The 57,671-nt window shown below is 73.5% G+C and carries 43 protein-coding genes and 2 pseudogenes (1 of these 45 running past the window's edge); 16 read left to right on the top strand and 29 right to left on the bottom strand.

Translation table 11 applies throughout. The features are described 5' to 3' along the window. The 4 genes from AC07AZ_RS07560 to AC07AZ_RS07545 form a co-directional block, all read right to left on the bottom strand. Positions 1-515, bottom strand: the start of a protein-coding gene (locus AC07AZ_RS07560) for an aldehyde dehydrogenase family protein (protein ID WP_478844774.1). 1,015 nt of this gene lie to the left of the window's left edge; the window shows 515 of its 1,530 coding nt (coding positions 1-515); it begins with the start codon at positions 513-515; the stop codon falls past the left edge of the window. A 323-nt stretch (positions 516-838) separates the two neighbouring features. Then, positions 839-2,440: a hypothetical protein gene (locus AC07AZ_RS07555; RefSeq protein WP_478844772.1), complete on the bottom strand. Its 1,602-nt coding sequence runs from the start codon at positions 2,438-2,440 to the stop codon at positions 839-841. A gap of 10 nt (positions 2,441-2,450) precedes the next feature. Next, positions 2,451-2,804, bottom strand: a complete 354-nt coding sequence (locus AC07AZ_RS07550) for a hypothetical protein (RefSeq protein ID WP_478844770.1) — start codon at positions 2,802-2,804, stop codon at positions 2,451-2,453. After that, positions 2,791-4,587 carry a hypothetical protein gene (locus AC07AZ_RS07545; protein ID WP_478844768.1) on the bottom strand — a complete coding sequence of 599 codons (1,797 nt, stop codon included), beginning with the start codon at positions 4,585-4,587 and terminating at the stop codon, positions 2,791-2,793. Before AC07AZ_RS07545 ends, AC07AZ_RS07550 begins: the two co-directional genes overlap by 14 nt. Before the next feature lie 146 nt (positions 4,588-4,733). Between AC07AZ_RS07545 and AC07AZ_RS07540 the strand changes: the two genes are divergently transcribed. Continuing rightward, the gene (locus AC07AZ_RS07540) at positions 4,734-5,657 is read left to right on the top strand and encodes a GNAT family N-acetyltransferase (RefSeq protein WP_478844766.1); all 924 of its coding nucleotides are present in this window, start codon (positions 4,734-4,736) and stop codon (positions 5,655-5,657) included. A gap of 30 nt (positions 5,658-5,687) precedes the next feature. On the opposite strand, the gene AC07AZ_RS07535 is transcribed toward AC07AZ_RS07540, so the two are convergent. The 6 genes from AC07AZ_RS07535 to AC07AZ_RS07510 form a co-directional block, all read right to left on the bottom strand. Next, positions 5,688-6,752 carry a hypothetical protein gene (locus tag AC07AZ_RS07535; RefSeq protein ID WP_478844764.1) on the bottom strand — a complete coding sequence of 355 codons (1,065 nt, stop codon included), beginning with the start codon at positions 6,750-6,752 and terminating at the stop codon, positions 5,688-5,690. Positions 6,753-6,880: 128 nt separating this feature from the next. Next, positions 6,881-7,870 carry a malate dehydrogenase gene (locus AC07AZ_RS07530; protein WP_478844762.1) on the bottom strand — a complete coding sequence of 330 codons (990 nt, stop codon included), beginning with the start codon at positions 7,868-7,870 and terminating at the stop codon, positions 6,881-6,883. Positions 7,871-8,376: 506 nt separating this feature from the next. Next, entirely contained in the window at positions 8,377-9,528 is a 1,152-nt protein-coding gene (locus AC07AZ_RS07525) for a helix-turn-helix domain-containing protein (RefSeq protein WP_478844760.1), read from the bottom strand. Positions 9,529-10,053: 525 nt separating this feature from the next. Then, on the bottom strand, positions 10,054-10,509 hold the full coding sequence (locus AC07AZ_RS07520) for a helix-turn-helix domain-containing protein (protein ID WP_478844758.1): 456 nt from the start codon (positions 10,507-10,509) through the stop codon (positions 10,054-10,056). A gap of 280 nt (positions 10,510-10,789) precedes the next feature. Further along, positions 10,790-11,269: a DUF3017 domain-containing protein gene (locus tag AC07AZ_RS07515; RefSeq protein WP_478844756.1), complete on the bottom strand. Its 480-nt coding sequence runs from the start codon at positions 11,267-11,269 to the stop codon at positions 10,790-10,792. Continuing rightward, the gene (locus AC07AZ_RS07510) at positions 11,259-12,113 is read right to left on the bottom strand and encodes a bifunctional methylenetetrahydrofolate dehydrogenase/methenyltetrahydrofolate cyclohydrolase (protein WP_356046787.1); all 855 of its coding nucleotides are present in this window, start codon (positions 12,111-12,113) and stop codon (positions 11,259-11,261) included. The genes AC07AZ_RS07515 and AC07AZ_RS07510 overlap by 11 nt, the downstream gene beginning before the upstream one ends. A gap of 271 nt (positions 12,114-12,384) precedes the next feature. Between AC07AZ_RS07510 and AC07AZ_RS07505 the strand changes: the two genes are divergently transcribed. After that, on the top strand, positions 12,385-12,948 hold the full coding sequence (locus tag AC07AZ_RS07505) for a hypothetical protein (RefSeq protein WP_478844754.1): 564 nt from the start codon (positions 12,385-12,387) through the stop codon (positions 12,946-12,948). Between the two features lie 232 nt (positions 12,949-13,180). On the opposite strand, the gene purH is transcribed toward AC07AZ_RS07505, so the two are convergent. Beyond that, positions 13,181-14,746 carry a bifunctional phosphoribosylaminoimidazolecarboxamide formyltransferase/IMP cyclohydrolase gene (gene purH / locus AC07AZ_RS07500; protein WP_478844752.1) on the bottom strand — a complete coding sequence of 522 codons (1,566 nt, stop codon included), beginning with the start codon at positions 14,744-14,746 and terminating at the stop codon, positions 13,181-13,183. Continuing rightward, positions 14,743-15,372 carry a phosphoribosylglycinamide formyltransferase gene (gene purN / locus AC07AZ_RS07495; protein ID WP_478844750.1) on the bottom strand — a complete coding sequence of 210 codons (630 nt, stop codon included), beginning with the start codon at positions 15,370-15,372 and terminating at the stop codon, positions 14,743-14,745. The genes purH and purN overlap by 4 nt, the downstream gene beginning before the upstream one ends. Positions 15,373-15,626: 254 nt before the next feature. Here purN and AC07AZ_RS07490 point away from each other — a divergent pair, with 254 nt between their 5' ends. Further along, on the top strand, positions 15,627-16,436 hold the full coding sequence (locus AC07AZ_RS07490) for a hypothetical protein (RefSeq protein WP_478844748.1): 810 nt from the start codon (positions 15,627-15,629) through the stop codon (positions 16,434-16,436). A 1,329-nt stretch (positions 16,437-17,765) separates the two neighbouring features. On the opposite strand, the pseudogene AC07AZ_RS07485 reads toward AC07AZ_RS07490, so the two are convergent. After that, positions 17,766-19,235: pseudogene (locus tag AC07AZ_RS07485) on the bottom strand (cell division protein PerM); the annotation flags it as partial. Positions 19,236-19,348: 113 nt separating this feature from the next. Between AC07AZ_RS07485 and AC07AZ_RS07480 the strand changes: the two are divergent. After that, positions 19,349-20,620: a helix-turn-helix domain-containing protein gene (locus AC07AZ_RS07480; protein WP_478844746.1), complete on the top strand. Its 1,272-nt coding sequence runs from the start codon at positions 19,349-19,351 to the stop codon at positions 20,618-20,620. A 78-nt stretch (positions 20,621-20,698) separates the two neighbouring features. On the opposite strand, the gene sucD is transcribed toward AC07AZ_RS07480, so the two are convergent. The 6 genes from sucD to AC07AZ_RS07450 form a co-directional block, all read right to left on the bottom strand. Then, the gene (sucD, locus tag AC07AZ_RS07475) at positions 20,699-21,583 is read right to left on the bottom strand and encodes a succinate--CoA ligase subunit alpha (RefSeq protein WP_478844744.1); all 885 of its coding nucleotides are present in this window, start codon (positions 21,581-21,583) and stop codon (positions 20,699-20,701) included. A gap of 23 nt (positions 21,584-21,606) precedes the next feature. Then, a complete protein-coding gene (gene sucC / locus AC07AZ_RS07470) occupies positions 21,607-22,785 on the bottom strand; it encodes an ADP-forming succinate--CoA ligase subunit beta (protein WP_478844742.1) in 1,179 nt (392 codons plus the stop codon). Between the two features lie 671 nt (positions 22,786-23,456). After that, positions 23,457-24,407, bottom strand: a complete 951-nt coding sequence (locus AC07AZ_RS07465) for a hypothetical protein (RefSeq protein WP_478844740.1) — start codon at positions 24,405-24,407, stop codon at positions 23,457-23,459. Between the two features lie 139 nt (positions 24,408-24,546). Beyond that, positions 24,547-25,713, bottom strand: coding sequence for a VWA domain-containing protein (locus AC07AZ_RS07460; RefSeq protein WP_478844738.1), 1,167 nt, complete (start codon positions 25,711-25,713; stop codon positions 24,547-24,549). Next, on the bottom strand, positions 25,710-28,199 hold the full coding sequence (locus tag AC07AZ_RS07455; RefSeq protein ID WP_478844736.1) for a DUF5682 family protein: 2,490 nt from the start codon (positions 28,197-28,199) through the stop codon (positions 25,710-25,712). The genes AC07AZ_RS07460 and AC07AZ_RS07455 overlap by 4 nt, the downstream gene beginning before the upstream one ends. 136 nt (positions 28,200-28,335) lie before the next feature. After that, positions 28,336-29,466, bottom strand: coding sequence for an ATP-binding protein (locus AC07AZ_RS07450; protein ID WP_478844734.1), 1,131 nt, complete (start codon positions 29,464-29,466; stop codon positions 28,336-28,338). Between the two features lie 157 nt (positions 29,467-29,623). On the opposite strand from AC07AZ_RS07450, the gene AC07AZ_RS07445 reads away from it, so the two are divergent. Together AC07AZ_RS07445 and AC07AZ_RS07440 are read left to right on the top strand one after the other, a co-directional pair. Then, positions 29,624-30,979 carry an SWIM zinc finger family protein gene (locus AC07AZ_RS07445; protein ID WP_478844732.1) on the top strand — a complete coding sequence of 452 codons (1,356 nt, stop codon included), beginning with the start codon at positions 29,624-29,626 and terminating at the stop codon, positions 30,977-30,979. A gap of 118 nt (positions 30,980-31,097) precedes the next feature. After that, positions 31,098-32,774 (top strand): DUF5691 domain-containing protein, encoded by a 1,677-nt coding sequence (locus tag AC07AZ_RS07440; protein ID WP_478844730.1) that lies wholly within the window; start codon positions 31,098-31,100, stop codon positions 32,772-32,774. A 250-nt stretch (positions 32,775-33,024) separates the two neighbouring features. On the opposite strand, the gene AC07AZ_RS07435 is transcribed toward AC07AZ_RS07440, so the two are convergent. Further along, the gene (locus tag AC07AZ_RS07435; RefSeq protein ID WP_478844728.1) at positions 33,025-33,441 is read right to left on the bottom strand and encodes a cobalamin B12-binding domain-containing protein; all 417 of its coding nucleotides are present in this window, start codon (positions 33,439-33,441) and stop codon (positions 33,025-33,027) included. Between the two features lie 635 nt (positions 33,442-34,076). Between AC07AZ_RS07435 and AC07AZ_RS07430 the strand changes: the two genes are divergently transcribed. Both AC07AZ_RS07430 and AC07AZ_RS07425 read left to right on the top strand, forming a co-directional pair. Further along, a complete protein-coding gene (locus AC07AZ_RS07430) occupies positions 34,077-34,943 on the top strand; it encodes a lipase family alpha/beta hydrolase (RefSeq protein ID WP_478844726.1) in 867 nt (288 codons plus the stop codon). 448 nt (positions 34,944-35,391) lie between these two features. After that, on the top strand, positions 35,392-36,936 hold the full coding sequence (locus AC07AZ_RS07425; RefSeq protein ID WP_478844724.1) for a M23 family metallopeptidase: 1,545 nt from the start codon (positions 35,392-35,394) through the stop codon (positions 36,934-36,936). 52 nt (positions 36,937-36,988) lie between these two features. On the opposite strand, the gene pcrA is transcribed toward AC07AZ_RS07425, so the two are convergent. Next, positions 36,989-39,469, bottom strand: a complete 2,481-nt coding sequence (gene pcrA, locus AC07AZ_RS07420; protein ID WP_478844722.1) for a DNA helicase PcrA — start codon at positions 39,467-39,469, stop codon at positions 36,989-36,991. A 311-nt stretch (positions 39,470-39,780) separates the two neighbouring features. Between pcrA and AC07AZ_RS07415 the strand changes: the two genes are divergently transcribed. Further along, positions 39,781-40,932: a C40 family peptidase gene (locus tag AC07AZ_RS07415; RefSeq protein WP_478844720.1), complete on the top strand. Its 1,152-nt coding sequence runs from the start codon at positions 39,781-39,783 to the stop codon at positions 40,930-40,932. Positions 40,933-41,105: 173 nt separating this feature from the next. Continuing rightward, positions 41,106-42,139, top strand: a pseudogene (locus AC07AZ_RS07410) (tellurite resistance/C4-dicarboxylate transporter family protein). 239 nt (positions 42,140-42,378) lie between these two features. On the opposite strand, the gene AC07AZ_RS07405 reads toward AC07AZ_RS07410, so the two are convergent. Further along, on the bottom strand, positions 42,379-42,732 hold the full coding sequence (locus tag AC07AZ_RS07405) for a hypothetical protein (protein ID WP_478844718.1): 354 nt from the start codon (positions 42,730-42,732) through the stop codon (positions 42,379-42,381). 524 nt (positions 42,733-43,256) lie between these two features. Here AC07AZ_RS07405 and AC07AZ_RS07400 point away from each other — a divergent pair. Then, positions 43,257-44,324 carry a C40 family peptidase gene (locus AC07AZ_RS07400; RefSeq protein WP_478844716.1) on the top strand — a complete coding sequence of 356 codons (1,068 nt, stop codon included), beginning with the start codon at positions 43,257-43,259 and terminating at the stop codon, positions 44,322-44,324. A gap of 39 nt (positions 44,325-44,363) precedes the next feature. Here AC07AZ_RS07400 and AC07AZ_RS07395 read toward each other — a convergent pair whose 3' ends face one another. Together AC07AZ_RS07395 and AC07AZ_RS07390 are read right to left on the bottom strand one after the other, a co-directional pair. Then, entirely contained in the window at positions 44,364-45,110 is a 747-nt protein-coding gene (locus tag AC07AZ_RS07395) for a LuxR C-terminal-related transcriptional regulator (RefSeq protein ID WP_478844714.1), read from the bottom strand. Beyond that, the gene (locus AC07AZ_RS07390; protein ID WP_478844712.1) at positions 45,110-46,435 is read right to left on the bottom strand and encodes an ATP-binding protein; all 1,326 of its coding nucleotides are present in this window, start codon (positions 46,433-46,435) and stop codon (positions 45,110-45,112) included. The genes AC07AZ_RS07395 and AC07AZ_RS07390 overlap by 1 nt, the downstream gene beginning before the upstream one ends. Before the next feature lie 152 nt (positions 46,436-46,587). Between AC07AZ_RS07390 and AC07AZ_RS07385 the strand changes: the two genes are divergently transcribed. Both AC07AZ_RS07385 and AC07AZ_RS07380 read left to right on the top strand, forming a co-directional pair. Then, positions 46,588-48,009 carry a PspC domain-containing protein gene (locus AC07AZ_RS07385; RefSeq protein WP_478844710.1) on the top strand — a complete coding sequence of 474 codons (1,422 nt, stop codon included), beginning with the start codon at positions 46,588-46,590 and terminating at the stop codon, positions 48,007-48,009. Beyond that, the gene (locus tag AC07AZ_RS07380; protein WP_478844708.1) at positions 47,996-48,241 is read left to right on the top strand and encodes a hypothetical protein; all 246 of its coding nucleotides are present in this window, start codon (positions 47,996-47,998) and stop codon (positions 48,239-48,241) included. Before AC07AZ_RS07385 ends, AC07AZ_RS07380 begins: the two co-directional genes overlap by 14 nt. Positions 48,242-48,353: 112 nt before the next feature. On the opposite strand, the gene AC07AZ_RS07375 is transcribed toward AC07AZ_RS07380, so the two are convergent. Beyond that, positions 48,354-48,884: a DoxX family protein gene (locus AC07AZ_RS07375; protein WP_478844706.1), complete on the bottom strand. Its 531-nt coding sequence runs from the start codon at positions 48,882-48,884 to the stop codon at positions 48,354-48,356. 154 nt (positions 48,885-49,038) lie between these two features. After that, positions 49,039-50,316 carry a hypothetical protein gene (locus tag AC07AZ_RS07370; RefSeq protein ID WP_478844704.1) on the bottom strand — a complete coding sequence of 426 codons (1,278 nt, stop codon included), beginning with the start codon at positions 50,314-50,316 and terminating at the stop codon, positions 49,039-49,041. A 190-nt stretch (positions 50,317-50,506) separates the two neighbouring features. Between AC07AZ_RS07370 and AC07AZ_RS07365 the strand changes: the two genes are divergently transcribed. Beyond that, the gene (locus AC07AZ_RS07365) at positions 50,507-51,391 is read left to right on the top strand and encodes a DUF4429 domain-containing protein (RefSeq protein ID WP_478844702.1); all 885 of its coding nucleotides are present in this window, start codon (positions 50,507-50,509) and stop codon (positions 51,389-51,391) included. 39 nt (positions 51,392-51,430) lie between these two features. Here the strand turns inward: AC07AZ_RS07365 and AC07AZ_RS07360 are convergent, their stop codons facing one another. Next, positions 51,431-52,225, bottom strand: coding sequence for a class II aldolase/adducin family protein (locus AC07AZ_RS07360; RefSeq protein WP_478844700.1), 795 nt, complete (start codon positions 52,223-52,225; stop codon positions 51,431-51,433). A 172-nt stretch (positions 52,226-52,397) separates the two neighbouring features. Between AC07AZ_RS07360 and AC07AZ_RS07355 the strand changes: the two genes are divergently transcribed. After that, positions 52,398-52,874, top strand: coding sequence for a pyridoxamine 5'-phosphate oxidase family protein (locus AC07AZ_RS07355; protein WP_478844698.1), 477 nt, complete (start codon positions 52,398-52,400; stop codon positions 52,872-52,874). Positions 52,875-52,892: 18 nt separating this feature from the next. On the opposite strand, the gene guaA is transcribed toward AC07AZ_RS07355, so the two are convergent. Further along, on the bottom strand, positions 52,893-54,467 hold the full coding sequence (gene guaA, locus AC07AZ_RS07350; RefSeq protein ID WP_478844696.1) for a glutamine-hydrolyzing GMP synthase: 1,575 nt from the start codon (positions 54,465-54,467) through the stop codon (positions 52,893-52,895). A gap of 393 nt (positions 54,468-54,860) precedes the next feature. On the opposite strand from guaA, the gene AC07AZ_RS07345 reads away from it, so the two are divergent. Then, positions 54,861-55,142, top strand: a complete 282-nt coding sequence (locus AC07AZ_RS07345) for a chorismate mutase (protein ID WP_478844694.1) — start codon at positions 54,861-54,863, stop codon at positions 55,140-55,142. Positions 55,143-55,717: 575 nt separating this feature from the next. On the opposite strand, the gene AC07AZ_RS07340 is transcribed toward AC07AZ_RS07345, so the two are convergent. Then, positions 55,718-57,496, bottom strand: a complete 1,779-nt coding sequence (locus AC07AZ_RS07340; RefSeq protein ID WP_478844692.1) for a GMC family oxidoreductase N-terminal domain-containing protein — start codon at positions 57,494-57,496, stop codon at positions 55,718-55,720. Positions 57,497-57,671: the final 175 nt, after the last annotated feature.

Raw genomic sequence — 57,671 nt, 5'->3', positions numbered from 1 at the left:
TTCCAACTGGCTTGCAGGAGCGGGTAGTTCCAGGGGGTGATGAGCGCGCAGACGCCGACGGGCTCGTGCACGACGACACTGTGGATGTCGGGCGAGCCCGCGTCGACGACCCGGCCGGGCGCCTCGCCGGCCACAAGGTCGGCGAAGTAGCGGAAGGCGTCGGCGACACAGTCGATGTCGACGCGCCCCTCCTCGGCGGTCTTGCCCGCGTCGCGGCTCTCCAGCAGGCCGAGCCGCTCCCGGTCGCGGACGAGGAGGTCGGCGACGCGGCGCAGCAGGGCCGCGCGTTCGGCGACGGGGGTGCGTGGCCAGGCGCCGTGGTCGAAGGCGTCCCGGGCGGCGGCGACCGCCCGGTCGGTGTCCTTCTCGTCGCCTTCCGCGACCACCGCGAAGGGGAGGGCGTCCGCGGGATCGAGGATCTCGCGGGTCGCGCCGGAGACCGCTTCCAGCCACTCTCCTCCCGCGTGAATGGTTTTGCTCACCTGAGGTACTTGGGGTCCGGCGGTTTCCGCCATGATCGATATTGCCTTCCGTTCCAGTTCACTGCCCCTGCGTCACAGCCGTCTCACTTTCAAGGACCGCGTCCGCCTGCCCCGGGCCTTCCGTTGCATGCGCAATCTGTGGCCGAAAGTGCGCTACGCCACTCAAAATGCGGACAAACAGGTGCGAAAGGTGCGCCTTGGGGGCGTTGTTCGGACATGGTCCGCACTGTGTCCGGACATGACGACGGGACCGGGTCGTCGCCGGCCGTGACGGCCTGCGACGAGCCGGTCCCGTGCGTTCGGTGCCGGGTCGGCGGTCGGCCCGCGGCGGACGCGCCGCGGTTCTGCGCCTCGGGTCAGTCCACCGCCGCCGCGTCGCAGGCCCCGAGGGACGGGCAGAACCAGTCCAACGCCGTGGTGAGGATCTTCAGTTCGTCGTCACCGCCGTCGGAGTCGGGGCCGTACACGGCGATCGCGTAGATCGTGCCGTCGAAGGACACGAAGCGTTCGTCGTAGACATGCCAGGTGCCGATGTCGGGCTCGCCCTTGAGGGAGTCGGCCAGGTACTCCAGCCGGGAGCCCGTGAACTCGCCGTCGTCCAGGTTCCTCAGCGCGAGCTTGCGGAAACCGGCCGGCTTCGGAGTCCCGGCGGACAGATACAGGTCGAACGAGGCGTCCGGCGACTCCTCGGCGACCTGATAGACCTGCAACCGGTGCTTGCCGTCCGCACTGCGGTAGTTGACCACGTCGATGCCGTACGAGGAGGCGACCGTGCCGCGCGTCCACCCCTCGGGCCGGGCGATCCGGAAGCCCTCGTCGTCCTCGAACTTCTCGTAGCCGGCGGGGAGTTCCGGGGTGGCGGGCGAGGCGGTGTCCTCGGTGGGCGACGGGGTGCCCCCGGTGGGGGACTCCGTGGCCCGCGTCGGCCCGGTGGGCCCGGGCACCGGGGACCCGCTCGCCGCCACCGCCCGCTTGTCCTTCCCGTCGTCCCCCGTGTCGACCACCAGGGTCAGCACCAGGCTCACGGCGACACCGACCGCCGCTGCCCCGATCAGCACGGACCAGACCAGCCGCCGGCTCATCCCGCCCACGGTGGGCGCAGGGGGCGGCGGCTCCTGGAGGGGCGGCCACCGCGCGGACGGCCAGTCGGGTCCCGCACCGACCCCGCCGTTGACCTCGGTCGGCGACCAGGCGCTGCCGTCCCCGCCACCACCCGGCCCGTGCCAGCCACCCGGCCCACCGCCGGCGGGCCGGCCAGCGGGCGGCGTCGGGCCCGCACCGGGTGCCGGGCCGACGACCGGCGCGCCGACGACGGCGGTGGGCGCGTCGGGATCGGCCCCGGACCCGCCCGGGCCCGCCCCTCCGCCCGCGTCGACGGTCGGCACGGTGGCACCGGCGGTCGGCGGGGACACGCCGGCCGAGCCGACGGCCGCGGGGGGCCAGGCGGCCGGCCAGAAACTCGGCGAGGCACTCGCGGCCGACGGCTCGACGGCGGCGGACTTGCCACCCGGCGACTCGGCGGACGGGGGCTCGGCAGCCGGCGACTCGGCGGGCAGAGCGGGGGTGGGGCGCGCGGGGCCGGGGAGCGGGGGCCCGGGCGATCCGGGGGCCGGCGAGCCGCCGGTTCCCGAGCCGGCCGGCGGCCACGCGGTCGCCGTACCCCCTACGCCCGGCGGCCACGCGGTCGCCGCGGCGCCTCCGCCCGCCCGCTCGCCACCCGCCGGGTCGGCGCCGGACGACCCCGGGGCCGACGGCCCGCCGGTTCCGCCCGGCGCGCCCGACACCTCGGACCCACCGCTCACCGGACCCGTCGGCGGCCACTCGGTGGTCGGCGGGGGCCAGGTCGGGGTGTGGGCCGGTCTCGCCGGTGGGGGTGGTGTGACCGGGGCGGTGGCGCTCGGGTCGTCGTCCTGCCAGCGCTGGGTCTCCTCGTTCCAGTACCGCTCTCCCCCGCTCATCGAGGCCCCCTCACATCCCCAGCAGGCCCGCCACGGCACCGGCCGAGGCCAGGACGCTCAGCAGGGCCTGCGAGTCGGTGAGCAGTTCCCGCAGGCGTTCCCTGCGGGTGGGCGCGGCCTGGCCGGTGCGGGTGATCTCGTTCTCCGTCTCGGCGAGCTCGGCGGCCAGCGCCGCCGTCCGCTCGCTGCCGCGCACCCGCTCCAGGTCCGCGCGCAGCTCGCGGACCGCCGCGAGCAGTTCCTCCGCGGCCCGGTCGCGCTGCGGGGCCGCGCCGTGGTGGCTCTCGGCCCGGGCGTGGCTCCCGATGGCGAAGGTGCTCTGCGAGACGTCGCCCATGCTGACGTTCGGTTCATCCGTTGCCATCGCCGGCCGGTCCCTTCTGCGGCGCGGCGCCGCCGGTCGTGGAGGTGGTGCCGGCGCCCGCGGCGGCCGGGTGTGTGGAGGACGCGGAGGCGTGCGCGCCGACGGCGAAGGTGCTGCCCTCGACCCGGTCGATGTTCACTCCGCCGCTGCTGATGTTCACGATCTTCTGGACGAACTCGCCGGTCAGGTAGCCGGACGCCTCCAGCGCGGTCCGCACCCCGTTCGCGACGCGGTCCTGCACGCTCTTGAGGTAGCGGGCGACGTCCATCTCCTGGAAGAGGGACCCGGCGGGCACCGCGCCGAGCTCCCGCACGGACAGCGCGGGCCCGTCGGGCAGCGCGCCCGCGTAGCCGCCGGTCAGCAGCCGCCAGGCGTAGAGCAGGCCGCGGCCCAGGCTGATCAGGGAGGCGGCCGCGGACCCGGGCACCCGGGCGATGGCCCAGGCGCCCTTGCCGAACACGTTGTTGTGGCGGAAGCGGTGGGCCGTACGGTCGGCGTTCTTGAAGTCCTCCCGCACCGGCGTCAGCACGTGCGGGGCGATCTCCAGCATGAGCATGCGGCCCTGGGTGTGGATGCGCACGAACACCGTGACGACCAGTTCCTCCTCCCAGCCGCCGACGCGGACGCGCAGGAAGTGCCGGCGTTTCTCGGCGCCCTCCTCGACGGCCCGCGCCCGGTGCTCCTCGAAGGCGTGCGGGTGGTACGGCGCCTCGTCGCGGCGCCGCAGCCCCTCGGCCGGCAGGAACACGCACTCGTCGACCTCCAGCCAGCGCAGGCGGTCGCGGCCGAGGTGTCCGGCGTACTCGGCGGGCAGCCGGAGCTGTTCGATGAGCGGGCGGATCGTCTCCAGGACGGTGCGGTTGCTGATCGGCTGCTGCTTCTTCGTGCCGTCCGGGCGCAGCTCGACGGCGAGGACCCAGGTGTCGTAGGCCGTGCCGGCCCCGCAGAACGGACGCGCCTCGTGGTACATGATCAGCGGCGCGTGCTGTTCGTGCCGGATGCGGGCCTTGAGCCGCTGGAAGCGGTGGCTCTCGTTCTGTTCGGCCGGGTCGCCGGCCGCGTCCGGGAAGCGCTGCGGGGACAGCTCCCCGCCCATGACGCGGGCGAACTGTTCGCGTTGCGCGGCCGCGCACAGCGCGATGAGCGCGAACACCGCGAGCGTGAGCCAGGCGTGCCAGGCCCCGACCAGGTCCCCGATGTCGCCGAAGCCCGGGAAGACCAGGTCGGACGGGGAGGTGGAGTCGCCGTAGGACTCGCCGTAGCCGTAGGAGTCCGTGGACGAGGAGCCGCTGTCCGAGCCGACGCCGAACGCGGCGAGGAGCGTGAGGACGAGGAACGCCGTGAAGATGATCCGGCCCCACCAGCGCAGGAGGAAGGCGGGCAGCAGCCGGTACAGCGGCGGGTCCGCCCGGTGGCCGCGGACCCAGGGCGCGAGGGCGAGCAGCAGACTGGGCGTGAGGAACCCGGCCAGCAGGCCGCCGCTGAGCGGCAGTCCGACCACCCACAGGCCGAGGATCAGGCCGGCCCACAGCAACTCCTGGCGGCGGGCCCGCAGGGCGTGGGCGAGGACGCGGGCCGCGTCGTACCCGAGTGAGGGCGCCACGATCCGCTGTTCGTTGAGGTGCAGTTCCCGGATGACGCGGTCACGGTAACCGGAGTCGAGGTAGGTGCCCGCGCACAGCAGCCGGGTCGCCTCGCTGGCGTGCGGCGCGGTGGGCGGTGGTGCGGGTGGTGCGCCGGCGTGTGTCGGCTGTGGTTGCTGCGGCACGTATGCGGTGCTCACGCCACTCCCCCGATGCGTGGAAGACCCTTGTCAGTCGTGCAGTTGACAAACGGTCAGCATAGGGGGGCGGACGGGACCGGGGAAACCGGGAAATCGATCGCCGATCCATGGACACCCCGGCATTCTTTGACTAGAGTCAAAGGTTTATGGAGCCAGTGTCGACGGAACACGTGGCGGCCTTCCGCCGGTTCAACCGCGATTTCACGCGCCGGATCGGCGCCCTCGACGACCGCTACCTCGGCCAGGACCGCCCGCTGGGCGAGGCCCGCCTGCTGTTCGAGATCTTCGACAGCGCGGACGGGGTGTCGCTGCGCGCCCTGCGGAGCCGGCTGGGCCTGGACGCCGGCTATCTGAGCCGGATGACGAAGGCGCTGGAGAGCCAGGGCATGGTCCGGGTGCGCGTTCACCCGGACGACAACCGGCTGCGGGTCGTCGAGCTGACCCCGGCCGGCCGCGTCGAGGTCAGGGAACAGCACCGCAGGGCCGACGCGCTCGCCGCGGACCTCCTCGGCGGCCTGAGCCAGGGCCAGCGTGACCGGCTGACCGAGGCGCTGGCCCTCACCCGGCGGCTGCTGCGGCTGGCCGGCGTCACCGTCGAACGCGTCGACGGCGCCTCGGCGGACGCCCGGGCCTGTCTGCGCGCGTACACCGCCGACCTCGACGCCCGCTTCCCCGAGGGCTTCGACCCCGCCACCCTGGTCCGGCCGGCGGAGGTGTCGGGCGAGGCGGGGGCGTTCCTCGTCGCGTACGAGGAGGGGCGGCCGGTGGGCTGCGGGGCGCTGCGCCGCCTGGAGCCCGGGGTGGGCGAGATCCGGCACGTGTGGGTGAGCCCGGACGCGCGGCGCCTGGGACTGGCCCGGCGGCTGCTCGCCGCTCTGGAGGGCGAGGCGTCCGCGCGCGGCTGCACGGTCGTACGACTGGACACGCACGCCGCGCTCACCGAGGCACAGGCGATGTACCGGGCCTGCGGATACACCGAGATCCCGCGCTACGACGACAACGTCTACGCCGCCCACTGGTTCGAGAAGCGGCTCGACCGCCCGGCGGCCGGTGCCGTGCCCACCCCCTGACCGGAGCCGTCATCCGACGGACCGCAGCCGTCACCCGCACTGCCGGGCCGCCGGGCAGAAGGAGGCCAGCGCGGTGGTCAGGGGTTCGCGGACCAGCGTGGGGGCCGGCCGCTCGGGGCCGCTGGACCGGATCGCGTACAGGGTGCCGCCGGCCGCGCGGAAACGGTGGTCGATGACCTGGCGCGGGCCCCGGTCGGCGTCGTCGTAGCGGTAGGTGAGTTCCGACCAGGCCGCACCGGACGTGCGGTCCAGCACCCGGTAGCCGGGCTGGCGCGCGAAGCCGTAGCCGGGGTCGTTCTCGGCGAGGTCCAGCGACCGGGCCGGAGTGTCCTCCGCCAGCTGGAAGATCTGGAGCTGCCGGTCGCCGCCGGGCGCGTCGTAGACGACCACCGGGGCCAGCTGTCCCTGCTTCTGGCCGCGGGTCCAGCCCTCGGGCACGTCGAGCGTGTAGCCGACGGGGTCCTTCAGACGGCGGTAGCCGTCGACCGGGGACGGCGAAGAGGGCGCCGCGGCGGGCGGCGACGGGGAGACCGGCGTCGAGGGCGAGGAGAGGGGGGTCGGGGAGGCCGGGGCCGAGGCGGTGGTGGCCGCGACGCCGCGGGCCGGGGTGGCGGCGGCGCCCGCGCTGTTCCCGTCCCCGCCCGCGTCGCGGATGAGCAGCCAGACGCCGGTGCCCGCACCCGCGCCCAGCACGACGGCCGCGACGAACGCCACGAACACCCGGCCGGCCCGGTGAGGACGGCCCGGAGACGGGGCGTACGGCAGAGCCGCGGGAACCGGCCGCGCAGGAGGAGTGCCGGGCCGGTACGCCGGGGCTACGGCCCCCGGAGCCGGCGGTGGCGGCCGGTGTCCGTGGGCGTACGGCGGCGGCAGGGTGCCGCGGATCTCGGTCTCGGCGGACGCCCACGGCGGCACGGACGGACCCGCGGGACCGGCCTCCCCCGCTCCCCAGGCCGCCTGGCCCCGGTCCTCGCTCGGCTCGTGCGCCGCCCACGAACCGGCGCCGGAGCCGGGACCGGAACGAGGATCGGCGTTCTCCCCGTGGGCACCCTCGTCGTCATGGCCGTAAGCGCTGCCGCCGTGCCAGTCGTTCATCGCGAACCCCCCGAATCACCCCACCGGGTGTCGCTCCCGACGGTAGCGGTGGAAACGGGAACGGGCCCCGTTCCGGCCGAAACCGGAACAGGGCCCGTGCGCGCTCGTGACGAAGCCGTCGAGAAGGCTCAGATGAGGCCGAGGGAGCGGACCGCCTCGCGCTCCTCCTCCAGCTCCTTCACCGACGCGTCGATGCGGGCGCGGGAGAACTCGTTGACGTCGAGGCCCTGGACGATCTCGTACCGGCCGTCCTTGGTGGTGACCGGGAAGGAGGAGATCAGGCCCTCCGGGACGCCGTAGGAACCGTCCGAGGGGATGCCCATGGAGGTCCAGTCACCGTCCGCCGTGCCGTTGACCCACGTGTGGACGTGGTCGATGGCGGCGTTGGCGGCGGAGGCGGCCGAGGAGGCGCCACGGGCCTCGATGATGGCCGCACCGCGCTTGGCGACGGTCGGGATGAAGTCCTCGGCCAGCCACTTCTCGTCGTTGACGACCTCGGCGGCGTTCTTGCCGGCGACCGTGGCGTGGAAGATGTCCGGGTACTGGGTGGCGGAGTGGTTGCCCCAGATCGTCAGACGCCTGATGTCGGCGACCGTCGAGCCCGTCTTCTTCGCGAGCTGGGTCAGCGCGCGGTTGTGGTCGAGGCGGGTCATCGCGGTGAAGCGCTCGGCCGGTACGTCCGGGGCGGCGGCCTGCGCGATGAGCGCGTTGGTGTTGGCCGGGTTGCCGACGACGAGGACCTTGATGTCGTCCGCCGCGTTGTCGTTGATGGCCTTGCCCTGCGGCTTGAAGATGCCGCCGTTGGCGGAGAGCAGGTCGCCGCGCTCCATGCCCTTGGTGCGCGGGCGGGCGCCCACGAGGAGGGCGACGTTGGCGCCGTCGAAGGCGACGTTCGGGTCGTCCGAGATGTCGATGCCCTGGAGCAGCGGGAACGCGCAGTCGTCCAGCTCCATGGCCGTGCCCTCGGCGGCCTTCAGGGCGGGGGTGATCTCCAGCAGGCGGAGCCGGACCGGCACGTCCGCGCCGAGCAGCTGACCGGAGGCGATGCGGAAGAGCAGGGCGTAACCGATCTGGCCGGCCGCGCCGGTGACGGTGACGTTCACGGGAGTGCGGGTCATGGCGTTCTCCGTATGACAGCTGGCGGTGGGGCGTCCCTGCCCCGGGGGTACGGGATCCCCCGCCCCGGCTTGTGACCGGCGACCGCCGCGATGATCGATCACGGTGTGGATGATCGATCTCTTGGCGTCAAGAGAGATCCATCGGTCAGGCTATCGCGCCCGCGGGACCCCGGACGTCCGGGCCCGTGTGGCCCAGCCCACAGAGCCGCGCACAGGGAGCGGCCACCCGGGCCGGGGGCCCCGCACAGGAAGCGGCCGCTCGGTCCAGGAGGCCCCGCACGGGGACGGCCGCCCGGTTCGGGAGAGGAGGAACACGGACGGCCGCCGAGGGGGTGCCGATGCCGGACTCCCGTGGGGTTACCGTCCGCGTGCCCGGGTTCGCGGCGGCCATTCCCGCCGCGGGCTGATCGTTTCGCCCGGCGTGGCGCGCCGCCCCGCGAGGCACCGGGTGGCGCCTCACAGGGCGGCGGGGGGCGTCACCGCGCGGCAGCCCCGGCCGGCCGTCGCTACCGCGTGCACCCCTTCACCCCGGACGCCAGCGCGGCGCACACCGTGGCCCCGCCCGCCTTCTTCACCGCGACCATCGGTGTGTACGCGATCGTGTCGCCGGGCACCGTGATGTCCCCCTTCCGCACGGTGCGGCCGACGGTCACCCGCACCTCGTCGCCCTGAGCGGCCTGGGTGATACGGCCCCACACCGCCCCGCAGGTCGCGCTGTACCGGACCTCGACGACGCTCGGGCCCACGCGCACGGTCCTGGTGGTGGCCGCCCGGTCGCCGCTGCACCCCATGCTCTCCGCGTCCCTGCCCTCGCAGGAGGCACCGGCGCAGCCGACCTCGGCCGGCAGGTCGCGCTTCGCGCTGACGGAGGGTGCGGGCGAGGCGGCGGCACCCCGGTCGTCCCTCCCCGCCCCGCCGCCCGACAGGAAGAGCACCCCGCCGAGCACGGCGAGCGCGCCGACGGCACCGGCGACGAACGTGACCCACCGCCGCCCGCCGGCCGGCGCGGCCGACGACGGGCCGGGCGCCGGGGAAGCCCCCGGAGCCGGCGAGGGGGAGGACGGGGGCGGGGCGGACGGCGGCGAGGACGACGTGGACGCCGCCCCCGCGTGCCCGGCCGCCGCCCGCGAGCCCACCTCACCCCGCCCGCCCCCGGCGCCGCCGATACCGTTCCCGGTGGCGTCCTGGACCTCGGGTGCCGTCGGCTGCGGCGGCACCGTGGGCGACACACCCGCGGGTCCGGCGATGCCCGGCATCACGGTCATGCCGCCGCCCCCGCGGGCCGTCCTGCCGCCCCTCGCCTTCGCCGGCGGCGGCGCGGACTCGCCGAGCGCCGCCCGCGCCTGGGAGATCCGGACCGCCTCCATGGTCCGGTCGTGCCGCATCTCCGAGCGGCTCCAGGCGCGTTCGGCGAGCTCCCACATCGTGGTCAGGTGCACGGGACTGGTGCCGGTGACCTCGGCCAGGGCGACTATCGCGCCCTTGGGCGCCAGAAGCCGCCCGCTGAGATAGCGCTCCCAGGACGTCTTGCTGTAGCCGGTGCGGTCGGCCACCGCGGCGACACTGAGGCCGCCGCGGTCCACCAGCCTCCGCAGCTGGCTCGCGAACTCCTTGACCTGCGGATCGAGTTCATCCGGCAAGGCCTTCCAACGAGGCATCACTTCCCCCCTCATCCCCCGTTTCGTGCTGGCTGTCCCCCGGTCGTTCCGGGCGGCCCGGCCTCCTCCCCCACGCGGTCGTCCCCGCGTCCCCGTTCCGCCCGTTCCGGCCTACCCACAGTGATGCGCCGGGCCGGGACCACAGTTCCCCGGCCAGGGGCGCACCGGAGCGCCGGGACGCGGGCGCACGCCGTCGCACGCCCGGTATATGCGAGGGACGTCCGGTCCCGTCATGAATCGTCCCGCCACCTCGCCCCCCACACCGCCCCGCACTCGCACGGCGTCCGGCGTCCGGGTGAACTCGGCTCAGGGGCAACGGGGTTGGCGCGCGTGTCCGTCCGGCCGGTCACCCACCGGCCGACTCAGCCGCGTGGGCCGGCTCAGCCGCTTGGGCCGGCTCACCCGCGTGGGTCGGCTCACCCGCGTGGGTCGGCTCACCCGCCCCGCGGGGTCCACTCACGGACGGGGTCCACTCACGGGCGGTGGCCCGCTCACCCGCCTGGCCCGCTCGCGGGCGAGGCCCGCTCACCCGAGGGCGACGGCGCCGACCACGCCGGTCACGAGCAGGACGAGGAGCAGCAGGACGGCGTACAGCAGCACCCGTCCGCCCGGCGCGCGGTTCCCGTCCGGTTCGGGGGGTGTGTCCCACCAGGGCAGGGTGGGGTCGTCCTCGTACTCCGGTACGGTGGCCGGCCGGCCGGGTACCGTCGCCGGTCGCGGCCAGGCCTGGACCGCCAACTCCCAGCGCACGCCGTGCCGTTCCGGGTTCTCGCCGGCGACCCGGCACAGGGCGACGACCGCCTGCCGGGGCGGGGGCTGGGTGGCGTTGAGATAGCGGTGCCAGGAGGACTTGCTGTAGGCGGTGCGCGCGCCGAGCGCGACCAGACTCAGTCCGGTGCGGTCCTTGAGGAGCCGCAGCTGCTCCACGAAGTGCCGCACCTCCGGCGGCAGGTCGTCCGGCAGCGGCTGCCAGGCGCTCATCGCACTCCTCCACGGCGTTCCTCGCGTTGCCCGGTCCGAGCGGATGGACGACTCCGAGGGGGTGCCCGGTTCCCGCGGGGGGTGCCGCCGGGAGCGCGCCGCCGTGGCGGAGCGCGGACAACATGGCGGAACGGTCACACCCGTGCCACAGCGGGAGGACAGCGGTTGAACAGGGCGTTCGCCGTACTGGAAGGTGGGTCCCGGCGGCGGTCCGTCCTCGCTCGGGGGAGAGGACGGGCCGCCGTCCGGGTGCGCCCAAGGCCGGTCGTGGCCGGCGCGGTCAGCTGGTGCTGACGGTGAAGTGCAGGGTGTCCTTCAGGAACGGGATCTGCAGCAACGGGTTCGGCTGCGCCATCAGCGCCAGCAGGACGATCGCGGTGCCCAGCACCCCGTAGGTGACGATGTCGGTGAAGCGGGAGCGTACGGCGAGCATGCCGACGTCCGGCACGATCCAGCGCAGGACACCGCCGGCCAGCAGCGCGACGCCGATCAGCAGGGTCCCGTAGCGGAAGACGTCCAGCGCGGTCAGCAGCAGGCCCAGGCCGACCATGGCCAGCACGGCCAGGATCGGCCACTGCCGGGCGGGCGCCGGGGCGTCTCGGGGCGCGGCCCTTCCGCCGCCCTCCGGGCGCGCGGTGTCCCGGGTGAACAGCGGGAAGCGGCGCGTCGTACGACGGGGACGGCCCTGCGCGTCGGGCGCGCTGACCGGGTCGCGTACCTCGAACTCCTCGGCCTCGCCGGGGGTGTCCTCAGCCGGCACTGCGCTCCGCCGCCTCGACCACGTTGACGAGCAGCTGGGCGCGGGTCATCGGGCCGACGCCCCCCGGGTTCGGGGAGATGAAGCCGGCGACCTCGGCGACGCCCGGGTGGACGTCCCCCACGATCTTGCCCTCGGCGCTGCGCGAGACACCGACGTCCAGGACGGCGGCGCCCGGCTTCACGTCCTCGGGCCGGATCAGGTGGGCCGAACCGGCGGCCGCCACGATGATGTCCGCGCGCCGCAGGTGGGCCGCCAGGTCACGGGTGCCGGTGTGGCACTGGGTCACCGTGGCGTTCTCGCTGCGGCGGGTCAGCAGCAGCGGCATCGGGCGGCCGATGGTGACACCTCGGCCGACGACCACCACCTCGGCGCCCTTGATCTCCACGCCGTAGCGGCGCAGGAGGGTGAGGACACCGTTGGGGGTGCAGGGCAGCGGGGCGGGCTCGTTGAGGACCAGGCGACCGAGGTTCATCGGGTGCAGGCCGTCGGCGTCCTTGTCCGGATCCATCAGTTCGAGGATGCGGTTCTCGTCGATGCCCCTGGGCAGGGGCAGCTGCACGATGTACCCGGTGCAGGCCGGGTCCTCGTTCAGTTCGCGTACGACTGCCTCGATCTCGTCCTGCGTCGCCGTGGCCGGCAGAGTGCGCTGGATGGAGGCGATGCCCACCTCGGCGCAGTCGCGGTGCTTGCCGGCGACGTACTTCTGACTGCCGGGGTCGTCCCCGACGAGGATCGTGCCGAGGCCGGGCGTGACCCCCTTCTCCTTCAGCGCCGCCACGCGGGCGGTCAGATCGGACTTGATCGCGGCTGCGGTGGCCTTGCCATCGAGAATCTGGGCGGTCATGACCCCATCCTCGCGGATGACGGGGCCCCGGTTCCAATCCGGGGTCCCGCGGCGGTGCGGCATCCGTCCCCAGGTGTCCCGTCGTGATCACCGATGTTGCGCTTGGACAACACATGCGCATTGCGGCTGGACAAGTAACGGCAGGCTAAAGAACGATGATCTGAACAGTGCCGCGGGCAGCTCATCGGGGGGATGAACCGCATCCGTAGAACCTTCCTCCGCACGGTGCCGCGCGTCGTCCCCGCACCTGGACAACGGAGGAAACACCGCGATGAGTTTCGGCGACCCGAACAACCCCTACGGCCCGCCTCAGGGCCAGCAGCAGGGTTACGGCTACCCGCAGCAGCCGCAGGCACCCGGGTACGGCTACCCGCAGGCTCCTCCGGCGCACTACGGCATGCCCTCCGGCCCGACCACGATGCCCGGCACGGTGAGCGCGGCCCGCGTGATGATGTGGGTCATCGTCGGTCTGCAGATCCTGGGCGTCGCCCTGTTCGCCTTCACCGCGGCGAGCGTCACCGCCGCGAAGAACGACGACCAGCTGCGGGACAACTCCTCCTTCCAGCAGCTCGCCGACTACTCCTCCGGCGTGATCTGGGCGCTCGCCGTGTTCGCCCTCGCCTGGGCGGTGTTCGCGATCGTGCTGGCGGTGAAGTTCAACTCCGGCGGCAACGGCGTCCGTATCACCACCCTGATCTTCGGCATCGTCACCGCGATCCTCGGCCTCTACCCGTTCATCGTCGTGGGCCTGATCCACACGGTGCTCGGCATCCTGATCGCCGTGTTCGTCGGCAACTCCAACGGCGCCGCCTGGTTCAACCGCCCGCGGTACTGACCCGAGGGACTGAACGCGCCGCACGCCGACGCACCCGCGACCGGACCGGTCGCACCGCCGCTCACGACCAAGGGCCGTGTCCACCCGTACGAGGGGGACACGGCCCTGGTGCGTCACCCCGCTCCGGCCCGCCTACGGGCGGACGGGCGACGGCAGTTGACGGCTGCGGCTGCGACGGCAGTTGATGGCTGCGGCTGCGGCTGCAGTTGACGGCTGCAGTTGACGGCTGCGGCTAGTGGAAGAAGTGGCGGGTGCCGGTGAAGTACATCGTCACGCCCGCCTTCCTGGCGGCTTCCACGACCAGTTCGTCACGGACCGAACCGCCGGGCTGGACCACGGCCCTGACACCGGCCGCGACGAGGATCTCCAGCCCGTCCGGGAACGGGAAGAACGCGTCGGACGCGGCGAACGAGCCCTGGGCCCGCTCGGCACCGGCCCGCTCGACGGCCAGCTTCGCCGAGTCCACCCGGTTGACCTGGCCCATGCCGACGCCGACCGAGGCACCACCCTTGGCGAGCAGGATGGCGTTGGACTTGACGGCCCGGCAGGCCCGCCAGGCGAAGGCGAGGTCGGCCAGCTCGTCGGCGGACAGCGCCTCACCCGTCGCCAGGGTCCAGTTCCCCGGGTCGTCGCCCTCGGCCTGGAGCCGGTCGGTCACCTGGAGCAGCGCGCCGCCGTCGATCGGCTTGACCTCGACCGGGCTGGACGGGCCGTCCGGAGCCTTCAGCACCCGGATGTTCTTCTTCCTGGCCAGCGCCTCCAGCGCGCCCTCCTCGTAGTCGGGCGCGACGATGACCTCCGTGAAGATCTCCGCGACCTGCTCCGCCATCTCCCTGGACACCGGGCGGTTGACCGCGATCACCCCGCCGAACGCCGACAGGGGGTCGCAGGCGTGCGCCTTGCGGTGCGCCTCGGCGACGTCCGCGCCGACCGCGATGCCGCACGGGTTGGCGTGCTTGATGATCGCGACGCAGGGCTCGGCGTGGTCGTACGCGGCACGGCGGGCGGCGTCCGTGTCCGTGTAGTTGTTGTACGACATCTCCTTGCCGTGCAGCTGCTCGGCCTCGGCGAGACCGCCGCCGTTGCCGTCCAGGTACAGGGCGGCCGGCTGGTGCGGGTTCTCGCCGTAGCGCAGGGTGCTGCCGCGCTCCCAGGTGGCGCCGAGGAAGTCGGGGAAGCGCGACTCGTCGACGGGCGCGTAGGAACTGGCGAACCAGCTCGCGACCGCGACGTCGTAGGCGGCCGTGTGCTGGAACGCCTCGGCGGCCAGCCGCTTGCGGGTGCCGAGGTCGAAGCCGCCGTTCCGCACCGCGGCGAGGACGTCGGCGTACCGCTCGGGGCTGGTCACGACGGCGACCGACGGATGGTTCTTGGCGGCGGCGCGCACCATCGACGGACCGCCGATGTCGATCTGCTCCACGCACTCGTCGGGCGTGGCACCCGAGGCGACGGTCTCGCGGAACGGGTAGAGGTTCACGACGACGAGGTCGAACGGCTCCACGCCCAGCTCGGCGAGCTGCTCACGGTGGCTGTCGAGGCGCAGGTCGGCGAGGATGCCCGCGTGGACCCTAGGGTGCAGGGTCTTGACCCGGCCGTCCAGGCACTCGGGGAAGCCGGTGAGCTCCTCCACCCTGGTCACCGGGACGCCGGCGCCGGCGATACGCCCGGCGGTGGAGCCGGTGGAGACGAGTTCCACGCCCGCCTCGTGGAGCCCGCGGGCGAGCTCCTCGAGCCCGGTCTTGTCGTAGACGCTGACGAGCGCCCGGCGAAGGGGCCGCTTGTTGCTCTCGGCGGTCACTGGATAACTACCTTTCGTCCCTCAATGCGATAGCCGTTGCGGGCGAGCCGGCCCACGACGTCGACGAGCAGCCTTCGCTCGACTTCCTTGATGCGCTCGTGCAGAGCGCTCTCGTCGTCCTCGTCACGGATCTCCACCACGCCCTGGGCGATGATCGGTCCGGTGTCGACGCCGTCGTCGACGAAGTGGACGGTGCAGCCGGTGACCCTGGCGCCGTACGCGAGCGCGTCCCGCACACCGTGGGCTCCGGGAAAACTGGGCAGCAGGGCCGGGTGCGTGTTCACGAACCGGCCGCCGAAACGGGCCAGGAACTCCTTGCCGACGATCTTCATGAACCCGGCGGACACCACGAGGTCGGGCTCGTGGGCGGCGGTCGCCCCGGCCAGCGCCGCGTCCCACTCCTCGCGGCTCGCGTGGTCCTTGACCCGGCAGACGAAGGTGGGGATCCCGGCGCGCTCGGCACGCGCCAGCCCCTCGATGCCCGCGCGGTCGGCCCCGACGGCCACGATCCGCGCTCCGTACGCCTCGCTGCCGGCGCTCTCGATGGCGTCCAGGAGTGCCTGGAGGTTCGTACCGGAACCGGAGACCAGCACGACGAGGCGTTTGGCCACGGGCTTGGCGGCCACGATGGGGCCCTTTCTCGGGGGAGCGTTTGTACGGTCGTACGAATGCTTCGCGTCCCGGGATACGGGGAAGTCTACGAAGCGGACGACCGTCAGCAACGATACCGGCACTCCTGGCGGCCCCCGTGGGACGGGGGCGTGGCCGGAAGGTAGCGTCTGGAACGAGTGGGCTCGGGAACGCGGTCAGTGTGCGGTGCGTTCACGAAGTGACAGCTCACGCCAGTTCAGGTACTCACCAAGGGGAAGACGCTCACTTGATGCCGGACCGCAGCCTGCGACTCCTCACGCTCCCCCAGCAGTCGGTGCAGGGAGGGGAGCGCGGCATGCTCCTGCGTGAGCGCCCCACCTCACCGCCCGACGCCCCCTCGGGCCGCGGCGACGGCGACAAGCACGACGGTCCGGCCGCGGACGACAACCCCTTCGCACCGCCGCCCGAGGGCACGCCCGACCGCCCCTGGCAGCCGCGCCGGCCCACCGGCGGCGAGGGGTCCGACGACCCGCGGGACGGCTCCCCGAAACCCCCGCAGCCCCAGGACGGGAGCTCGCCGTGGGGCAGCCAGTGGAGCGACCAGCAGCCGGGCCGCTCCCCCGGCGGCTTCGGCCAGCGCCCGGGCGGCCCGGGCAACAACCAGCAGGGCCCCGGTGGCGGCCCCGGCTCCGGCCCCCGCTGGGACGCCACCGACCCCTCACAGCGCCGCGCCCGCTACTCCCTCCTCAGCGGCATGTGGGCCTTCTTCTTCGCCCTCTTCAGCTGGCCGTACGTGGCCCTGCTGCTCGGCGCGCTGTCCCTGTACTGGGGCATCAGCGCGCTGCGCGCCAAGCCCCGCACCCCCGACCCGAACTCCCCCGCGCCCGACCCGAACGCCCGCCCGCAGACCTCCGCCGCGGTCAGCGGCCTGGTCGCCGCGTCCCTGGCGCTCGCCCTGGTCGCCGCCGGCTTCACCGCGCAACTGGTCTACAGCGACTACTACACCTGCACGAACGACGCCCTCACCAACGAGGCGAAGCAGTCCTGCAACGACCTTCTGCCGAAGGAGCTGCGCACCCTGCTGGGCGTGAGCGGCTGACTGCCGCCGGGTGGTGAAGCTGCCGGTTCACGGGGCGTCCGGGGGTGGCGGCTTCGCCGCGTCCGGTGTCCGGGGTGCGCTCGGCGGGGTGGTCCAGGGGGCGGGCTCGTCGTACCAGGGCCCGGGTGTCGTCGCCCGGAAGGCCGGAGGCACGGGTGACGCCGGCGGGGTGCGCGGCGCCCGGAGCTCGATGGGCAGGAAGTCGTACGTCTCGTCGTAGGTGAGCTGCTGGTCCCGCAGCCCGGCCATGACGTCCTGATCGCTCAGCGCGGCGAGCGCGGACAGCGCCGACATGTCGTCCTGGCCGTGGGGCGTGCCGCGTCCCGCCGCCGGGCCCGTCGTCGCGGACACCTCGGAGCCGGAGCCCTTCCGCCGCGCCAACCAGCCGCCGGTTGACCGCAGCGACAGCCGGAACCGGCGTCGGCCGGAGAAGAGGGTCGGCGGCGGCGAGGCCGGCGACTTCGACGGGGTGGGCGGTGGGGGTACGGGTGACTGCTGGGGTGACTTCGGCGGGGTCGGCGGCTCCGACGGGTTCGGCGGGTGCGGCCGGTTCAGTGGATTCGATGCCGATGACGGCTCGGGTGACTTCGGCAGGAACGGCCGCTCGGGAGGGGCCGACGGCTCCGGGTGCGGCCGGTGCAGCGGCTCCGACGGGTGCGGCGGGTTCAGCGAGTTGGACGCGGGGGACGGCTCGGGTGACTTCGGCGGGACCGGCCGCTCAGACGGGGTCGGCGGTTCCGATGGGTGCGGCCGGTGGTTCGACGGGTTAAGTGACTTCGATGCGGGTGACTGCTCGGGTGACTTCGGCGGGGTCAGTGGCTCCCATGGGGTGGAGGGCTCGGCGGACTCTGGGGACTTCGGCGACTTGGGCTGCTTCCGCGGCTCGGACAGCTGAGAGGAGCCAGGGGACTCCGGCAGCGCGGACGTTTCGGGCGAGTCCGCCGACTTCCCTGACATCGCTGACTCAGGCAGCTCAGGTGGCTTCGGAGACTTGGACGACTTGGACAGCTTCGAAGGCTCGGGCAGCTTCGAGGGCTCGGACAGGTTCGGCAGCTTCGACGACTCCGGCGACTTCGGCGACTTCGCCGGCTTCGGCGGCTTCGGCGGCTTCGGCGACTTCGCCGGCTTCGGCGGCTTCGGCGACTTCGCCGGCTTCGGCGGCTTCGGCGGCTCGGGTGCGGGCGCTTGCCGGGTGGGCGGATTCTGGGCCGGTGTGTTCTGGCCGGGCTTCCTGGGAACGGCGACCTGCCGGTCCTGCGGTTCCACCCGTGGCCTGCCGATGGTCGCCGTCCGCTCACCGGCCGCCGTACCGGACCGTTCACGGCGCGGCCGGCAGCGCCGGAACCGCACGCCCAGCGCGGCGGGAACGCCGACCGCCGCGAGCCACAGCAGTGCCGCACCGCCGGTCTGCCACCACACGGGCCCGAAGCTCACGAAGGCGAGGACGCCCAGTGGGCCGCCCGCGGGTCCGGTGAGGCCGGCGACACCCACCGCGCCCAGCGCGCAGGCGAGCCCGGTGACCGCGGCGGTCCGGCCGGGCGACCAGGCGGCCACCTGACCGTCCCGGCCGCTGCTGCCGCCCTCCCGGCTCTCACGGTTCGCCACGCCTCCCCGGCCCTCCCGGCTCCTCTGCTTCTCCCGGCCTCCCCGGCTCGCCAGGCTCTTCTGACCCTCCCGGTCTCCCGGGTGCTCCCGGTCTCCCGGGTCCTCCCGGTTCTCCCGGCCACCAACCGCCGCGGCCGTGCCGGTGAACCAGCCCAGGGTCACTCCGGCCATCACCGGCACCGCCGCCGCCAGCCAGTTCAGCGGCGTCCCGGCGCCCGCGTCCGGGACGGCGGCCAGCAGCGGAAACGGCGGCAGCTGGGGCGGCGGCGCCGAGGACAGCGGTCCCACGACGTGGCCGACGCCGAGCGTGAAGCCGGGTCCGAGGGCGTAGGCCGCCGCCCACACCGCCGCGTTCGGCACCAGCGCCAGACACAGCAGCAGGACGGCGAACCGGCCCGCCCACCCCTCCGTGAGCTGGAGGAACGACCCCCGCACCGCCCCGCCGTGCCACACGAGTGACGCGGCCACCAGGAGGGCCCCGCCACCGGCGAGCACCGCCACCCCGGCGGCCGCGGCCCGCGCGCAGACGCCGAGGCGGGCCCGGGCGTCCGGCCCGACGAGAAGACGCCGTACGTCCTTCGGCAGGGCGACAAAAGCCCGGTCCAGCACCGCGCCGGGACAGCCGTGCGCCGTCCACACGCCCGATCCGGCGGCCGCCGCGGCGAGCAGTGGCAGGCACAGCGCCGTCCAGTTCCACGCGGGCGGCAGCGGGCCGCCGGAGGCGTAGAGGGCTACGGCCGTGCCGATGGTGAGGTAGCCGACGACGACGCCCGTCCAGGCGGTGCGGGCGGGGACCGGTGGCGGCGCGTCACCCCGGGTGGCCTCCCCGCCGGCGTCGGCGGCGTCGGCGGCGTCGGTCGCGTCGCGGGCCGCCCGGTGCAGCAGCCAGACGGGCAGTGCGAGCAGCAGCAGCGGAGTGACGCCCACGGGCGCGGGAACGCCGGACAGCGTCTCGGTGCGCATCAGCTCGGTGCCGTGCGCGAGCAGCCACAGGGCGGCGGCGACGTGCAGCGCCCCGCTCGGCCCGCTGTCGGGATACGGCGAGCTGATCCACAGCACCATGACGAGGACGGCGAACAGTCCGAGCCCGAGCCCCGCCGCGACGGCGCCGCCCAGCAGGCCGGCGCCCAGGCCGGGCGATCGATCGCGCATCCGGGTGAGCAGGGACGACAACAGCGGTCGGCGAACGGTCATCTGGATCACGCCGTCATGCTCCCAACGACACGCGCTTTTCCGTCGTAACAGGCGAACCTCCGATGTGTCGCTCAATATACGTTTATGTACTTTTTCGCACGAAGGGGCTTCCTGTGACGCAGAGCCCCGCGCCCCCGCTCCCCCCGCCCAGGGAACGCCGACGCCTGCGTGAGGCCGCGTCGTTGACACAGGCTCAGGTCGCGGCGCGACTCGGCGTCACCCGTGCGACCGTCCGCGGCTGGGAGGCCGGCCGGACGACTCCGCGCGGCCGGAAGGGAGAGGCGTACGCGAGACTGCTGACCGCGCCGACGGGCCCGGAGGACCTCAAGTCCCGTGACTCCGGGCCGGATTCGACACCCGAGCCGATGCGGGTACAGGTGCGGACGCAGGCGCCGGAACGCGCTGCGGAACCGGTGTCCGTGGGGGCGCCGGGCGTGACGGAACATCAGCAGAACCGGACGGCATCCCAGGAGGAGCCCATGGCCGTCGTCCAGGAGCCGGCGCTCCGACCGGAACCCGTACCCCCGCCCGATCCCGCGGCCCTCCCGGAACCGGCACCTTCCCCCGAACCGGTGACCGGGTCGGCCGAACTGACGCCCGCTCAGGCGTTCGACGCGCTCTACGCCTTCTGCGCCCCCGCCCTCGTGCGGCAGACCTATCTGCTCACCGGGCGCCGCGAACTGGCGCGGGAGTCGGTCGAACGGTCCTTCCAACTCGCCTGGCAGCGCTGGCCCGAGGTGGCCGCCGACCGCGACCCGGCGAGCTGGGTGCGGGCGGCGGCGTACGAGTACGCGCTCTCCCCCTGGCACCGGTTCCGTCCGAGTCACCGCCACCCCGAACCGCCGCCCGTCGACGCCCGCGACCGCGCCCTGCTCGACGCCCTCCTGCACCTCCCGCCGCCGTACCGCCGCACCCTGCTGCTCTACGACGGTGTCGGCCTCGGCCTGCCGGAGACCGCCGCGGAGACGGAGGCGAGCACCCCGGCGACGGCGAACCGGCTGCTGCACGCGCGCGCGGCGGTCGCCACCCGTCTGCCCGAGCTGACGGACCCCGCCGTCCTCCACGAGCGGCTGGTCGCACTGGCCTCCACAGGACGGCTGCGGGCCGGCAGGCCGCCGGTCGTGCGGATCGGCGGTGAACGCCGGGCACGGTTCTGGACGCGGGCCGCCATCGCCTTCACGGTCGCCCTGATCGGGGCCACGGCGCTCACCGTGGAGACCGCGCCGACGCACTACGAGCCGCCGGTCCCGCCGGGCGCGGAGGTGCACGGGGTGCCGCCGCGGGTCGCGCCGGGCCCGCTGTCGGAGGCGGAGCTGGAACTGCGGGCCAAACTGCGGAAGGAGACCGTCAGCGGTCCGCCGAGACTCGTGCCGCAGCCGGACTGAGCGCGGGTGAGTGAGCGCGGGACGCCGATGGGCCCGCCCCCTGTTCCGGGGCGGGCCCATCGGCGCACGGCTGAGAGGTCAGCCGGCCAGGATCTCGCGGGCGAGCTTCGCCGTCTCGGTCGGCGTCTTGCCGACCTTGACGCCGGCGGCCTCGAGGGCCTCCTTCTTCGCGGCGGCCGTACCGGAGGAGCCGGAGACGATGGCGCCGGCGTGGCCCATGGTCTTGCCCTCGGGCGCGGTGAAGCCCGCGACGTAGCCGACGACCGGCTTCGTCACGTTCTTCGCGATGAAGTCCGCCGCGCGCTCCTCGGCGTCGCCGCCGATCTCACCGATCATGACGATCAGGTCGGTGTCGGGGTCGGCCTCGAACGCGGCGAGCGCGTCGATGTGCGTCGTACCGATGATCGGGTCGCCACCGATGCCGACGGCGGAGGAGAAACCGATGTCCCGCAGCTCGTACATCATCTGGTACGTCAGCGTGCCGGACTTCGAGACCAGGCCGATGCGGCCCGGCTTGGTGATGTCGCCCGGGATGATGCCGGCGTTCGACTGACCCGGGGTGATGAGACCGGGGCAGTTCGGGCCGATGATCCGGGTCTTGTTGCCCTTGGAACCGGCGTACGCGTAGAACGCGGCCGAGTCGTGGACCGCGATGCCCTCGGTGATGACGACCGCGAGAGGGATCTCCGCGTCGATCGCCTCGACGACGGCGGCCTTGGCGAAGGCCGGCGGCACGAAGAGGACGGACACGTTGGCGCCCGTCTTCTCGATCGCCTCGGCGACGGTGCCGAAGACCGGGATCTCCGTACCGTCGAAGTCGACGGACGTGCCCGCCTTGCGCGGGTTCACGCCACCGACGATGTTCGTGCCGTCGGCCAGCATGAGCTTGGTGTGCTTCATGCCCGTGGCACCGGTCATGCCCTGGACGATGACCTTGCTGTCCTTGTTGAGGAAGATAGCCATGGTGGTCTGAGTCCCTCTATCCCTTACTTCGCGGCCGCGAGCTCGGCGGCCTTGTCGGCCGCGCCGTCCATGGTGTCCACACGCTGGACCAGCGGGTGGTTGGCGTCCGACAGGATCTTGCGACCCAGCTCCGCGTTGTTGCCGTCGAGGCGCACGACCAGCGGCTTGGTGACTTCCTCACCCTTGTCCGCGAGCAGCTGCAGCGCCTGGACGATGCCGTTGGCGACCTCGTCGCAGGCGGTGATGCCACCGAAGACGTTGACGAACACGGACTTGACGTCCGGGTCGCCGAGGATGATCTCCAGGCCGTTCGCCATGACCGCGGCGGAGGCGCCGCCGCCGATGTCGAGGAAGTTGGCCGGCTTCACGCCACCGTGCTTCTCACCGGCGTACGCGACCACGTCGAGGGTGCTCATGACGAGACCCGCGCCGTTGCCGATGATGCCGACCTCACCGTCGAGCTTGACGTAGTTGAGGTTCTTCTCCTTGGCGGCGGCCTCGAGCGGGTTGGCCGCCGCGTGGTCGACGAGCTCCGCGTGGTCGGGGTGGCGGAAGTCCGCGTTCTCGTCCAGGGAGACCTTGCCGTCGAGGGCGATGACGTCGCCGGAGGCGACCTTCGCCAGCGGGTTGACCTCGACGAGAAGGGCGTCCTCCTCGATGAAGGTCTTCCACAGCGTGACCAGCACGTTGACGACCTTGTCGGCCACCTCGGCCGGGAACTTCGCGGCCTCGACGATCTCGCGGGCCTTCTCGGGGGTCACACCCTCGTTGGCGTCGATCGGCGTCTTGGCGACGGCCTCCGGACGGCTGGCCGCCACCTCCTCGATCTCCACCCCGCCCTCGACGGAGGCGATGGAGAGGAAGGTGCGGTTGGTGCGGTCCAGGAGGAAGGAGACGTAGTACTCCTCCACGATCTCCGGGGCCGTCTCGGCGATCATCACCTTGTGGACCGTGTGGCCCTTGATGTCCATGCCGAGGATGTCCGTCGCACGGGCGACGGCCTCGTCCGGGGTGGCGGCGAGCTTCACGCCACCGGCCTTGCCACGGCCGCCGACCTTCACCTGGGCCTTGACGACGGACTTGCCACCGAGACGCTCAGTGGCTGCGCGGGCCGCCTCAGGCGTGTCGATGACTTCACCGGCCAGCACCGGTACATCGTGCTTGGCGAAGAGGTCCCTCGCCTGGTACTCGAACAGGTCCACGCGCTTCCGTCCCTATCAGTGATCTCGCGGTTCGTTGTCTGCGTGGGCGTGCCGCGAGGGCAACGTGACGTCCGCCGTCTGTCAGTCACAAGGGAGGCGCACACGGTGTCCGAGCGCGCGGCATGTCCGTCTCGCAGGCTATCGCCGCTTGCCGTGGGTCTCTAAATCGCAGGTCACACCTGAGCGGTGATACCTGTCACATGATGCCGAAAACGCTGGCACAGAGTGCCGGAGGCAGGGGAACAGGCGGTCGAACGGGGCGAGCCCCGCCAGGCTGGGGTCGGCCCGGCGGGGCCCTTGAACAGCCCCTCGGGGCGGAGGGCGGGTGAATCCCTCCCCTGGGATCCATCCGGCCCATCCGTGAGATGTCGCACTACCCGAACATACCGATGGTTTTCGGCCATTCGGGTCTCTTGTCTCACGGAGTCGGGGCGAGCGGGCGGAGCGGTACTCGCTCTCGACGCTCGGTACTCGGCGGCCCGCCCGGCCTCCCACGCGTTCCGCGCGGGCTCCTGGGCGCAAGGCTCCGGGCTCCGGGCTCCGGGCTCCGGGCTCCGGGCTCCGGGCTCCGGGCTCCGGGCTCCGGGCTCCGGGCTCCGGGGAGCGTGGGCGGGCGGGGGTGCCTGTCCGCCCTTCCTGGGAGCGGGGAGGCCGGTGCGAGGAAGGTGGGCCTAGGCCGGGGAGACGGGGACGTCCACGTGCCGGTCCCGCAGCGGAGCCGCGGCCCCGCCCATGGCGGCACCGGGGACGAGCCGGAGCGGCGCCCGGTGTCCGGGGGTCACCGCATGGGCGTCGCCGTGCCGTGACGTACCGCCGTCCACCCCGGACTTTCCGCCCAGCGCACCACCCGGCTCACCGGCGGGCGCCGGATGCGCGGGCACCTGGACGCTGGACGCGGTCCGGTGCCGGCGGAAACGGTTCCGGTCGACGTGTTCCCAGGCGTGGGTCGCGGTGCCGGCGGGGACGCGGGGGCCGGCGATACGGAGACCGACGGTGGGACCCTGCTCCGCCACGGCGGCCTCGGTCGCCCGTGCGCCCGCCGACTTGGCCACCGGGGCCACCGGGGCCACAGACGACGGCTGCGACGCGGTGACCGGCGGATGCGGCGTGGGCGCGGTGGGAGACGCGGGGGCGGTGGGGATGGGAGTGGTGGGGACGGGAGTGGTGGGGATGGGGGTCGTCGGCAGGTCGGGGACACCCGGAAGGTCCGGAAGGGACGGCAGGGACGGAAGGTCCGGCAGGGTGGGCGGTGCGGGGAGAGAGGGGGGCGTCGGGAGTGGGGGCAGCTTGGCCGGTGCCTCGGCCAGGTCTCTGGTCACCGATGTGACCAGGTCTCCGACCGGTCGTACGACGCCGTCCTCCAGCACCTGACGCACGGTGTGCTCGGGAGCGTGGCCGGGGAGGTCGACCGCAGGCACGGACGTCGAGGAAGTCACGGAGGGCACGGAGGGCACCGACCGGATGCCGTCCGCCGCGTGGGCCCGCTCCCCGCAGAGCACGCCGAGGACGAACAACCCACCCACCAGCAGCGCCACTTGCAGCGCGCGTCGCCCGGCGGCCGCGCGCGTCTGGCGCGGGGCGGCATCGGGCGGGGCTGCCGGGAGAGCGGTCTGCCAGGCCAAGAGGGGGCGGTTCCTCCCGTGCGGCGGTACGGAGAGTGCGGGGCCGGCGGAGCGCAGGCGCGCCGCCGATCCTCGCACGAGACTCCCGAGGCCGCGCAAGCCCCCCGTCACCGATGGGTGGTCATGTCCGTTTCGGGCCTCAGGCCGTGTCCGGTACCGGAAGCGGGCGCTTCTCGATCGCCGCCGCCATCACCTCCGGGAACAGGTCCGGTGTACAGGCGAAGGCCGGCGCGCCCAGGGCGGCGAGCGCCGCGGCGTGCTCCCGGTCGTAGGCGGGCGCCCCCTCGTCGGACAGCGCGAGCAGCGCCACGAACTGCACCCCCGACGCCTTCATCGCCGCGACCCGCTTCAGCATCTCGTCCCGTATGCCTCCTTCGTAGAGGTCGCTGATCAACACGACCACCGTCTCCGCGGGGCGGGTGATCTGCGACTGGCAGTACGCGAGGGCCCGGTTGATGTCCGTACCGCCGCCCAGCTGCGTGCCGAAGAGGACGTCGACCGGGTCGTCGAGCTGGTCGGTGAGGTCGACCACCGCCGTGTCGAAGACGACGAGCCGTGTGTCGATCGACCGCATGGAGGCCAGCACCGCCCCGAACACGGACGCGTAGACGACGGACGCCGCCATCGACCCCGACTGGTCGATGCACAGCACGACCTCCTTCTTCACCGACCGGGAGGCCCGCCCGTAGCCGATGAGCCGCTCCGGGACGATCGTCCGGTACTCGGGCAGGTAGTGCTTGAGGTTGGCTCCGATCGTGCGGTTCCAGTCGATGTCGTGGTGGCGCGGCCGGTTGATCCGGGCGCTGCGGTCCAGGGCGCCGGTGAGGGTGGCCCGGGTGCGGGTGGCGAGCCGCTTCTCCAGGTCCTCGACGACCCTGCGGACCACGGTCCGTGCCGTCTCCTTAGTCGTCTCGGGCATCGCCTTGTTGAGGGAGAGAAGCGTGCCGACGAGGTGCACGTCGGCCTCCACCGCCTCCAGCATCTCCGGTTCCAGGAGCAGTGTGGACAGCCCGAGGCGGTCGATGGCGTCCCGTTGCATGACCTGGACGACGGAGGAGGGGAAGTAGGTGCGGATGTCCCCGAGCCAGCGCGCCACGGACGGCGCCGAGGCCCCGAGCCCCGCCGAACGGTCCCGTCCCTTCCGCGGTCCGTCCCCTTTCCCGTAGAGGGCGGCGAGCGCCCCGTCCATCGCGGCGTCCCGTCCGGACAGCGCGCATCCGGTGCCGTCTGCCGCGTCGCCCCCGAGGACCAGCCGCCAGCGGCGCAGTCGCTCCCGCGCCGGGTCCGTCGGCTCGCTCGTCGTCATCCGTCCACTCCCACGAGGTTGTCGTCGTCCAGGCCCAGCAGCAGGCGCACCACCGGCAGCACCGCGTCCGCGCGCCCGGGGTCGAGGTCGGCCGCGAAGCCTGGTGTGCCGAAGCGCCCGCTCGTCGCGCCGCCGCCCCGCTCCCCCGGTGCCCGGCGGACGAGTTCTCCCAGAGTCCGGCGCACTCCGGGTTCGTACGCGGAGAAGGTGCGCCGCAGCAGGGGCAGTACGTCGGTGAACGCCTCGGCCGGGACGCCGGTGAGCCAGTCGTCGACCAGCGCCAGCAACCGCTCGTCGTGGACGAGCAGCATTCCGCCGCCGGAGCCGCCGCCGACGAAGCCCTCGATCCACGCGGCCGCGTCCTGCGGCGGGGTCCCCGGCGACAGCACGAGCCCCATCAGCCGTGCCGCGTCGTCCTGCGCCAACTCCCCGTCGTCGAGCAGGAGTCGTACGGCGCGTCCCCGGACGACCCCGGGCACGGTGTCCCGTCGGGTCAGGACCCGCAGCACCGCGTGCCAGCGTCCGCGCAGGTCACGCCGGCCGCCGGACGCGGTGTCGCCGCGCTGTGGGCCCGCGGGCCACTGCCCGGGGGCGTCCGCCAGCAGCCCCACCGCTCCGTGCACCGAGTCCACGTGGCGTCGCATCTCCTCGGCCGCGTCGGCGTCGAGGGCGGCGCAGGCCGGGGGCAGGCCCACGAAGACCCGCTCGGCGAGGCCGGCGGCGACCTCCGCGAGCGCCCGGGTGTCCGTGCCGCGCACGTCGCCGTAGCGCAGCGAGCGGACCAGCGCGGGCAGGGCCTGGGCGAGGTGGCCGACGTCCGTGTCGAGTGCCGCCCGGTCGGCGAGGACCCGCATCACCACCGGGAGCGCGTCCGGCAGTTCGGCCAGCAGACAGCGCTCGGCGAGCGCGGTGACGTCGGCGAGGCCCCGCGCGCTCACGGCGTCGGCCTCCGCCTTGGCGGTCGCGGCCGTGAGGACGGTCGTCCCCCATATGCCGGCCTCGGCGACCCGCACCGCCAGCTCGGGTTCCCAGCGCAGCCGCCACGACTCGCGGAAGGTGCCCGTGCTGCCCCGCGAGGCGACCGGTTCGCCCCAGGCGACGCCCAGCAGGCGCAGCCGATGCAGCATCCTGCCGCGCCCGGCGTCGGTCTCCTTGCGCAGGTCGAGCTCCAACTCCCGCTCCAGCGCCTCGGGTTTGAGGCGCAGTCTGCGCTGGAGCCGGTCGAGGTCGCGCTGCAGCGGCACCGCGGGCGCCGTGCGCGGCACCTCGCCCAGCACGTCTCCGACGACCAGCCGGTCGTGCACCAGGGCCAGCGGCACGTCCGAGCCCTCGCACATCACCGCCCGCACGGCGTCGGTGGTCTCGGTCAGGCCCGGCAGGGGGCGGCCGCGCATCGCGGCGAGCGTCCGGGCGAGCCGCACCGCCTCGATGACGTGCGCCGAGGAGACGAGCCGGTCCTCGGCCCGCAGCAGTCCCGCCACCTTGGTCAGCCACCGCTCGACGGGCCGGTCGGGGGCGGCGAACAGATGTCCGTACCAGCCGGGCGAGTCGATGCCGGCGCCGTAACCGCTGACCCGGGAGAGCCTGCGGTGCGTCCACGGCACCCACGTCATGTCCGCCTTGACCTTGGGCAGTCCCTTCAGGTGTGCCCGGTCGGCGGCGACGGTGGTCTTCTCGCGCAGTGCGGGCACGTGCCAGGCCCCGCAGACCACGGCGACGCGTTCCCCGAACTCGCGCTGCGCGGCCCGCACCTGGAGCCGCATGTACGCCTCCCGCACGAGATCCCGGTCGTGGCCTCCGCTGCCGTACGTCTCCCGCAGCGCCCCCATGGCCTCCCCGAGCACGTCGAACGGCGCGAACGGGTCCCCCTCGCCCGGGCCGCGGTGCTCGACGACGTCCTCCCACCACCGCTCGGGGTCGTCATAGCCGGCGGCCTCGGCGAGAGCGGCGAGCGGGTCGATCCGGACGTCGGGGCGGGCCGCCGCCCCGACGTCACCCCCGCCGTCCCCGCCGTCCCCGCTGTCGATGTCGTCGCTGCCGTCCGCCCCCTCCCCCGCGGGCTGCGGGGGCTCCGCACCGGCCGGGCCCGCGGGCCCGCCGGACCCGCTCTCCGGGTCCCGCCCCCATGCCAGCGTGTGGGTGGCGGGGAGGTCGATGAAACGGGCCGGGACACCGTGCTCCAGCGCCCAGCGGATCGCGACCCACTCCGGGGAGAACTCGGCCATCGGCCAGAAGGCCGAACGGCCGGGCTCGTCCACCGCGTGGGCGAGCAGGGCGACCGGCGGCCGCATGTCCTCGTCGGCGGCCAGCGGGATGAGGGCGTCGGCCTCGGGCGGGCCCTCGATCAGCACGGCTTCCGGCCGGGCCGCCGCCAGCGCCGCCCGCACGGCCCGCGCCGAACCGGGACCGTGGTGCCGCACGCCGAGCAGCAGCGGCACTCCCGCCCCGCCGGGCCACCGGCCGCCGGACTCGTCTTCGTCTGTCACGCCCGCCTCCCTCCTCTCCTGGACCAGCTCGAGTCGTCCCCGGGCGCCTTCCCGCCCCCGCCCCACCGGCCCGGCTCACCGGTGCGGTGACGACGGGCCGCCGCCGCTCCGCGGCACCTCCCCCGCCGGCGGTCGCTCACGCGCTCACCTCTCGGCAGGCCCGGTAGAAGTCCTTCCAGCCGTCGCGTTCGCGGACGACCGCCTCCAGGTACTCCCGCCAGACGACACGGTCGGCGGCCGGGTCCCGCACGACGGCGCCGAGGATGCCCGCGGCGACGTCCCCGGCCCGCAGCACGCCGTCCCCGAAGTGGGCGGCCAGGGCGAGGCCGTTGGTGACGACGGAGATCGCCTCGGCCGTGGACAGCGTGCCGCTGGGCGACTTCACCTTCGTACGGCCGTCGCAGGTGACGCCGTCGCGCAGCTCGCGGAAGACGGTCACCACACGGCGGATCTCGTCCATGCCCTCGGGCGCGGCCGGCAGGCCGAGCGAGCCGCCGAGCTGGTCGACGCGCCGGGAGACGATGTCGACCTCGGCCTCGACGCTCTCCGGCAACGGCAGCACCACCGTGTTGAAGCGACGGCGCAGCGCGCTGGAGAGGTCGTTGACACCGCGGTCGCGGTCGTTGGCCGTGGCGATCAGGTTGAAGCCGCGGACCGCCTGCACCTCCTGTCCCAGTTCCGGTATGGGCAGGGTCTTCTCCGACAGGATCGTGATGAGCGTGTCCTGCACGTCGGCCGGGATGCGGGTCAGCTCCTCGACCCGGGCCGTCATCCCCTCCGCCATGGCCCGCATGACCGGGCTGGGCACGAGGGCGTCGCGGCTCGGCCCGTGGGCGAGCAGTTGCGCGTAGTTCCAGCCGTAGCGGATGGCCTCCTCCGGGGTGCCCGCCGTGCCCTGCACGAGCAGGGTCGAATCGCCGCTGACCGCCGCGGCCAGGTGCTCGGACACCCAGGTCTTCGCCGTGCCGGGAACGCCCAGCAGGAGCAGGGCACGGTCGGTGGCGAGGGTGGTGACGGCGACCTCCACGAGCCGGCGCGGTCCCACGTACTTCGGGGTGATCACCGTGCCGTCGGGCAGCGTGCCGCCGAGCAGGTAGGTGGCGACCGCCCAGGGCGACAGCTTCCAGCGGGTCGGGCGCGGACGGTCGTCCTGCGCGGCCAGCGCGGCGAGTTCGGCCGCGAAGGCGTCCTCGGCGTGCGGCCGCAACGCCTCGCCCGGCTTGTTCTCGCTCACTTCGACGGACTGCGGTTCCACGGACACAGACATGGCTGAGGCCCCCTCCAGCTCGGCCGGTTCGGATCTGGTGTCCACCGTGCACCACGCCACTGACAATGCGATCCGACCTGCGGAAACGCCGTCGGGAGGGGGCCTTCGGAGCGGGCCCGCGGACCGATTGTCAGTGCCGGGACCTACCTTCGACAGCATGACTCAGCAGGGGGTGCGCTGGACTGCGGATCAGGTGCTGGCACTGGCACCTGACGCCGCCTCACGCAAAGCGGGAAGCAAACTCGGCGCGGCCGGACCGTGGTCCGAGACGGGCAGTGGCGAGGAGGGGACGGTGTGGGGACTGTGCAGGGGCAGCGGCAGCAAGCCGTATCAGACGGTCATCGACCTCGCGGACGCGGCCGGTCCCGCCTACAAGTGCAGTTGCCCGAGCCGCAAGTTCCCGTGCAAGCACGCGCTCGGGCTGCTGCTGCTCTGGGCGGGCGGGGACGGCGCGGTGCCCGCGGCGCAGCCGCCGGACTGGGCGGAGGAATGGCTCGGGGGCAGACGTAGACGTGCGGAGGGGAAACGGACGGCGGAGGCGTCCGGTTCCCCCGCCGCTTCCGCCGACCCGGAGGCCGCCCGGCGCAGGACCCAGCGTCGCGCCGAGCGGATCACGGCGGGCGCGGCGGAACTGGAGCAGCGGCTGGCGGACCTGCTGCGCGGCGGCCTGGCCGGCGCCGAGCAGGCGGGGTACGGACTCTGGGAGGAGACGGCGGCCCGCATGGTCGACGCGCAGGCCCCCGGACTGGCAGCGCGGGTGAGGGAGTTGGGCGCCGTCCCGGCGTCCGGGCCCGGCTGGCCGGTGCGGCTGCTGGAGGAGTGCGCGCTGCTGCACCTCCTCGACCAGGGCTGGCTGCGCCGCGAGCGGCTCCCGGACGGTCTGGCGGCGACGGTCCGCTCCCGTGTCGGCCTGCCCGGTTCGGCGGACGGCCCGCCGGTGCGGGACCGCTGGCTGGTCCTCGCCCAGTACGACACGGCGGACGCGCGCCTGACGACCCGCCGGATCTGGCTGTACGGCGCCGAGTCGCACCGTACGGCGCTGCTCCTCTCCTACGGGGCGGCCGGCCGCGCGCCGGAACTCGCCCTGCCGGTGGGGCTGGCTCTGGAGGCCGAGGTGTCCGCGTATCCGGGGGCGGGGCAGTCCCGAGCGGCCCTGGGCGAGCAGTTCGCACCGCCCGCACCGGCGGCGACACGGCCGCCGGGCGTGACACCGGCCGAAGCGGCGGCCCACTACGGCAAGGCACTGCGCGACGACCCGTGGCTCGACTCGGTCCCGGTGACGCTGGACGGGGTGATACCGACTCCGGACGGCGGCTCCTGGCAGCTCGCCGGCGCCGGCTCGGACGCGGCGCTGCCGCTCACCCCCTCGGCCGTCTCACGCCCCGGCCTGTGGCGGCTGGTCGCCCTGTCGGGCGGCGCCCCGGTCACGGTGTTCGGCGAGTGCGGACACCGGGGCTTCACCCCACTCACTGCCTGGCCGGCGGGCCCGGGCGAGGCGGTACCCCTGTGCTGAACCACCGGACCCGCACGGACCCGGTCCCCCTCCCGAGCCATGCACGTGCTCCGTCCCACGGGACACCCGGCACGGACGGGATGTCCATCACGCAGTGGTACCAGACGGAAGGAATCTCATGAACAGGACCCCCGCGCCGGGTTCGGTGGGTTCACCCGCTCCGGGAGCCTGGGAGGAACTCGTCACCGCCGCCCTGCTCGGGACGGACCGGCGCACGCCGCCGGGGACCGGGCCGGGCCGGGAGGCGCCGGTCGCACTGCTCGACGCGGCCGCCGTGGAGACCGTACGGCGGCGGGCCGGGCTGCGGGCGGCACCGGCGGCGGACCGTCCGCGGCCCGCGCCGGACGATCCGCGTCCACCGCTGCCCGCCCCGGCGGCCCGCAGGCTCACGATGCTGCTGGCCGACCGGCCCGGCACCGGCGGCGGTGGCCGCAGAGGCACGGCACCCGCCCTGATGGAGCTGCTTCCGCAGTGGCTCCAGACCGCGAACGCACGCGGTTACGCGGCACCCCCGGAGGCCGTGCCCGCGCTGCTCGACGCCGCCCGGGGGCGTACCGACCTGCGGCCGGCGGCGCTCACCTTCGCCGGTCCGCGCGCCGTGTGGCTGGCCCGGCTGAACCCGGACTGGCGGTTCGCGCTGCGCGCGACGCCCGGCCAGGGCGCGGCGCTGCCGCCCGCCGACGACCCGGACCGCGTGCGGGAGCTGTGGCAGGAGGGACTGTTCGCCGAGCGGGTCGCCCTGCTCGGCGCGCTGCGGGACCGTGAGCCCGCCGCCGCGCGCGACCTGCTCGCCACGACCTGGGCGACCGAGCGCGCCGAGGACCGGCTGATGTTCCTCGACTCGCTGCGCACCGGCCTGGGCCCGGCAGACGAGCCGTTCCTGGAGCAGGCGCTGGCCGACCGGAGCCGCAACGTACGGGCGACGGCCGCGGAGCTGCTGTCGGCGCTGCCGGAGTCCGCGCTCGCCGGCCGGATGGCCTTGCGGGCCGGGGCGTGCGTGGCCCCCGACCGCACCCGGGACACGCCGGCCCTGACCGTCGAGGCGCCGCACGCGTGCGACGCGGGCATGGAGCGGGACGGAGTCGTGGCCAAGGCACCCGCGGGCCGGGGTGAACGCTCGTGGTGGCTGGGCCAGCTGGTGGAGGCGGCCCCCCTGGGAACGTGGTCCGCCCGGCTGGGGGGCCGTACACCGGAGGAGATCGTGGCGCTGCCGGTGAACGACGACTGGCGGGGCGAACTGCACGCGGCCTGGTGCCGGGCGGCCGTACGGCAGCGGGACTCCGCCTGGGCCCGGGCCCTGCTCGGGCTGCCGTCGGCGCCGGAGGCCGGTGGCCCGGGAGCGGTGTCCCTGGCGGAGCGCGCGAAGCTGCTCGCCCGGCTGGCCGCCGCCGAGCGGGCCGAATGGGTGGCCGGGTTCATCGCCACCCATGGGCTTTCCGAGGCGTTTCAGCTGCTCGGGGTGTGCGCTGTGCCGTGGGCCGAGCCGCTCGGGCGGGCGGTCGTGGACGCGCTCGAGATCGCGCGGGACGCAGGGAGCTATCCATGGAGCTTCAGCGGAGTGATGGGTCTGGCCGAACGCTGCCTGGACCCGGCCGAGGCGAAGCGTCTCGACGGGCTGCTCGCGGTGCCGGACGAGCGGGAGGACGCGTCGCCGGGAGCCGGGGAGTACTGGGCGGAGGCGTTCCAGCGCCTGGTCACCACCCTGCGCCTGCGCGGGACGATGGCGGAGGAACTCCGGGCGCCGACCGGGCTGCCGTCGGCGCCGGTCACCGGGGACTCGCCACGGTCCGGCTGAGCGGTCCCGGGGGCCGGACCGGCCGGGGGCGGCGCCCGGGAGCGCGACCACGGCCCGGCCGGCCTCGCCTGCGGGCGCGTGCCCTGCCGGCGCTCCGGCCGGACACCGCGCCGGCGGTGGACCGGCCGGGGCCGCCGCCGAGGACTGATACCCGAGGACGGGAACCCGGCACAGCGACCGGGGCCGGGCGCCTCTCTCAGGTCACCGGCGCCGGGAGCCGCCCGCGTCGGCGGTCCGGCCGCCGGAGGCCCTACGCCCCGGTGGTCTGGCGTACGTTCGCCCGCACCCAGTCGACGATCGACGCGGTCGTCGCGCCGGGCGTGAAGATCTCCGCGACGCCCTTCTCCTTCAGCGGCGCGATGTCCGCCTCGGGGATGATGCCGCCGCCGAAGACCTTGATGTCCTCCGCGTCCCGTTCCCGGAGCAGCTCGATGACCGCCGCGAAGAGCGTGTTGTGCGCGCCGGAGAGGATCGAGAGGCCGATCGCGTCGGCGTCCTCCTGGATCGCGGTGTGGACGATCTGCTCGGGGGTCTGGTGGAGCCCCGTGTAGATGACCTCCATACCGGCGTCGCGCAGCGCACGCGCGATCACCTTGGCCCCGCGATCGTGGCCGTCGAGCCCCGGCTTGGCCACCACCACGCGAATCGGACCGGCTGCCACACCCATCACTGCCTCCATGAAGCGACTGCATTCATCCCTACCGACAGGTACCGCGGTACCCGCACCGGCCGGGGAAGTGAACGAACGTTATCGCCAGCATTCCGCAACCGGCAGTTTCGCGGTGCGGACCGAGGGGGAAATCACACAATGGGACACATCAGCAGCGCACCGTTTCGAGTCTCTGCGACACGCGCGGCGCGGGCCCCTGTGACACATGGTTCACAGGTACCCGCGGCACACGTGCCACAGCGGGACCACGCGCAACGGGAGCCGCAACGAGGTCGCCGCATCGCCGCGCCGCAGGCCGCGCGTCGTGACAGTGCGGTGCTTCGGCGACTGTACGAAAGGCACGCAGGGCAGGTACGGCACGACAGCGGGGAGCCTCGTCGCCACACCGGCAGGGAGCCTCGGCACGTCATCGGCGCACCACCGGCACCACCAGCACCATCAGAAAAACCAGCACGACCGGCATCGTCGGCAACACCGGCACCGCCGGCGCTGCGGGAAACGCACCGCGCCGCACGCCACACCCTCCCCCCTCGGGCCGTTCGGGCATCCTCGCCGATCGCCTGCGTCGCGATCTCCCACGAGGGCACACGGGGGACAGAGCAGTCCCCCAGTGTGCCGACAGGAGGTCGGCCATGAAGGTCACCGGAGCAGCGCTGCCCCTTCTTCCGCTCTGCCGGCGTCTTCTGCCCACCCGGCTGGCGGGTCTGTCCGTGGCCCTCCTGAAGGCGACCGCGCTCGAGATCGCGATCCTCGCGGGTCACCTCCTTCTCTATCCGTCGGGCATCGTCCAGGAGCGCCGGGACGCGGCCTCGCCCCTGCCCGTACCGGAGGGCACGGCACAGCTGCGGACGGAGGCGAAGCCGCCGGTCGTGCTGCTGCACGGCTTCATCGACAACCGCTCGGTCTTCGTCCTGCTGCGCCGCAGCCTCGCCCAGCACGGCAGGCAGCAGGTCGAGTCGCTCAACTACTCACCGCTGACCTGCGACATCCGCACCGCGGCCGAGCTGCTCGGGCGGCACATAGAGGAGATCTGCGCGCGCACGGGCAGTGACCGGGTCGACATCGTCGGGCACAGTCTCGGCGGTCTGATAGCGCGCTACTACGTGCAGCGCCTCGGCGGCGACCTCCGCGTGCGGACGCTGGTGACACTCGGTACGCCGCACGCCGGCACCCGGGTGGCGCCGCTGGCGAACGCCCACCCGATCGTGCGCCAGATGCGGCCCGGCTCCGAGCTCCTCACCGAGCTGAACCGGCCCGCGCCCGGCTGCCGTACCCACTTCGTCAGCTTCTGGAGCGATCTCGACCACCTGATGGACCCGCTGGAGACCGCCTGCATCGACCATCCCGACCTGTCGGCGGAGAACGTGCGGGTGAGCGGGGTCGGGCATCTCGCGCTGCCCGTGCACCCCGCCGTCGCCACCGGGATACGGCAGGTCCTCGACACCGCACGGACCGCGGCCGAGGCCGACCCCCGGGCGACCGGCATGACGGTGGCCTGACACCGACGCCCCCTTCGAACGGCCCGACGGTGGCCCGACCGCCGACGCCGCCTTCGCCCGCCCGACGGTGGCCCGACCGCCGACGCCGCCTTCGACCGGCCCGACGGTGGCCCGACGCCGACGCCCCCGCCCCCTTCACGCTCGCCACGACGGCACCCGGGCGCCCCCACACCCCCGCCACCGCGCGCGTCGCCCCGCGCCCGCCGCCCGCGCCCCAGCCACGCCAACAACCCCCGCCACAGCGGAAAAACAGGCCCCCGACAGCCCACGCGCATCGAACACTCTTCGAACACAGGGCCAAACCCGCGTCCGCAGTCCCCCGAAACACGGCCGAATGCCCGTTTCCTGCTGGCACGAAACCTGCCGAAGATTGTCGCGCCCGCGTACCGCCGGGTACAGTCGCCGCACTGCTCTGGCAGCCCCTGTTGTCGAGGCGAAAGAGAAGTTGGTGAACGATCGTCACCCGTCGGGGACCATGACCACCCCGGCCCCGGCTTCCGACGCCGCCTCCGCGCACTACGCGTCTTACGGCGGTCAGGAACGCCCCTACGGCGACTTCACCACGTATGACGCCTACGCCGCCGGCACCGTCGACCACACAGGTTCCCACTCTCACGGACTCGACACCCACGGATTCGAGACGGGCAGCCATGCCGCGACCTTCGAGACCGACCCGCTGTTCGGGAACCTTCCGGGGGACGGGCACGCGACCGGTGGCTACGACACGTCGGCGTGGACCGACGGCGCTCACCAGACCCTGAACCACGACGCGTACGCGGCCCAACGGCATGCCTACGACACCGGCGCGTACGACAACGCCGCGTGGGCCGCCGGCCACGAGCAGCTCTCCATGATCCCGTCGCAGGCCAAGGCCCCCGACACCAGCGGGCAGTGGGACGCGAGCGCCTGGCAGCAGCCCGACCAGGCGGCCGGCGAGCCTGCCGACCCGACGCAGCAGTGGGACTGGGGCACGCAGACCTTCGACACCGGGGCCTACGACGCCACCCAGTGGAACTCCGACGGCGGCGCGGGCGACCCGGCTTCGGCGGCGGAGGACCACGGTCGGCAGGCCGAGCCCTTCGAGGAGCGGGCGACCCCGTTCGACCAGCAGCCCACGGCCACCTTCGAGCAGTTCTCGTACGACGAACACGCCGTGGAAGACGACGAGTTGAGCGCCACGGGTGAGTTGCCCGCCGTGGCCCCGCTGCTCGACGACCAGGAGGAGACCGCGCCGGCCCCGGCCGCCCGCGCGGCGTCCCGGTCGCGCCGCCGCCCGCCGCCCAAGCGGTCGGCGTTCCTGACGGTGGCCGTCCCCTCGGCGTGCGTGATGGGTGTCGCGGGAATCGCCGCCGCGTCCGTCGGCACCCTGACCGACGACGGCGGCGACACCACCGCCACCGCGTCCGACGCGACCGCCGTACAGCCGTCCACCGCGAACAGCAAGCTGGACGTCCAGCTGAAGAGCCTGTCCGCGGGCGCCGACGACTTCGCCGACCGGGCCAGCCGTACACAGGAACGTATCGACCTCAAGGCGCAGCAGGAGGCCGAGAAGAAGAAGGCGGCGGCGGAGGCGGCCCGCAAGGAGCGGCTGCGTCCCAAGTACGCGCTTCCGGTCACGCAGCACGGCCTCAGCGCCTACTTCGGCCAGGCCGGCGTCAACTGGATGTCCGTGCACACCGGCATCGACTTCCCGGTCGCCTACGGCACCACCGTGATGGCCGCGACCGACGGCACCGTCCGCACCCAGTGGAACAGCGCCTACGGCAACATGCTGATCCTGACCGACAAGGACGGCACGGAGACGTGGTACTGCCACCTCTCCACCTACCGGGTCGCCTCCGGTACGACGGTCAAGGCGGGCGACCCGATCGCGTACTCCGGCAACTCCGGCAACTCGACCGGCCCGCACCTGCACTTCGAGGTACGGCCGGCCGGCGGCTCCGCGATCGACCCGCTCCCGTGGCTGCGCAGCCACGGCATCAACCCGACGTAGAACCCGGCACTGTTGAGCCCCCGCCGTCCGGCGGGGGCTCTTTTCGTGGCTGCTACAGCTTCTCCACCGGCGCGTACCGCAGCAGCAGCCGCTTCGGTTTGACGTCGCCGAAGTCGACCGTCGCCTCCGCGGCCACGCCCGTGCCCTTCACCCCGACGACCGTGCCGAGTCCGAACTGGTCGTGCGTCACCCGGTCCCCGACCGCCAGGGAGACCACCGGCTTCTCCGCGGTCCGCCGGGTGGCGAACCCGGACGCGCCCGAGGCCGAGGAGCGGGACGACGACAGGGAGGCCGCGATCCCGGACGCCGGGCCGGAGGGCATCGGCGCCGTGGCTCCGGTGCGCTTCCAGTCGACGTGGCGCGGCGGGATCTCCTCCAGGAAACGCGAGGGCGGGTTGTACGACGGCTGCCCCCACGCGCTGCGCAGCGACGACCGGGTCAGATACAGCCGTTCACGGGCGCGTGTGATGCCGACGTACGCCAGGCGCCGCTCCTCCTCCAGCTCCTTGGGCTGGCCGAGGGCACGCATGTGCGGGAAGACGCCGTCCTCCATGCCGGTCAGGAAGACGACCGGGAACTCGAGGCCCTTGGCCGTGTGCAGGGTCATCAGGGTGATGACACCGGAGCCGTCCTCGTCCTCGTCGGGGATCTGGTCGGAGTCGGCGACCAGGGCCACCCGCTCCAGGAACGCGGAGAGCCCGCCGGCGGTCTCGCCCTCACCGGCCTCCTGCTCGAACTCCAGGGCCACGGCGGCGAGTTCCTGGAGGTTCTCGATGCGGGTCTCGTCCTGCGGGTCGGTGGACGCCTGCAACTCGGCGAGGTAGCCGGTGCGTTCGAGGATGGCCTCCAGGACGGTGGCCGGACCGGCGCCCGACTCCACGATCGTACGGAGGTCTTCCATCAGCGTGTTGAACCGCTTGACGGCGTTGGTGGAGCGCGCGGCCATGCCGTACGCCTCGTCGACCCGCCGCAGGGCCTGCGGGAAGCTGATCTTCTCGCGCTGGGAGAGGGCGTCGATCATCGCCTCGGCGCGGTCGCCGATGCCCCGCTTGGGCACGTTGAGAATGCGGCGCAGCGGGACCGAGTCCTCCGGATTGGCCAGCACCCGCAGGTAGGCGAGGACGTCCCGGACCTCCTTGCGCTCGTAGAAGCGGACGCCGCCGACCACCTTGTAGGGCAGGCCGACGCGGATGAAGACCTCTTCGAAGACACGGGACTGGGCGTTGGTGCGGTAGAAGACGGCGACGTCGCCCGCCTTCGCGTCGCCCGCGTCGGTGAGACGGTCTATCTCGTCGGCGACGAACTGCGCCTCGTCGTGCTCGGTGTCGGCGACGTACCCGGTGATGCCGGCGCCCGCGCCCGCGTTGGTCCACAGGTTCTTGGGGCGGCGGGACTCGTTGCGCTCGATCACGGCGTTCGCGGCGGACAGGATCGTCTGCGTGGAGCGGTAGTTCTGCTCCAGCAGGATCGTCGTCGCGTTCGGGTAGTCCTCCTCGAACTGGAGGATGTTGCGGATGGTCGCGCCGCGGAACGCGTAGATCGACTGGTCGGCGTCGCCCACGACGCACAGCTCGGCGGGCGGCAGGTCGTGCTCACCCGGTGGCACGTCCACCGGGTGCTCGGCGGTGCCGACGAGTTCCCGGACCAGCGCGTACTGCGCGTGGTTGGTGTCCTGGTACTCGTCGACCAGGACGTGGCGGAAGCGGCGGCGGTAGTGGTCGGCGACGTCCGGGAAGGCGCGCAGCAGGTTGACCGTCGTCATGATCAGGTCGTCGAAGTCGAGGGCGTTCGCCTCACGCAGCCGTGACTGGTACATGGCGTAGGCCTGCGCGAGGGTCTTCTCGAAACCGTCGGTGGCCTGGGCGGCGAAGTCCTCCTCGTCGACCAGCTCGTTCTTCAGGTTCGAGATCTTGGCGCTGAAGGACTTCGGCGGGTAGCGCTTGGGGTCGAGGTCCAGGTCGCGGCAGACCAGGGCCATCAGCCGCTTGGAGTCGGCGGCGTCGTAGATCGAGAAGGAGGACGTGAAGCCGAGCTTCTTGCTCTCGCGGCGCAGGATGCGCACACACGCGCTGTGGAAGGTCATCACCCACATCGCGTTCGCGCGCGGGCCGACGAGCTGCTCGACGCGCTCCTTCATCTCGCCCGCGGCCTTGTTGGTGAAGGTGATCGCGAGGATCTGGCCCGGATGCACGTGCCGCTGGCCGAGGAGGTGAGCGATGCGGTGGGTGAGCACACGGGTCTTGCCGGAGCCGGCGCCGGCCACGATGAGCAGGGGGGCGCCGGAGTGGACGACGGCGGCGCGCTGGTTCTCGTTGAGCCCCTCCAGGAGCGCGGCCGGGTCCACCGGGGGGCGGGGGGCGCCGTCGCGGTAGTAGGCGTCCCGGTCCGGCGGCGCGTCGAACTTCCCGCCGAACAGATCGTCCGGAACGGGCTCCGGCACATGATCGTCCTCGGGCGGCGGCGGGTGTTCTTCCTCGCGGGCCCGTGGGGCCTTGAGGTCCGCCAGGAAGCTGTCGTCAAAGAGGCTGCTCATCGCTCTCCGAGTCTAGGGTGCGCCACCGACAACCCACCGCCGCCCCGGAAAACATCCCCCCGCGGGGCCGTGGCCTGTGCGGATCGCACCGGAACGACCACGGCGAGCGACGCCCGGGAGAAGGTCACGAAAACGTATCGGGCATATCGCACATCAACCTTCACAGAGGCCGCACCCGTTGGCTACCGTTCCCGGCGGGCCGCAGGGCAACCCTTCCGGGCCGCCCGCCCGCCACCTCCCCGGCGCACGAACGGCCCGCGGGTACCCCGACCGCTGCCCCACCAGGCGGAACCTGGAAGGAGTCGCCAGTCTTGGCGTCGCACCGCAAGTCGCGTCCCACGGGGACGCGCGCGGCAGGCATACGGACCCCCGTCCTCGCCACGGCCGCCCTCACCTCCGCGGCCCTGTTGTCCCAGACGGCCCAGGCCGCTCCCCGGACCGACGGGGACCCGAGCGTCGAGGAGGTCGAGAAGAAGGTCGACGACCTGTACCGGCAGGCGGAGTCGGCGACCGAGAAGTACAACGCGGCGAAGGAGAGGACCGCGAAGCAGCGCAGGAACGTCGACACCCTGCTCGACGACGTCGCCCGGCGCACCCAGAAGCTCAACGAGGCGCGGGAGGAGCTGGGTTCCCTCGCGGCGGCCCAGTACCGCACCGGCGCCACCGCCCCCGACACCGCGACCTTCCTGCTCGCCGACTCCCCACAGGACTACTTCGACCAGAGCCAGCTCATGGGCCGGCTCACCAGCCGCCGGAAGAGCGCGGTGGACGACTACGTCACCGACCAGTCCTCGACGACCAGGAAGCGCCAGGAGGCCACCCGGAGCCTGGCGGCGCTCGACGAGACACAGGGCGATCTCCGGACGGCCAAGGCCACCGTGCAGAGGAAACTCTCGGACGCGCGCGAGCTGCTGTCGAAGCTGACGGCCGAGGAGAAGGCCCGGCTCGCGGCGGCCGAGGAGAAGCGGCGCCGGGAGGCCGCGCACAAGGCCGCGGAGCTCGCGCGGCAGCAGGCCGGGCGGCGGGAGTCCCGGGAGACGGCGCCGCGGCAGGACGGCCGCTCGACCGGCTCGTCCTCCACCGCGCCCGCCGACTCCTCCTACGCGGCCAAGGCGGGGAAGGCGCTCGCCTTCGCCCGCGCCCAGATCGGCAAGCCGTACGTCTGGGGCGCCACCGGCCCCGGCTCCTACGACTGCTCGGGCCTCACCCAGGCCGTCTGGAAGGCCGCCGGCGTCACCCTCCCTCGCACGACCTACGACCAGGTCGACGCCGGCACCACGGTCCCCCTGTCCGAGGCACAACCCGGTGACCTGGTCTTCTTCTACGGCGACATCAGCCACGTCGGCGTTTACCTCGGCAACGGCATGATGATCCACGCCCCCAAGCCGGGTGCGTACGTCCGCGAGGAGTCGATCTTCTACGACGGTGAGCCGGCGATCCACAGCGTGGTACGCCCGGCCTGAGCCGGCGGCGCGACGACAGCGGCGGCGGGGCGCGGGAGCGGACGTTCCCGCGCCCCGCCTCTTCCTGCGCACTCCCTGAACGCCGTCCCCCGCTTCCCACGCCCGCGCGTTTTCCGGAGCGCCCGCGCGCGTGCCCCGCTCGTACGGCGCGCGACGCTCCTTACCATCGCCCCATGCCCGGCACCGGCCCTTCCCCCCGCTCCCCCCTCGGCGCCCGGTGGGCCCGGCGTCCGCCGGCGGCCGGGGCCGCCGTGCTGGCGACCGGCAGCCGGCGTCCGCCGGCGGCCGGGGCCGCCGTGCTGGCGACCGGCATCCTGTCGGTCGGCCTCGACACGACGGGGTACGGGGTCCTGTCCGCCGTCGCCCTGGTGGCGGCCTCGGCCGCCTGGCTGGGCCTGGCGGCCGACTTCGCCGCACGACTGCTGTGGGACCGGCCGCGGTGGATGGCCGAGGCGAGGACACCGGGCGCGCTGATGGCGGTGGCCGCGACCACCGTGCTCGGCATCCGGTTCTCCGCGCTGGGGTGGCAGCCCCTGGCCGAGTCCCTGCTGGCGCTGGCCGCGCTGCTGTGGCCGGGGCTGCTCGTCCTCGTCCTGCGGCACTCGCGCCGGCGGATGCCGGGGACGGTGTTCCTGGCGTGTGTCGCCACGCAGGGGCTGGTCGTGCTGGGCGCGGGCCTCGCCGCGGCCGGGGCGACGGCCTGGCTCGCGCACACCGCGATGGTCCTGTTCTGGCTCGGGCTCGCGCTCTACGCCCTGGCGTCGACCCGCTTCGACCTGCGGGAGGTGACCGGCGGGGCCGGTGACCACTGGGTGGCCGGCGGCGCGCTCGGCATCTCGGCGCTCGCCGGGTCGAAGCTGGTCGTGGCCGGCGGCTCGGGTCCGTACCTGTGGAGCGGCGACGACACTCACGTGCTGCGCGCGGTGACCGTCGCGCTGCTGGTGCTCGACCTCGGCTGGTACGCCGTCCTGCTGGTGGCCGAACTGTGCCGGCCGCGGCCGCGCTACGACGTACGGCGCTGGGCGACCGTCTTCCCGTGGGCATGACGGCGGTGGCGACGCTGTCCGTCGCCGACGCCCTGGACGTGCCGTGGCTGAGGAGGCCGGGTGAGGTGCTGCTGTGGATCGCGGTGGCGGCCTGGCTGGTCGTCGCAGCGGGGGCGGCCACCGGGGCGTACGCCCGGTGCGGGGCGGCGACCGGGCGGTGAACCGGGCCCGGCGCCGGCTGGGATCCGGCGGCTCAGGTCCGGTTACGCGGCTCAGGTCCGGTTACGCGGCTCAGGTCCGACTACTGCTCAGGCCCGGCGACGCTCAGGCCCGGCGACGCCCCAGCTCCGGGCGACGCCCAGGTCCGGCGACGGCTCAGGTCCGGGCGACGCCCAGGCCCGGCGACGCCCCAGCTCCGGGCGACGCCGAGGTCCGGCGACGGCTCAGCCCCGGAGACGGCTCAGGTCCACAGGACCGCGATGAAGATGTTCGCCGTGGTCAGCAGGCCCACCAGGCCGAACAGCCTCTTGTCCACCTTCTCGTCGTCGCGCTTCACGTAGACGAGGCCGAGGATCACGATCAGCAGGGCCAGCTTCACACCGATCTTGATGTTGTCGACGGACTGGTCGTCGGCCTGGTTGAGGCCCACCAGGACGACGCCGGTGACCAGCATCGTCACAGCGCCGTGCAGCATCGCCGGAACGAAGCGGGCGGTGCCCCGGCCCATCGCCTTCATCTGGGTGAGGAAGCCGCCGAGCAGCGCGGCGATGCCGATGATGTGCAGGCCGACGAAGAGATGGATGAGTACGTCCATGGGCCGGAGCCTAGTCAGCGGCCCGGACGCCGCCCGCACCGCCCCACCCGCTCGCTCGCTCGCTGCCGGACGGCACTCCCGACGCCGGTGCATATATGCGTCCCATAGCACTCCGTGGTCATCGCCCGTCCCGGAATCACCACATCGGTCATCGCCCTGTGTGAAGTCGTCGGCCACGCCCGCGCTCCATGGTCACTTGCGGTCACAGGGCAGTCGGCACCCGGCAGTTCCGTACAAGGCGTTACCCCACCGACACCATCAGGTTTAGCGTCCTCCACCAGGTGACCGGCTCCCCACCGCCGCCCGGGCCAGGGGCGGCAGCCGGCCACCACCGCCGAGAAAGTCCGGCGGCGGCCCGCTTCCCCTGTGCGGTCCGCCGCCGGACGCGTGAACCGCCCCCGGGCGGCCGTACGTCCGCTGCCCCGGCGTTCGTACGGCCGGTGAACCCCGGCGGGCGGCCGGAACGTCCGCCCGCCCGGCGGACGTACGGACCAGGCGGTCGTACGAAAGGACGTGCAGTCCACGTGGCAGTGCATCGCAAGCCCCGTCAGCGCACGGCGGGCGGGAACGCCGTCCGTGCGGCGGCGACGATCGCCCTGGCGGGCGCGGCGACCGCGACGGGGTTCGACGGGATCGGACACGCGGACCCGGATCCGACGCCGTCGCAGGTCAAGGCGAAGGTGGACAAGCTGTACCAGGAGGCGGAGGCCGCCACCGAGAAGTACAACGGCGCGAAGGAGAAGGCAGGCGCGGCCGAGACGCGGCTGCGGACGCTGCGGGACGAGGCGGCCTGCAAGGAGGACAAGCTCAACTCCGCCCGGGACGCGCTGGGTTCGATGGCGGCGGCGCAGTACCGCGAGGGCGGCCTCGACCCCTCGCTGCGGCTGGCCCTGTCCGACGACCCGGACCGGTACCTCGACGGCGCCGCGTTCGCCGAGCGCGCGAACAACCGACAGGCCGCCGCCGTCCGTCAGGTACGCACGCAACTGCGGGAGATCGAGCAGCTGCGCGGGGCCGCCCGCCTGGAGCTGGACTCGCTCACCGCGCGCCGGAAGGAACTGCGACGGCAGAAGGAGACGATCACCGCGAAGCTTGGCGCGGCACGTCGGTTGCTGTCCCGGCTGTCCACCGCCGAGCGCGCCCGGGTCACCGCCGACCCCGGCCCCGGCCGCGCCTCGCGGTTCACCCCGGGGGCTCGCGACAGCCTCCAGGCCCCCGCGTCCGCCACGGCCGAGGCGCCCGACTCCCGGGCGGCGGCGGCCGTCGCCTACGCCTACCAGAAACTCGGCAGCCCCTACGTGTGGGGCGCGACGGGCCCCGACGCCTTCGACTGCTCGGGCCTGGTACTGGCCGCCTACCGCTCCGCGGGCCTGTCGCTGCCCCGCACGACCTACGCGCAGATCGACACCGGCCGCCGCGTCTCCCGTTCCGAACTGCTCCCGGGCGACCTGGTGTTCTTCTACTCCGGCATCAGCCACGTCGGTCTCTACGTGGGCAACGGCCAGATGATCCACGCGCCGAACCCGTCGGCTCCGGTACGCCTGGCCCCGATCGACGAGATGCCCTTCGCGGGGGCGACGCGGGTGGCGTAGGAACGCCGGTGGTGGGCGGCTCCTGCCGTCCCCGCCGGCTCAGACCAGCCGCCGGGCCGTCGCCCAGCGCGTCAGCTCGTGCCGGTTCGACAGCTGGAGCTTGCGCAGGACCGCCGAGACATGGGACTCGACCGTCTTCACCGAGATGAACAGCTGCTTGGCGATCTCCTTGTAGGCGTAGCCGCGCGCGATCAGCCGCAGCACCTCGCGCTCGCGCTGGGTGAGGCGGTCGAGGTCCTCGTCGACCGGCGGGGCGTCGGTGGAGGCGAAGGCGTCGAGGACGAAGCCGGCCAGCCGCGGGGAGAACACCGCGTCGCCGTCCTGGACGCGGAAGACGGAGTCCACCAGGTCCACACCCGTGATCGTCTTCGTCACATAGCCGCGCGCGCCGCCGCGGATCACCCCGATCACGTCCTCCGCGGCGTCCGAGACGGACAGCGCGAGGAAGCGCACGGGCCGCTCGGCGTCGGCCATCAACGGGGCGCAGCGGCGCAGCACTTCGACGCCGCCGCCGCCCGGCAGGTGGACGTCGAGGAGCACCACCTCGGGCCGGGTCGCGGTGATCACCGTGACCGCCTGGTCGACGTCGGCTGCCTCACCGACGACCTCCACCCCGGTCTCCTCGGTCCGGCCGATCTCGGCCTGGACGCCCGTACGGAACATGCGGTGGTCGTCGACGAGGACGACGCGCACCTGGCGCCCGCCCGCTCCGCCCCCCGCGGACCCGCCGGACTCGGCCGCCTCCGCCGCTCCCGTGGTGCCGTTCGCCTCGGTCGGGTCGCTCATCACGTCTTCTCCGCCCTCTCCATCTCCAGCTCGACCTCCGTGCCGCCGCCCGGCACCGCGCGCAGCCGCGCCGTGCCGCCGTGGCGCTCCATGCGGCCGATGATCGATTCTCTGACGCCCATCCGGTCGGCGGGTATCGAGTCGAGGTCGAAGCCGGGACCCCGGTCACGGACGGACACGAAGACCGTCCTCCCCTCGACTTCGGCGAAGACCTGTACGGCGCCGCCCTCGCCACCGTACTTGGCGGCGTTCACCATCGCCTCACGTCCGGCCTGCATCTGTGCGCCGATCCCGTCGTCGAGCGGGCAGTCCCCGACGACGACGACCTCGATGGGGACCCCGTGCTTGTCCTCGACCTCGGCGGCGTTGCGCCGCACGGCGTCCGCGACGCTGGTGGGCTCGTCCGCCTCGTCCTTGCCGGTGCCCTCCGGCCGGTACAGCCAGGTGCGCAGGTCGCGTTCCTGGGCGCGGGCGAGACGGCGGACCTCCGCCGGGCTCTCCGCGTTGCGCTGGATCAGGGTCAGGGTGTGCAGCACCGAGTCGTGGACGTGGGCGGCGACCTCCGCGCGCTCCTGGGCGCGGATACGCATCAGACGCTCCTCGGAGAGGTCCTGCGTCATGCGCACCAGGTAGGGGCCGGCGAGCAGCGTTATCCCGACGAGGACCGCGAGGGCGGCCTGGAGGACCGAGCCGAGGTGGGCGGCGGACCCCTGGAGCACGAAGATGCCGGAGACGCCCGCCGTCACCAGCAGTACACCGCCTCCGGAGCGCGCCAGGGTGAGCGTGCGGCGACGGCGGCCGACCTCGGCCCAGCGGGCCCGGCGGGCGTTGTCCGCCTGGCGCCAGACCAGGGCCACACCGGCGCCGACGAGGACGGCCGGCAGAAGGTACGCCTTGGCGCCGCTGCCCAGGTTGACGCTGCTGACGAAGACCATGGCCACGACGACCATGAGGAGCAGGGCCACGATCTGGCCCTTGTCCGGCTTGCGGGCCACGAGTCTGCGGCGGCCGTCGGGCGCGGTCTCGGCGCTGACCAGGCCCGGGCTGCGCTGGTCGCCGACGCCGCCGACGCCGAGCGGCACGAAGAACCAGAACGCGGCGTACAGCAGGGCCCCGAGGCCGTCCGCCATGAACAGGCCGACGAAGACGAGCCGCACCCAGATCACGGGCAGCCCGAGGTGCCCGGCGAGCCCCCGCGCCACGCCCCCGAGCCAGCGTCCGTCACTGCTGCGGTAGAGCTTGCGCGGCGGCCGCGGTTCGACGAGGGGCGCTGCTGCGGCTTCCGGCATGCCAACGATGGTCACACGGCGCCGGGGCCGGAGCATCAGGGTCGACCCCCGAGACTGCCCTGATCTTCACCACGGTCGCGGCGGCGACCGGTCGAACACCTCCCCCGCCCCGGCTCAGGGGCGATATCAGGGTCCGGCCAGGGTCGTTCGGACTGCCGCCGGGCCGCCGCGCCCGTCACCATGGACGCATGACAGAGCACCAGCACGCCGCGACGGGTCCGGGATCCGGCTCCGGCCCACGCCCCTCCCCGGGCGCCGGGCCGCGGGATGCCGCGCCCGCCGCGGCCGCCCCGGGCGAGGAGACGGCCACCGGCGAGGGCACGGCGTCGGGGGGCCCGCCCCACGCGTTCCGGCGCGACCGGCGGTCGAAGACGATCGCGGGGGTGTGCTCCGGGCTCGGGCGGCAGTGCGAGATGGACCCGGTGATCTTCCGCATCACGCTCGCCGTACTCGCCGCGACCGGCGGCATCGGCCTCATCTTCTACGGGTTCGCGTGGCTGTTCGTCCCGTACGACGACGAGGACGAGAACGAGGTGCGCAAACTGCTGACCGGCCGGGTCGACGGCCAGGCCCTGGCAGCCGTGCTGTTCGCGCTGGTCGGCTGCGGTGTGTTCCTGACGATGTTGAAGAACGGCGGGGTGCTGGCCTTCGCCGTGGTGCTGTCGCTGCTCCTCGCGGGCGCGGGGTACTGGTCCCGGCACCGGGGCACCCCCGACCCGGACCCGCTGGCCGCCCAGGCCGTCGCGGACGCCCCGCCGGAGGCCCAGGCACCACCGGTGCCCGCCGGCTATCCGTCCTGGTGGCGCGATCCCATCGTCAAGGACGGCACCCACGAGGGCGGCACCGGCTATCTGTGGGGCCCCGAAGACCCGCGCGACCGTGACATCGCGGCGGCCGTCAGCATCGGTCTGCGCGGGTACGGGGGCGGTCGCCCGGCCGTGGGCCCCGCGCGCGCCGGGCAGCCGAAGCCGCGCGGACCCCGTCGGATCGGCGGCCGGGTGTTCCTGCTCGCCCTGCTCGCGGGTGGCGCCGGCGTGGGCGCGACCTGGGACGACCACGCGCTCGGCACCAGCCTCCAGACCGGACTGGCCTGCGCGCTGATCGTTCTCGGCCTGGGCATAGCCGTCAGCGCGTTCCTGGGGCGCACGGGAGCGGGCTCGGTGTTCCTGGCGATCGTCACCGCGGCCCTGCTCGCCGGCGCGGCCGCCCTGCCCGCGAACATCGGCACCCACTGGGTCCGCACCACCTGGCGGCCCGCCTCGGTGGCGGAGCTGCAGCGGAAGTACGACCTGGGTACGGGCGTCGGCACCCTGGACCTGAGACGGCTGGGCGTGGCCGGGGGGAAGACCGTGGAGTCGGAGGTCGAGGTGGGCGTGGGCCGGGTGCGGGTGATCGTGCCGCCGGACCTGACGGTGAGGCTGCATCTGGACGTGGGGGTGGGCGACATCCAGTTGCCGGGTGACGACAGGAAGGACGTGGACGTGCAGCCGGGCAGGAACAAGGAGGTGACCCTGTCACCCGTCTCGGGCGCCAAGGGCACGGGGGGCATCCTCGACCTCGACGTGCAGGTGGGCGTGGGACAGGCGGAGGTGACCCGTGCTGCGTCATGAGTTCCAGCCGGGGAAGCTGGTCGCCGGAGCGTTCCTCACCCTCGCGGGCGTCATGTACGCGGGTGACGCGGGCGGCCTGTGGGAGACCCCGTGGTTCGCGGTGATCCCGGTGGTCGCCGGCGGCCTGTGCCTCGCCGGCGTGGTCGGCCTGCTGACCCGGGCCGTACGCAGACGCCGGGGCACCGACCGTGCGGACGGCCCCGCCCGGGTGCGGCAGGACACGGGAGGCTGACGGCGCTCGGCCGCCGGGACCCGTCCCGTGGTCCCGGACCGGCGCGGAGCAGCCGTCGGCGGGCCCCTGCGGACAGGGGCCCGCCGACGGCGTCCCGCGGAAACGGCCGGAACTACCGGAAACTCCCGCTGCGCCGCCGTCGTCGACCGCGCAGTGAGGCGTCCAGGGAGAGGACGGAGGCACCCGCGAGGATCAGCGGAATCCACGCCATCAGGTAGGGAAGATCATTGCCGTAGTAGTACGGATCGGAGGACCAGCTCACGGTCAGCCACAGGCTCAGGGAGATCAGTGCGCCGCCGAGTGCGGCGAGGCGGGCGAGCAGCCCGATCAGGGTGCCGATGCCGACCGCCAGCTCACCGAAGGCGATCGCGTACCCGAAGCCCACCGGGCTCTTGAGGGACAGGTCGACCAGGGCCGGGATGGCCGAGCTGTCGCGGACCCCGCGCATCATGTCGCCGATGGAGCCGGCGCCGGAGTCCTTCAGGAAGGCGCTGTCGGTGAGTTTGTCCAGGCCGGCGTAGATGAAGGTGACGCCGAGGAAGATCCGTAGCGGGAGCAGGGCGTACCGGGTGGCGGTGTCCCGCCAGTCGCCGCCGCCTCCCGCGTAGGGGGTGTGCGTGTCCGTCCGTATGCCGTGAGTCATCGTTCTCAGCCGCCTCTCGCCCGCCGTGCCGTGACTCCTCGAAAAACGATACGTACGGGAGGGAAGCTCCACTCATTCCGGTCCGGCCAGTTTTTCCGGCTTGGCCCGCTTCGACGCCGGCTCCCCGCGGTGAGGGGGTCGGGCGGCCGGTCGGTCAGTCCGTCACGTCGATCGCGTAGCGGTTGGTCTCCACGCCCGCCGCCGTCACCACCTGGACCTCCACCCGCCCCGGTTCCACGTCGGCCGGCACCGGCACGGTGAGGACCGCGTCCGTGGGGTTGCTGAAACCGCCGGCCACCGGCACCAGCGGGACGTGGACATGCACGGCGCCGATGCGTACGACCATCCGCGACAGCCGTTCGGCGGTCTGCGCGCCCGGCGGTACGAAGGCCGCCCCGCGGATCTCGATGTCGTCGCCTGTGCGGATCGGCCCGTCCAGGTCGCCGGCCTCCCGGGAGCGCACCACGGAGAGGATCACCGGCCGGCCGCCCTCGGCGTACTTTCCGGCCACGTAGGTCGCCGCCGACACCAGCACCACCACCGCCAGTCCCCAGGGCAGGTCCGGGAGTTGGTCGGGCCGCCGGGCCAGCCGGACGGCCGCGAACAGCAGGGCGACAGCACTGACCACGACGTACTGGATGTCGGCGAGGCTTCCGCGGCCCGCGTCGTCGGTGAGCAGGTCGGCGGCGCGCGGCCGGTGCGCGCGCACCTTCTGCAGCCGCTGCCCCAGCACCCGCAGTCCGACCACCCGCCGGACCAGCACCGCGATCCCGCAGACCACGGCGAGCACGGTCACCACCCCCGCGCCACGGGCCAGTTCGAGCCCGTCGATCAGCGCGTCGCGCTGCGCGTGTCCGGAGGCCGCCGCGAGCCGCCCCACCAGCACGAGCACGGCGTACACGACGAACAGCACCCAGGCCGCCGCCACCGCGCGTGAGGTCGACAGCCGGTTGTCCTCACCGATCACGGGTGCCAGCGCCCCGCCGCGCGCCCGGTGCAGCCACGAGGCCGCCGTCAGCGCACCGGCCACGAGCAGGGCCGCGAGGAGTCCGGCGGTGCGCGCCGTCGACCAGCCGGCGCCGATCGCCGTGAGCGCCTGCACCAGGAGCAGCACGACGACCGCCGACCACACGGTGAACGCGGTACGGCGCCACAGCCGCGCCAGCCATGCCTCGCCCTCGGCCCGGCCGCGCTCGGCGACGTGTTCCGCGGACTGGGTCAGCTCCTCGGAGACCCACTGGCGGGAGGCCGACGCCGAGTGGGCCACGGCCGCCGGCACCCCCTGCCCGGCCGCGAACCCGTCCCGCAGCACCAGGAATTCGGCGACGGCCCGCCGATGCCCCGCACGCGCCCCGTGCGGGCAGTTCCCGCAGGTGCAGCCACCCCCGTGGGCAGCCGCGTCCGCGCTCTGTCTCGCCTCCTGCACCGCCACGCCCGACGCCCGCCTTCCCCGCTACCTGCATGATCGGCGGCCCCTGAGGGATCCGGCCGCCGGCCGCTGGGCAACTCCCCCGCGATGACAGCGAATTGTGCCCTACGGCACACCCCCCGTGTCCGGCAGGTCTGGTCGGCGCGGGGTGAAGTGGCCGCCGCCGTGTTGACCTGGCTGCGAGAATTTCCCCATGGCCGAGATCATCCAGCGTGACGGGGCCTGGGCCTTCGACGGCAGCACGGTCCGGATCACGCCGGGACTCCACCGCTCCGTGCCCCTGTTCCGGCAGACGTACGGTGAGGTCGCCGTACCGCTGGAGGCGATCTCCGGGGTGGCCTTCGAGCCGGAACGGCGGCGGGGCCGGCTGCGGATGCGGCTGCGGGAGGGCGCGGACCCGCTCCTCCAGGCGACCGGGGGCCGGCTGCCCGACCCGGCGGATCCCTACCGGCTGGCCGTGGACGTCGACCGGGCCGGGGTCGCGGAGTACGTGGCCGAGGAGATCAGGCACGCCCTGCTCCTGGACCAGATCCCCAAGGAGCCCACCGGGAGCTATCTGCTGCCGGGGCCGCCCGTCCCGGTCTCGGTCCGCTCCTCCGACGGCACGGTCTCCTTCGACGGCGCCCAGGTGCGCATCGACTGGGCGGACACCTCCGACCGCGTCAAGCGCGCGACCGGCCCGCGGATCATCTCGGTGGCCGACGTGGTGCGCGTCGAGTGGCTGCCCAACTCCGGTTACGCGGACGGCTTCCTGCGGTTCGCGACCCGTGAGACCGCGTTCTCCAAGCTGCCGCCGGAGAAGGACCCGTACGCCCTCGACCTGTGGGGCAGCACCCGCCGCGACCTGCTCACGGCGCTGGTGGCGGCCGCGGTCACGGCCCGCCTGCCGCACCCTTCCACCCAGGCCGTGGGCCACTCGGGGGACGGGCCGGGGTCGGCGGTGTCCGTGCCGCCTCCGGCCGACCATCACGACGTACTGCTGCGGCGCCTGCGGGAGTTGGGCGAACTGCACCGGGACGGGGTGCTGACGGACGAGGAGTTCGCGGTGACGAAGGCCGCGGTGTTGCGGGGGTTCTGACCCGGCGCACGCGTAGGCCCGGCGCCGGACTGCGCGCCCTCAGCTCAGCAGGTCCGGTTCGGAGCGGCTGATGTCCTGCCACAGCGGCTGGTAGTTGATCCAGGCGACGAGGTCCCCGCCGAGCTGTTCCCGGGTCGCGACCGCCGCCTTGTGGTCGATGACCACGGGACGGCCGGCCGCCTTCGCGGCGAGCTGCACCTGGGCGGAGCGTTCCATGGACAGGAACCACCAGGCCGCCGCGTCCACCGAGTCGCCGACCGTCAGCAGTCCGTGGTTGCGCAGTACGAGCGCCTTGTGCGAGCCGAGCGCGCTCGCGATCCGGCGGCCCTCGACGGCGTCGACGGCGACCCCGGTGTAGGCGTCGTACAGGGCGTGGTCCTCGTAGAACGCGCAGCTCTCCTGGGTGAGGGGGTCGAGCAGGTCGCCGAGCGCGGCGAGGGCCCGGCCGTACACCGAGTGGCAGTGGGCGACCGCGACGACGTCGGGACGGGCGGCGTGCACCTGGGCGTGGACGGTGAACGCGGCCTGGTTGACGTGGTAGCGGCCCTCTATCACCTGTCCGTCGGTGTTGGCGAGGACCAGGTCGCTCACCGTGACGTGCTTGAACGGCATACCGAACGGGTTGACCCAGAAACAGTCGCTGAACTCCGGGTCGCGCGCGGTGATGTGCCCCGACACCCCGTCCTCGAAGCCGCGCGCCCCGAAGATCCGCAGCGCGCCCGCGAGCCGCTCCTTGCGGTGTCGGCGCTCGTCGTCGACCGAGTCGTGCATCGGCGGCATCGCGAACCGGAGCCGGTCGGTGGGCAGCGGCGGGGGTGGAGTGGGCCCGGGCATAGGTCCTCCAGCACTGGGTGGGTGTACGGGGCGGAAGTTACCGTCGGTCAGCGCAGGAGAACAGGGATGTTATGCAAACATGACGTTCGCAACGGAAATGCGCTACGCCCGCCGGGACCCCCGAGGGTGATACCGGACAGAAGATGTCGGGTATCGGCGCCACACTGGCCGTATGAGCGGTACGAACTGGACGGCCTTCACGGCCGCGGCGCCCGAACTCGCCAGAACCGTCGAGGAGCGCTTCGGCGCCTTCACCCATCACACCCTCGCGACCCTCCGCCGGGACGGCTCGCCCCGCACCACCGGCCTGGAGGTGCGTTTCCTGCGCGGTGAGCTGTGGCTCGGCATGATGCCCGGCTCGCTCAAGGCGCTGGACCTGCGCCGCGACCCGCGCTTCGCGCTCCAGGCGAACCCCGGGGACGGCACCGGCATGGGCGGCGGTGACGTGCGGGTCGGCGGCCGGGCGGTCGAGGTGACGGACCCGGCGGCGAAGGCCGGATACGTGGAAGAGGTGGAACCGCCGGAGCCGTTCCACCTCTTCCGCACCGAGCTGACGGAGGTCGTGCGCACCCGCGTCGAGGACGACACGTATCTGGTCGTCGAGGTCTGGAAGCCGGGAGAGCCGCTGCGGACCCTCAGGCGGACCTGACCCCGACCGCCGGGGGGACTACTCCCACTCGATGGTGCCCGGCGGCTTCGAGGTCACGTCGAGGACGACCCGGTTGACGTCGGCGACCTCGTTGGTGATGCGGGTCGAGATCTTGGCGAGGACCTCGTAGGGCAGACGCGACCAGTCGGCCGTCATGGCGTCCTCGGAGGAGACCGGGCGCAGCACGATCGGGTGGCCGTAGGTGCGGCCGTCGCCCTGGACACCGACGCTGCGGACGTCCGCGAGCAGCACCACCGGGCACTGCCAGATGTCACGGTCGAGGCCGGCCGCCGTCAGCTCCTCGCGGGCGATGGCGTCGGCCTCGCGGAGCAGGTCGAGCCGCTCCCTGGTGACCTCGCCGACGATCCGGATGCCGAGGCCGGGGCCGGGGAACGGCTGGCGCTGGACGATCTCGTCCGGCAGGCCGAGCTCCTGGCCGACCATCCGGACCTCGTCCTTGAACAGCTTGCGCAGCGGCTCGATCAGCTGGAACTCGAGGTCCTCGGGGAGGCCGCCCACGTTGTGGTGGGACTTGATGTTGGCGGTGCCGCTGCCGCCACCGGACTCGACCACGTCCGGGTAGAGGGTGCCCTGGACCAGGAAGGCGACCTCGGGACCCTCGTCCGCGATGATCTCCGCCTGCGCCTGCTCGAAGACGCGGATGAACTCCCGCCCGATGATCTTGCGCTTCTGCTCGGGGTCGGAGACGCCCTTGAGCGCGGTGAGGAAGCGCTCCTCGGCGTCGACGACCTTGAGCTGGACGCCGGTCGCGGCGACGAAGTCCTTCTCGACCTGCTCGGTCTCGCCCTTGCGCATCAGGCCGTGGTCGACGTACACGCAGGTCAGCTGCGAGCCGATGGCCTTCTGCACCAGGGCGGCGGCGACCGCGGAGTCCACGCCGCCGGACAGGCCGCAGATGGCGCGCCTGTCGCCGACCTGCTCGCGGATGTGCGCCACCTGCTCGTCGATGACGTTGCCGGTGGTCCAGTCCGGGGTGAGGCCCGCGCCGCGGTACAGGAAGTGCTCCAGCACCTGCTGGCCGTGCGTGGAGTGCATGACCTCGGGGTGGTACTGGACGCCGTAGAGCCGCTTCTCGTCGTTCTCGAAGGCGGCGACCGGGACGACGTCCGTGGACGCCGTGACGGAGAAGCCCTCGGGGGCGGCGGAGCAGGCGTCGCCGTGGGACATCCACACCGACTGCTCGTCCGGGGTGCCCTCGAACAGCGTCGAGCCGGACTTCGAGACGTGCAGCGGGGTCCGGCCGTACTCGCGGGCGCCGGTGTTGTCGACCGTGCCGCCGAGGGCGGTGGCCATCAGCTGGAAGCCGTAGCACATGCCGAAGACGGGGACGCCGGACTCGAAGAGCTCGCGGTCGAGGCGGGGGGCGCCCTCCGCGTAGACCGACGAGGGGCCGCCCGACAGGATGATCGCCGCCGGGTTCCTGGCGAGCATCTCCTGGACCGGCGTGGTGCTCGGCACGATCTCGCTGTAGACCCGGGCCTCGCGGACACGACGGGCGATGAGCTGGGCGTACTGCGCGCCGAAGTCGACGACCAGGACGGTGTCGGGGGCGGCGGGGGACGCTTCTGGCACGGTTTGCCTTCCGGCGGTGAGCAAGGGTGTCTGCCGACGATTCTACCGGGGGTCCGGGTGGGGGCGCCGCCTGCCTGGTTTCGCCCCCGCCGACCCTTCCCGTCCCGTCCCCGGGGCCGCGCCCCCGGGCCCCGCTTCGGCCTACGGTCTCGTCCTCAGGCGCCGGACGGGCTGGAGACGGGAGTCGCTCCCGTGCATACTGGGCCCATGCTCACGCACGCGACCTTCCTCTTTACCTATGGCAACCGGCCCGCCGGATGCCATGGTCGTGCTGCTTGAGCAACTGACAAGCGACTTCCCAGGCGCCCCGGGCCGACAAGGCCCGGGGCGCCTGTCGTTTTCCCGGGTCCCGCCGTTCCGTGGGCGACCGACCGCCCCCTCGAAGGAGCCCCCATGACCGCGACCGACGTGACCGGCGCCCGTACCCCCGAGGCCGCCGAGGTGATCGGTGACGCCCGGGCGCGCATCGACGCGCTCGACGACCGGATCATCGGCCTCGTCCAGGAACGCGTGGCCGTGTCCGCCGTCATCCAGGACGCCCGCATCGCCTCCGGCGGCCGGCGCGTGAACCTCTCCCGGGAGATGGAGGTCCTCGGCCACTACAGGGAGGCGCTGGGCAGGCCCGGCACGTCCCTCGCCATGACGCTCCTGGAGCTGTGCCGGGGTCGCATCTGAGTTCGGGCCCGCTCTCACCCGTACGGCGCGTGACCGCGGCGCGAAGCCCTTCGTTGGTCCCGGTGTCCGTGCCAGCCAGGGGCGGGCCCGAAAGAACCACGCGTGGCTCACTGGGGCGATGAGACGTACGGGTCGTGCCGTACGTCGTGGGACCTCGTCCCGGACAAGTGACCGGACGGCAGGGGACAGCAGCCCGGTCACCCAGGAACGGTCGGCTCCGGGGACGCCCGGGGCCGTCCGGCGGACAGCACACAGACCCGCGGGAGCCCGGCCGGCCACCCGCACCCCGGAGGCGGCGCGACCCCCCTGCGCCGCCCGCCAGGCACCGGCGCTGCCCTGACGTCGGTGCTGACGAGCGAAGGGCCCCGCGGCTCCGCCCCGCGGGGCCCTTCGCATGCCCGCCTCCGGCCCGGCGTCCGCGCGCCGGCGGCCCGAAAACTTTTCGTGGGTGCGAACGCAACCATTCACGGCCGTCACGGATCAAACCCTGTGAACCAGGGGCCACACCCCTCGGAGAAGGACCTGCGCTCGGAGGGGGGCGCAGGTCCTTCTTCCTGCCCGGAGCGCGCCGGGCGCTACTTCTTCGGCGGCACCGCCGGCATCCCGAGGAACGGCAGCCGCAGCGCGCCGAACGCCTCAGCGGGGACGGCCGGCGCCTTGGGCTCGACCGGCTGAAGACGTTCGTAGGCCGCCGACTGCGCCGGCCGCGGGTCGCTCTCGCCCTTGTTCGGCCAGTACGACATCGCCCGCTCGGCCTGCGCGGTGATCGTCAGGGACGGGTTGACTCCCAGGTTGGCCGAGACCGCGGCGCCGTCGACGACCGAGATGCCGGGGTGGCCGTACAGACGGTGGTACGGGTCGATCACGCCGGTCTCGCGGGAGGAGCCGATCGGGCAGCCGCCGAGGAAGTGGGCGGTGAGCGGGGTGCCCATGAGCTCGCCCACGTTCGAGCCGGCGAAGCCGTTGATCTCGGCGGCGAGGGCGGCCGCTCCCTCCGAGGCCGCCCTGATCTGCTTGGGGTTCGGCGACCCGTGGCCCTGCCTGGCCGTCAGCAGGCCCTTGCCCACGCCGTCCGCCTTGAGGTGCGTGGTGAGCGAGTTGTCCAGGGACTGCATCACCAGGCCGATGATGGTCCGCTCGGACCAGCGGCGGTTGGAGAGGGAACGCAGCACGAGGACCGGGTGCCGGGCGGCGTTGCGCAGCCAGGCCGCGGCCCGCGACGCGCCCTCCGCGTAGGGGACCTGGAGGATCGACAGGCCGCCCATCGAGTTGGAGCCCTTGCCGTACCGGACCGGCTCGATGTGGGTGTTGGCGTCGGGGTGGATCGAGGAGGTGATGGCGACCCCGCGGGTGAAGTCTGCCCTCGGTTCGCCGGTGGCCCTGCGGTAGCGCCGGTCGCTGGTCTGCGCGCCCACCAGCGCCTCGGAGTTGGTGCGGGTCAGCTCGCCCAGCCGGTCCGAGAGGTGGGGCAGCTGGCCGCCCGCCTTCATGCGGTGCAGCAGGGTCTGGGTGCCGTAGGTGCCGGCGGCGAGGACGACCCGGCGGGCCTTGAAGGTGCGGCCCTGACCCTTGCGGCGGTCGTCGGTGGGGAGGGTGGCGACGGCGTAGCCGCCCTGCGAGTCGTCGGTGACCGACACGACGGTGGTCAGCGGATGCACGACCGCGCCCGCCTTCTCGGCGAGGTACAGGTAGTTCTCGTTGAGGGTGTTCTTCGCGCCGTGCCGGCAGCCGGTCATGCACTCGCCGCACTCGGTGCAGGCCCTGCGGTCGGGGCCCGCGCCGCCGAAGTAGGGGTCCGCCACCTGCTCGCCGGGCGCCGCCCGCACCGTGTGGTCGGCGTCCTCGCCGTCGCCGAAGAACACCCCGACGGGCGCCATGTGGAAGGTGTCGCCGACCCCCATCCGCTGGGCGGCCGCCTTGAGGTGCACGTCGGACGGGGTCATCGTCGGGTTGAGCCGTACGCCGAGCATGCGCCGCGCCTGGTCGTAGTACGGCTCCAGCTCCGCCTGCCAGTCGGTGATGTCACGCCACTGCGGGTCCTCGAAGAACGGCTTCGGCGGTACGTAGAGGGTGTTGGCGTAGTTGAGGGAGCCGCCGCCGACGCCCGCGCCGGCCAGGACCATGACGTTGCCCAGCAGGTGGATGCGCTGGAGGCCGTACATGCGCAGGCGCGGCGCCCACAGGTAGTTCTTGAGGTCCCAGGAGTTCTTCGGCAGGGACTCGCGGGTGAAGCGGCGGCCGGCCTCCAGGACGCCGACGGTGTAGCCCTTCTCCGTGAGGCGCAGGGCGGTCACCGAGCCGCCGAAGCCGGATCCGACGACGATGACGTCGTAGTCGTAGGCGTCCTGGGGCACGTGGGCTCCTCGTTGAGTGTCCGTGCGGGTTGTCTGTGGTCGGTCGCGCGGCTCCCCGGGAGGGCGCCCAGTGCCGCCGCGGGGGGGGGGGGGGGGGGGGGGGGGGGGGGGGGGGGCGGAGGGGGGGGGGGGGGGGGGGGGGGGGGGGGGGGGGGGGGGGGGGGGGGGGGGACGT

The sequence above is a fragment of the Streptomyces sp. NPDC043878 genome (assembly GCF_056435735.1).
This window is presented reverse-complemented; position numbering and strand designations above follow the sequence as displayed.

What these genes read in the sequence shown, in the direction of transcription:
- AC07AZ_RS07555 (WP_478844772.1), bottom strand. Translation starts at nt 2,440, where the DNA reads ATGAGCGGGGGAGAGCGGTACTGGAACGAGGAGACCCAGCGCTGGCAG.
- AC07AZ_RS07550 (WP_478844770.1), bottom strand. Translation starts at nt 2,804, where the DNA reads ATGGCAACGGATGAACCGAACGTCAGCATGGGCGACGTCTCGCAGAGC.
- AC07AZ_RS07540 (WP_478844766.1), top strand. Translation starts at nt 4,734, where the DNA reads ATGGAGCCAGTGTCGACGGAACACGTGGCGGCCTTCCGCCGGTTCAAC.
- AC07AZ_RS07535 (WP_478844764.1), bottom strand. Translation starts at nt 6,752, where the DNA reads ATGAACGACTGGCACGGCGGCAGCGCTTACGGCCATGACGACGAGGGT.
- AC07AZ_RS07530 (WP_478844762.1), bottom strand. Translation starts at nt 7,870, where the DNA reads ATGACCCGCACTCCCGTGAACGTCACCGTCACCGGCGCGGCCGGCCAG.
- AC07AZ_RS07525 (WP_478844760.1), bottom strand. Translation starts at nt 9,528, where the DNA reads ATGCCTCGTTGGAAGGCCTTGCCGGATGAACTCGATCCGCAGGTCAAG.
- AC07AZ_RS07520 (WP_478844758.1), bottom strand. Translation starts at nt 10,509, where the DNA reads ATGAGCGCCTGGCAGCCGCTGCCGGACGACCTGCCGCCGGAGGTGCGG.
- AC07AZ_RS07510 (WP_356046787.1), bottom strand. Translation starts at nt 12,113, where the DNA reads ATGACCGCCCAGATTCTCGATGGCAAGGCCACCGCAGCCGCGATCAAG.
- AC07AZ_RS07505 (WP_478844754.1), top strand. Translation starts at nt 12,385, where the DNA reads ATGAGTTTCGGCGACCCGAACAACCCCTACGGCCCGCCTCAGGGCCAG.
- AC07AZ_RS07490 (WP_478844748.1), top strand. Translation starts at nt 15,627, where the DNA reads ATGCCGGACCGCAGCCTGCGACTCCTCACGCTCCCCCAGCAGTCGGTG.
- sucD (WP_478844744.1), bottom strand. Translation starts at nt 21,583, where the DNA reads ATGGCTATCTTCCTCAACAAGGACAGCAAGGTCATCGTCCAGGGCATG.
- AC07AZ_RS07460 (WP_478844738.1), bottom strand. Translation starts at nt 25,713, where the DNA reads ATGACGACGAGCGAGCCGACGGACCCGGCGCGGGAGCGACTGCGCCGC.
- AC07AZ_RS07450 (WP_478844734.1), bottom strand. Translation starts at nt 29,466, where the DNA reads ATGTCTGTGTCCGTGGAACCGCAGTCCGTCGAAGTGAGCGAGAACAAG.
- AC07AZ_RS07445 (WP_478844732.1), top strand. Translation starts at nt 29,624, where the DNA reads ATGACTCAGCAGGGGGTGCGCTGGACTGCGGATCAGGTGCTGGCACTG.
- AC07AZ_RS07440 (WP_478844730.1), top strand. Translation starts at nt 31,098, where the DNA reads ATGAACAGGACCCCCGCGCCGGGTTCGGTGGGTTCACCCGCTCCGGGA.
- AC07AZ_RS07435 (WP_478844728.1), bottom strand. Translation starts at nt 33,441, where the DNA reads ATGGGTGTGGCAGCCGGTCCGATTCGCGTGGTGGTGGCCAAGCCGGGG.
- AC07AZ_RS07430 (WP_478844726.1), top strand. Translation starts at nt 34,077, where the DNA reads ATGAAGGTCACCGGAGCAGCGCTGCCCCTTCTTCCGCTCTGCCGGCGT.
- pcrA (WP_478844722.1), bottom strand. Translation starts at nt 39,469, where the DNA reads ATGAGCAGCCTCTTTGACGACAGCTTCCTGGCGGACCTCAAGGCCCCA.
- AC07AZ_RS07405 (WP_478844718.1), bottom strand. Translation starts at nt 42,732, where the DNA reads ATGGACGTACTCATCCATCTCTTCGTCGGCCTGCACATCATCGGCATC.
- AC07AZ_RS07395 (WP_478844714.1), bottom strand. Translation starts at nt 45,110, where the DNA reads ATGAGCGACCCGACCGAGGCGAACGGCACCACGGGAGCGGCGGAGGCG.
- AC07AZ_RS07390 (WP_478844712.1), bottom strand. Translation starts at nt 46,435, where the DNA reads ATGCTCCGGCCCCGGCGCCGTGTGACCATCGTTGGCATGCCGGAAGCC.
- AC07AZ_RS07385 (WP_478844710.1), top strand. Translation starts at nt 46,588, where the DNA reads ATGACAGAGCACCAGCACGCCGCGACGGGTCCGGGATCCGGCTCCGGC.
- AC07AZ_RS07375 (WP_478844706.1), bottom strand. Translation starts at nt 48,884, where the DNA reads ATGACTCACGGCATACGGACGGACACGCACACCCCCTACGCGGGAGGC.
- AC07AZ_RS07365 (WP_478844702.1), top strand. Translation starts at nt 50,507, where the DNA reads ATGGCCGAGATCATCCAGCGTGACGGGGCCTGGGCCTTCGACGGCAGC.
- AC07AZ_RS07360 (WP_478844700.1), bottom strand. Translation starts at nt 52,225, where the DNA reads ATGCCCGGGCCCACTCCACCCCCGCCGCTGCCCACCGACCGGCTCCGG.
- AC07AZ_RS07355 (WP_478844698.1), top strand. Translation starts at nt 52,398, where the DNA reads ATGAGCGGTACGAACTGGACGGCCTTCACGGCCGCGGCGCCCGAACTC.
- AC07AZ_RS07345 (WP_478844694.1), top strand. Translation starts at nt 54,861, where the DNA reads ATGACCGCGACCGACGTGACCGGCGCCCGTACCCCCGAGGCCGCCGAG.